This is a genomic window from Mycobacterium sp. GA-1199 (assembly GCF_001500045.1).
In the GTDB taxonomy this organism is placed as follows: Bacteria; Actinomycetota; Actinomycetes; order Mycobacteriales; family Mycobacteriaceae; genus Mycobacterium.
Genome location: NZ_LQIX01000053.1, coordinates 171421 through 229091, shown reverse-complemented (window position 1 = coordinate 229091; position 57671 = coordinate 171421). Strand labels below are relative to the sequence as shown.

General features: G+C 66.6%; 51 protein-coding genes, 1 tRNA gene and 1 pseudogene (1 of these 53 running past the window's edge). 21 read left to right on the top strand and 32 right to left on the bottom strand.

The genetic code is table 11. From position 1 onward, the window contains the following. Together AU198_RS22030 and AU198_RS22025 are read left to right on the top strand one after the other, a co-directional pair. Positions 1-712: the 3' portion of a MaoC family dehydratase gene (locus AU198_RS22030; RefSeq protein WP_231744752.1), read on the top strand. It extends 461 nt beyond the left edge of the window; only the last 712 of its 1173 coding nucleotides appear in the window; the start codon falls outside the window, past its left edge; its stop codon occupies positions 710-712. Between the two features lie 2 nt (positions 713-714). Continuing rightward, positions 715-2406: a class I adenylate-forming enzyme family protein gene (locus tag AU198_RS22025; protein WP_064350671.1), complete on the top strand. Its 1692-nt coding sequence runs from the start codon at positions 715-717 to the stop codon at positions 2404-2406. On the opposite strand, the gene AU198_RS22020 is transcribed toward AU198_RS22025, so the two are convergent. Beyond that, on the bottom strand, positions 2393-2716 hold the full coding sequence (locus AU198_RS22020; protein WP_197416189.1) for a DUF1330 domain-containing protein: 324 nt from the start codon (positions 2714-2716) through the stop codon (positions 2393-2395). The genes AU198_RS22025 and AU198_RS22020 overlap by 14 nt on opposite strands. 4 nt (positions 2717-2720) lie before the next feature. On the opposite strand from AU198_RS22020, the gene AU198_RS22015 reads away from it, so the two are divergent. After that, on the top strand, positions 2721-3623 hold the full coding sequence (locus tag AU198_RS22015; protein WP_064350669.1) for an amidohydrolase family protein: 903 nt from the start codon (positions 2721-2723) through the stop codon (positions 3621-3623). A gap of 75 nt (positions 3624-3698) precedes the next feature. Continuing rightward, positions 3699-4472: a VOC family protein gene (locus AU198_RS22010; RefSeq protein WP_064350668.1), complete on the top strand. Its 774-nt coding sequence runs from the start codon at positions 3699-3701 to the stop codon at positions 4470-4472. 7 nt (positions 4473-4479) lie between these two features. On the opposite strand, the gene AU198_RS22005 is transcribed toward AU198_RS22010, so the two are convergent. Continuing rightward, on the bottom strand, positions 4480-5058 hold the full coding sequence (locus tag AU198_RS22005) for an SDR family oxidoreductase (RefSeq protein WP_064350667.1): 579 nt from the start codon (positions 5056-5058) through the stop codon (positions 4480-4482). A gap of 117 nt (positions 5059-5175) precedes the next feature. On the opposite strand from AU198_RS22005, the gene AU198_RS22000 reads away from it, so the two are divergent. Beyond that, positions 5176-5541 (top strand): RNA-binding S4 domain-containing protein, encoded by a 366-nt coding sequence (locus AU198_RS22000; protein ID WP_064350666.1) that lies wholly within the window; start codon positions 5176-5178, stop codon positions 5539-5541. 2 nt (positions 5542-5543) lie between these two features. On the opposite strand, the gene AU198_RS21995 is transcribed toward AU198_RS22000, so the two are convergent. Beyond that, complete coding sequence (locus AU198_RS21995) at positions 5544-5990, bottom strand: cupin domain-containing protein (RefSeq protein WP_064350665.1); 447 nt, start codon at positions 5988-5990, stop codon at positions 5544-5546. A 78-nt stretch (positions 5991-6068) separates the two neighbouring features. On the opposite strand from AU198_RS21995, the gene AU198_RS21990 reads away from it, so the two are divergent. Then, positions 6069-6485, top strand: coding sequence for a hypothetical protein (locus AU198_RS21990; protein WP_064350664.1), 417 nt, complete (start codon positions 6069-6071; stop codon positions 6483-6485). A 32-nt stretch (positions 6486-6517) separates the two neighbouring features. After that, positions 6518-7087 carry a GNAT family N-acetyltransferase gene (locus tag AU198_RS21985; protein ID WP_231744751.1) on the top strand — a complete coding sequence of 190 codons (570 nt, stop codon included), beginning with the start codon at positions 6518-6520 and terminating at the stop codon, positions 7085-7087. Here AU198_RS21985 and AU198_RS21980 read toward each other — a convergent pair. The 4 genes from AU198_RS21980 to AU198_RS21965 form a co-directional block, all read right to left on the bottom strand. Then, on the bottom strand, positions 7078-10362 hold the full coding sequence (locus AU198_RS21980; protein ID WP_064350662.1) for a LuxR family transcriptional regulator: 3285 nt from the start codon (positions 10360-10362) through the stop codon (positions 7078-7080). The two genes, AU198_RS21985 and AU198_RS21980, sit on opposite strands and share 10 nt — an antisense overlap. A 149-nt stretch (positions 10363-10511) precedes the next feature. Continuing rightward, positions 10512-10961: an Hsp20/alpha crystallin family protein gene (locus tag AU198_RS21975; protein WP_064350661.1), complete on the bottom strand. Its 450-nt coding sequence runs from the start codon at positions 10959-10961 to the stop codon at positions 10512-10514. Between the two features lie 97 nt (positions 10962-11058). Continuing rightward, entirely contained in the window at positions 11059-11982 is a 924-nt protein-coding gene (locus AU198_RS21970; RefSeq protein WP_231744750.1) for a winged helix-turn-helix transcriptional regulator, read from the bottom strand. Next, positions 11983-13509: a carotenoid oxygenase family protein gene (locus AU198_RS21965; protein ID WP_064350660.1), complete on the bottom strand. Its 1527-nt coding sequence runs from the start codon at positions 13507-13509 to the stop codon at positions 11983-11985. It lies immediately after the preceding gene. A 259-nt stretch (positions 13510-13768) separates the two neighbouring features. On the opposite strand from AU198_RS21965, the gene AU198_RS21960 reads away from it, so the two are divergent. The 4 genes from AU198_RS21960 to AU198_RS21945 all read left to right on the top strand — a co-directional run bounded on the left by AU198_RS21960 (position 13769) and on the right by AU198_RS21945 (position 18041). Next, entirely contained in the window at positions 13769-14458 is a 690-nt protein-coding gene (locus tag AU198_RS21960; RefSeq protein ID WP_064350659.1) for a GAF and ANTAR domain-containing protein, read from the top strand. 128 nt (positions 14459-14586) lie between these two features. After that, positions 14587-15462, top strand: a complete 876-nt coding sequence (locus AU198_RS21955; protein WP_064350658.1) for a universal stress protein — start codon at positions 14587-14589, stop codon at positions 15460-15462. Between the two features lie 89 nt (positions 15463-15551). Beyond that, positions 15552-16433, top strand: coding sequence for a universal stress protein (locus tag AU198_RS21950; RefSeq protein WP_064350657.1), 882 nt, complete (start codon positions 15552-15554; stop codon positions 16431-16433). Positions 16434-16508: 75 nt separating this feature from the next. After that, on the top strand, positions 16509-18041 hold the full coding sequence (locus AU198_RS21945; protein ID WP_064350656.1) for a bifunctional aminoglycoside phosphotransferase/ATP-binding protein: 1533 nt from the start codon (positions 16509-16511) through the stop codon (positions 18039-18041). Here AU198_RS21945 and AU198_RS26760 read toward each other — a convergent pair. Together AU198_RS26760 and ppsA are read right to left on the bottom strand one after the other, a co-directional pair. Beyond that, positions 17990-18343 carry a hypothetical protein gene (locus AU198_RS26760; RefSeq protein ID WP_231744749.1) on the bottom strand — a complete coding sequence of 118 codons (354 nt, stop codon included), beginning with the start codon at positions 18341-18343 and terminating at the stop codon, positions 17990-17992. The two genes, AU198_RS21945 and AU198_RS26760, sit on opposite strands and share 52 nt — an antisense overlap. Positions 18344-18379: 36 nt before the next feature. After that, positions 18380-20665: a phosphoenolpyruvate synthase gene (gene ppsA / locus AU198_RS21935; RefSeq protein WP_064350655.1), complete on the bottom strand. Its 2286-nt coding sequence runs from the start codon at positions 20663-20665 to the stop codon at positions 18380-18382. 180 nt (positions 20666-20845) lie between these two features. Here ppsA and otsB point away from each other — a divergent pair, with 180 nt between their 5' ends. Then, positions 20846-24604, top strand: coding sequence for a trehalose-phosphatase (otsB, locus tag AU198_RS21930; RefSeq protein ID WP_064350654.1), 3759 nt, complete (start codon positions 20846-20848; stop codon positions 24602-24604). A gap of 98 nt (positions 24605-24702) precedes the next feature. Then, entirely contained in the window at positions 24703-25662 is a 960-nt protein-coding gene (locus AU198_RS21925) for a 1-phosphofructokinase family hexose kinase (protein WP_064350739.1), read from the top strand. Here AU198_RS21925 and AU198_RS26755 read toward each other — a convergent pair. After that, a pseudogene (locus AU198_RS26755) lies at positions 25646-25830 on the bottom strand (3-oxoacyl-ACP synthase); the annotation flags it as partial. The gene AU198_RS21925 and the pseudogene AU198_RS26755 sit on opposite strands and share 17 nt — an antisense overlap. Before the next feature lie 118 nt (positions 25831-25948). Here AU198_RS26755 and AU198_RS21920 point away from each other — a divergent pair. Then, positions 25949-27694, top strand: coding sequence for a GAF domain-containing sensor histidine kinase (locus AU198_RS21920; RefSeq protein ID WP_197416188.1), 1746 nt, complete (start codon positions 25949-25951; stop codon positions 27692-27694). A 37-nt stretch (positions 27695-27731) separates the two neighbouring features. On the opposite strand, the gene AU198_RS21915 is transcribed toward AU198_RS21920, so the two are convergent. Next, positions 27732-27804, bottom strand: a tRNA-Arg gene (locus AU198_RS21915). 126 nt (positions 27805-27930) lie between these two features. Between AU198_RS21915 and AU198_RS21910 the strand changes: the two genes are divergently transcribed. Beyond that, positions 27931-29892 (top strand): flavin-containing monooxygenase, encoded by a 1962-nt coding sequence (locus tag AU198_RS21910; RefSeq protein WP_064350737.1) that lies wholly within the window; start codon positions 27931-27933, stop codon positions 29890-29892. On the opposite strand, the gene AU198_RS21905 is transcribed toward AU198_RS21910, so the two are convergent. Further along, entirely contained in the window at positions 29887-30705 is an 819-nt protein-coding gene (locus AU198_RS21905; protein WP_064350653.1) for an LLM class F420-dependent oxidoreductase, read from the bottom strand. The genes AU198_RS21910 and AU198_RS21905 overlap by 6 nt on opposite strands. A 172-nt stretch (positions 30706-30877) precedes the next feature. Between AU198_RS21905 and AU198_RS21900 the strand changes: the two genes are divergently transcribed. After that, complete coding sequence (locus tag AU198_RS21900; protein WP_064350652.1) at positions 30878-31978, top strand: glutamate--cysteine ligase 2; 1101 nt, start codon at positions 30878-30880, stop codon at positions 31976-31978. On the opposite strand, the gene AU198_RS21895 is transcribed toward AU198_RS21900, so the two are convergent. From AU198_RS21895 to AU198_RS21845, 11 genes are all read right to left on the bottom strand, one after another. Then, positions 31975-32697 (bottom strand): anti-sigma factor, encoded by a 723-nt coding sequence (locus AU198_RS21895; RefSeq protein ID WP_064350651.1) that lies wholly within the window; start codon positions 32695-32697, stop codon positions 31975-31977. The genes AU198_RS21900 and AU198_RS21895 overlap by 4 nt on opposite strands. After that, positions 32694-33275, bottom strand: coding sequence for a sigma-70 family RNA polymerase sigma factor (locus AU198_RS21890; protein ID WP_064350650.1), 582 nt, complete (start codon positions 33273-33275; stop codon positions 32694-32696). The genes AU198_RS21895 and AU198_RS21890 overlap by 4 nt, the downstream gene beginning before the upstream one ends. Next, on the bottom strand, positions 33272-34045 hold the full coding sequence (locus AU198_RS21885; RefSeq protein WP_064350649.1) for a DUF1365 domain-containing protein: 774 nt from the start codon (positions 34043-34045) through the stop codon (positions 33272-33274). Before AU198_RS21885 ends, AU198_RS21890 begins: the two co-directional genes overlap by 4 nt. Before the next feature lie 39 nt (positions 34046-34084). Then, on the bottom strand, positions 34085-35182 hold the full coding sequence (locus AU198_RS21880; protein WP_064350648.1) for a poly-gamma-glutamate hydrolase family protein: 1098 nt from the start codon (positions 35180-35182) through the stop codon (positions 34085-34087). After that, positions 35182-36408 carry an Nramp family divalent metal transporter gene (locus AU198_RS21875; RefSeq protein ID WP_064350647.1) on the bottom strand — a complete coding sequence of 409 codons (1227 nt, stop codon included), beginning with the start codon at positions 36406-36408 and terminating at the stop codon, positions 35182-35184. Before AU198_RS21875 ends, AU198_RS21880 begins: the two co-directional genes overlap by 1 nt. 76 nt (positions 36409-36484) lie before the next feature. Beyond that, positions 36485-36727 carry a hypothetical protein gene (locus AU198_RS21870; RefSeq protein ID WP_064350646.1) on the bottom strand — a complete coding sequence of 81 codons (243 nt, stop codon included), beginning with the start codon at positions 36725-36727 and terminating at the stop codon, positions 36485-36487. A gap of 89 nt (positions 36728-36816) precedes the next feature. Continuing rightward, positions 36817-37092: a hypothetical protein gene (locus AU198_RS21865; protein ID WP_064350645.1), complete on the bottom strand. Its 276-nt coding sequence runs from the start codon at positions 37090-37092 to the stop codon at positions 36817-36819. Positions 37093-37125: 33 nt separating this feature from the next. After that, a complete protein-coding gene (locus AU198_RS21860) occupies positions 37126-38202 on the bottom strand; it encodes an NAD(P)H-dependent amine dehydrogenase family protein (protein WP_064350644.1) in 1077 nt (358 codons plus the stop codon). 10 nt (positions 38203-38212) lie between these two features. Beyond that, positions 38213-39004, bottom strand: coding sequence for an SDR family oxidoreductase (locus AU198_RS21855; RefSeq protein WP_064350643.1), 792 nt, complete (start codon positions 39002-39004; stop codon positions 38213-38215). Between the two features lie 186 nt (positions 39005-39190). Beyond that, positions 39191-40150 (bottom strand): non-homologous end joining protein Ku, encoded by a 960-nt coding sequence (gene ku, locus AU198_RS21850; protein WP_064350642.1) that lies wholly within the window; start codon positions 40148-40150, stop codon positions 39191-39193. Continuing rightward, entirely contained in the window at positions 40150-41082 is a 933-nt protein-coding gene (locus AU198_RS21845; RefSeq protein WP_064350641.1) for a carbohydrate kinase family protein, read from the bottom strand. The genes ku and AU198_RS21845 overlap by 1 nt, the downstream gene beginning before the upstream one ends. Before the next feature lie 186 nt (positions 41083-41268). On the opposite strand from AU198_RS21845, the gene AU198_RS21840 reads away from it, so the two are divergent. After that, positions 41269-42717, top strand: a complete 1449-nt coding sequence (locus AU198_RS21840; protein WP_502689315.1) for an HNH endonuclease signature motif containing protein — start codon at positions 41269-41271, stop codon at positions 42715-42717. Positions 42718-42757: 40 nt separating this feature from the next. On the opposite strand, the gene AU198_RS21835 is transcribed toward AU198_RS21840, so the two are convergent. Continuing rightward, entirely contained in the window at positions 42758-43015 is a 258-nt protein-coding gene (locus tag AU198_RS21835) for a hypothetical protein (RefSeq protein WP_353612097.1), read from the bottom strand. Between the two features lie 34 nt (positions 43016-43049). Here AU198_RS21835 and AU198_RS21830 point away from each other — a divergent pair, with 34 nt between their 5' ends. After that, positions 43050-45341, top strand: coding sequence for an ATP-dependent DNA ligase (locus AU198_RS21830; protein ID WP_064350639.1), 2292 nt, complete (start codon positions 43050-43052; stop codon positions 45339-45341). On the opposite strand, the gene rnhA is transcribed toward AU198_RS21830, so the two are convergent. Next, entirely contained in the window at positions 45342-45803 is a 462-nt protein-coding gene (gene rnhA, locus AU198_RS21825; protein ID WP_064350638.1) for a ribonuclease HI, read from the bottom strand. A gap of 35 nt (positions 45804-45838) precedes the next feature. Beyond that, the gene (locus AU198_RS21820; RefSeq protein WP_064350735.1) at positions 45839-46477 is read right to left on the bottom strand and encodes a VOC family protein; all 639 of its coding nucleotides are present in this window, start codon (positions 46475-46477) and stop codon (positions 45839-45841) included. 205 nt (positions 46478-46682) lie between these two features. Between AU198_RS21820 and AU198_RS21815 the strand changes: the two genes are divergently transcribed. After that, positions 46683-49688 (top strand): serine/threonine-protein kinase, encoded by a 3006-nt coding sequence (locus tag AU198_RS21815; RefSeq protein WP_064350734.1) that lies wholly within the window; start codon positions 46683-46685, stop codon positions 49686-49688. On the opposite strand, the gene AU198_RS21810 is transcribed toward AU198_RS21815, so the two are convergent. Next, positions 49681-50292: an FHA domain-containing protein gene (locus AU198_RS21810; protein WP_064350637.1), complete on the bottom strand. Its 612-nt coding sequence runs from the start codon at positions 50290-50292 to the stop codon at positions 49681-49683. The two genes, AU198_RS21815 and AU198_RS21810, sit on opposite strands and share 8 nt — an antisense overlap. 57 nt (positions 50293-50349) lie before the next feature. Beyond that, on the bottom strand, positions 50350-51345 hold the full coding sequence (locus AU198_RS21805) for a hypothetical protein (RefSeq protein ID WP_064350636.1): 996 nt from the start codon (positions 51343-51345) through the stop codon (positions 50350-50352). A 233-nt stretch (positions 51346-51578) separates the two neighbouring features. Here AU198_RS21805 and AU198_RS21800 point away from each other — a divergent pair, with 233 nt between their 5' ends. Further along, positions 51579-52580 (top strand): helix-turn-helix transcriptional regulator, encoded by a 1002-nt coding sequence (locus AU198_RS21800; protein ID WP_082691150.1) that lies wholly within the window; start codon positions 51579-51581, stop codon positions 52578-52580. Between the two features lie 72 nt (positions 52581-52652). Further along, positions 52653-53033, top strand: a complete 381-nt coding sequence (locus AU198_RS21795; RefSeq protein WP_064350635.1) for a hypothetical protein — start codon at positions 52653-52655, stop codon at positions 53031-53033. Here the strand turns inward: AU198_RS21795 and AU198_RS21790 are convergent. From AU198_RS21790 to AU198_RS21775, 4 genes are all read right to left on the bottom strand, one after another. Continuing rightward, the gene (locus AU198_RS21790; protein ID WP_064350732.1) at positions 53030-54826 is read right to left on the bottom strand and encodes a CheR family methyltransferase; all 1797 of its coding nucleotides are present in this window, start codon (positions 54824-54826) and stop codon (positions 53030-53032) included. The genes AU198_RS21795 and AU198_RS21790 overlap by 4 nt on opposite strands. A 90-nt stretch (positions 54827-54916) precedes the next feature. After that, positions 54917-55675 (bottom strand): STAS domain-containing protein, encoded by a 759-nt coding sequence (locus AU198_RS21785; RefSeq protein ID WP_064350634.1) that lies wholly within the window; start codon positions 55673-55675, stop codon positions 54917-54919. Beyond that, positions 55665-56681, bottom strand: a complete 1017-nt coding sequence (locus tag AU198_RS21780; protein ID WP_064350633.1) for a chemotaxis protein CheB — start codon at positions 56679-56681, stop codon at positions 55665-55667. Before AU198_RS21780 ends, AU198_RS21785 begins: the two co-directional genes overlap by 11 nt. Positions 56682-56762: 81 nt before the next feature. Continuing rightward, on the bottom strand, positions 56763-57629 hold the full coding sequence (locus tag AU198_RS21775) for a TIGR03619 family F420-dependent LLM class oxidoreductase (RefSeq protein ID WP_064350632.1): 867 nt from the start codon (positions 57627-57629) through the stop codon (positions 56763-56765). Positions 57630-57671: the final 42 nt, after the last annotated feature.

Genomic DNA, 57671 nt, shown 5'->3' with positions numbered 1-57671 from the left:
CTATCTGTACGAAGAGGCGACGAAACGCGGCATGTTCGAAAACCAGCTCGGGGACATCAAGCGCTGGACGCAACATGAGCTGGAAGAAGTCGAGAGGCTTCGCCGCGACTGGCTGGAGTCCAACCGGATGGGCGTCTCTCCGCGGTTCGACGAGGTGAAGGTCGGAGACACCCTACCGCGCAGGGTGATCGGGCCGCACAGCATCGCGAGCTTCACCACCGAATATCGGGCGTTCCTGTTCAACATCTGGGGCACGTTCCACTGGGTCGCGCCGGAAGGTGTCGAGGATCCGTGGATCTACCAGGATCCGGGCTGGGGCAAGGACTTCGCGTTCGACGAAGACGACGCGATGATCGACCCGCGCAAGCGCGACGGGTTGTACGTCGGGCCTTCCCGCGGCCACATCGACGCCGACCGGGCGAGTGAGGTCGGCATGGCGCGCGCTTACGGTTACGGTGCGACGATGGGCGCCTGGTGCACCGACTACCTCGCGTACTGGGCGGGCCACGACGGCATGGTGCGTCACACCAAGGCCGACTTCCGAGGGCCCGCCTTCGAGGGCGACGTCACGTACTTCGACGCCGAGATCGTCGACAAGCAAACCGAATCCACGTGGGGTGTACCGCTCGTGCAGGTCAAGCTGCGCCTGACGAACCAGGACGGCACCGTGCTGGTGGACTGCACCGCCGAGGTCGAACTCCCGTTGGCGTGACAATGCATTCACTCTCGATCGTCTCCGGTCCGCCACTGGCAGAGGAGCCCGGCCTCGGTGCGCTCACGCTCCCTGGTTTCCTACGCGAAGTCACCACGATGTACGGCGAACGGGAGGCGCTCTCCTTCCCGACCGCCGACGGCGTCATCCGCTGGACCTATGCCGAATTATGGGACAGGGCGGTCGAAGTGGCCGGTGCGCTGCGGGTATGCGGCGTGGGCAAGGGAAGTCGCGTCGGTGTGATGATGACGAACCGGCCGGAGTGGATCGCGGCGGTGTTCGGCATCTCCCTCGCCGGCGGAGTGGCCGCCACCTTGAGCACTTTCTCGACGGGCCCGGAACTCGACCACCTGCTGCAGTCGTCGGCCGTGTCGGTGCTGTTGTTCGAGCGCACGGTTCTGGGAAAGGACTTCGCGAGCATTCTGGCCGACCTGGAACGAGCGATCTCGAAGTCGACACCCGGCGCATTGCAGTCGGCGAGATTCCCCTACCTGAGACGGCTCGTCACGGTCGGGGAGCCGCCGGCAGGCATCGAAGGCTGGGACGAATTCCTCGCCCACGGTGGGAACGAACCACGCGAACTGGTCGAGGCGACCGGTGCGGCGGTGCAACCGAGCGACCCTGCGGTGCTGTTCTTCTCGTCGGGGTCGACCAGTAGGCCGAAGGGCATCTTGAGCGCGCACCGCGGCGTCTGCATCCAGATGTGGCGCTTCCGGCGGCTGTATCAGTTCGGCCCCGAGGACAACGTCCGTTGCTGGTCGGCCAACGGCTTCTTCTGGTCAGGCAATTTCGCGATGTCGCTCGGCTCGACGCTCGCGGCGGGTGGGGCACTGGTGCTGCAACCGACATTCGTCGCCGACGAGGCGCTCGAGCTGATGGCTGCCGAGCGCGTTAACTTTCCGTTCGCCTGGCCGCACCAGTGGGCGCAGCTCGAGGGCGCGCCGAACTGGGAAAGCGTGGATCTGAGCAGCATGCGGTTCGTCGACTACAAGACACCGGTCGCGCGCCACCCCACGGTGAACACCAAATGGTTCGAGCCGGGCCACGCCTATGGCAACACCGAAACCTTCACGATCACAACGAATTACCCTGCCAACACCGCGCCGGAGATCCACAAGGACAGCAGCGGCGTCCCCCTTCCCGGCGTGACGCTCAAGATCGTCGACCCGCTGACCGGCAAGATCGTTCCGCGCACAGAGCGCGGGGAGATCTGTGTGAAGGGCCCGACGCTGATGCTCGGTTACATCGGGACACCCCTCGACGAGACGCTCGACGCCGAAGGCTTCCTGTGCACCGGCGACGGAGGCTACCTCGACGACGAAGGCCGGCTCTACTGGGAGGGCAGGCTCACCGACATCATCAAGACAGGCGGCGCCAACGTGTCGCCGCGGGAAGTCGACGAAGCCGTCATGCAGCATTCGGGCGTCAAGGTGGCTCAGACGGTCGGGGTACCGCACGACGCACTTGGCGAAGTGGTCGTGTCGTGTGTGGTGCCGCACGACGGTGTCACCCTCGACGCCGACGAGATCCGGTCGTTTTTGGCTCAGCGGTTGGCCAGTTACAAGGTGCCTCGTCGGGTGCTCTTCTTCCGTGATGACGAGATCGCGCTGACCGGCAACGCGAAGATCAAGTCCGCCGATTTGCGTCAGCTCGCCACCAAGCAGCTGCAGCAAGCCGCGGTCACTGGGTCTTGAGTAGAGGCCGCAAATCGTCCAACCGGTCGAACAGGTGCCAGATGTATGACGACGACCCGTCCTCCCGATGCCTGTGCAAGTCGACCAGGTCGGGGTCGTTGCGGTAGCCGTCGAACGCGTCCTTGGAGTCCCACTCGACGAGGATCAGCACTTTTCGCGGCTCGATGTCGCCGAGGACGGCCTCGCTGAACTGTCCGAGGGCCACGACGCGACCGCCGTGCCTGGCGACCTCCGCGGGGGAGCGCTTCGAATAGGCCAGATACTCGTCGCGGTCGGCGACGTCGAAGAGGTTCAGCGCATATATCGTCACGTGGGTGACGGTACGCGGCGAGAAGTACGAATACGGCATCGATTTCGACCGCATTGCGGCGATCGACATCCACACCCACGTCGAGATCGACTGCCACGGCCACAAGGCCTACGTCGACGAACTCGTCGAGGCGACCGAGAAGTACTTCAAGATGCCACCCGGCGCGACGGCCGGCGTCGACGCGGTCGCCGACCTGTACCGGCAGCACAACACGGCGGCCGTCGTCTTCACCATCGACGCGCGCACGGCGATGCGCCATGTGCCGAACTCGATCGAGGACCTCGTCGCCGGCGCCGCGCGCAACAACGACGTGCTGATCCCGTTCGGCAGCGTTGATCCGTGGCACGAGCGCCGGGCGGTGCACCGCGTCCACGAACTCGTCCGGGACTACGGGGTCAAGGGCTTCAAGTTCCATCCGAGCATGCAGGCGTTCGAGCCCAACGACCGTCGCTTCTACCCGATCTACGAGGCGATCACCGAGGCCGGGCTGCCCGCCTTGTTCCACACCGGGCAGACGGGGATGGGCTCGGGGCTGCCGGGTGGGCACCGCATCAAACTGCGCTACTCCGATCCGATGCTGCTCGACGACGTCGCCGCCGACTTCCCGGATCTGACGATCGTGATGGCCCATCCCGCGGTGCCCTGGGTCGACTCGCAGATCGCGATCGCCACGCACAAGGCCAACGTGTACATCGACCTGTCCGGGTGGAGCCCGAAGTACTTCCCGCCGCAGCTGGTCCGCGCCATGAGCCGGCAACTGCGCACCAAGGTTCTTTTCGGCACCGACTTCCCGTACATCCAGATCGACCGGTGGCGTGCCGACTTCGACACCCTCGACATCGACCCGGTGGTGCAGTCGCTGATCTACAAGGAGAACGCGCTGCGGGTCCTGGGGGTCGCGTCGTAAGACGCCGTTCGATGAGTTTTCGCGCCGACGGCGGTCTGCACCGGTGATTGACCACCCACCGAGAAGGAGACCATCGTGCCCGTCCGCAATTCCGCCCCCGTAGGCGCCCCGACCTGGATCGACCTGGCGTCCTCGGACGTCGAACGCTCGCAGGCCTTCTACGGCGAGGTGTTCGGCTGGACGTTCGAGTCGGCGGGCCCCGAATACGGCGGCTACGTCACCGCGTCGAAGGACGGCAGGCCGATCGCAGGCCTGATGTTCAACGACCCGCAGTGGAACAGCCCGGACGGTTGGACCACCTACTTCCACACCACCGACGCCAAGGCCACCCTCGACGCGGCGGTCGCTGCGGGCGCGACGACGTGCGGAGCACCCGTGATGGAGATCAAGGACAAGGGCTGGATGGGCATGCTGTCCGACCCCAGCGGCGCGCTCGTCGGGCTGTGGCAGCCGGGTGGGCACCGCGGATTCGAGGTCGTCAACGAGCACGGGGCACCGGTGTACTTCCAGTGGACCGGCCGCGACTACGCCAGGTCGCAGCAGTTCTACCGCGACCTGTTCGGCTGGCACATCGAGACGGTGTCCGACACCGACGAATTCCGCTACAGCACGGCGAACTTCGATGGTGAGGCGCTGCTCGGTCTGATGGACGGCAGCGCCTTCCTGCCCGAGGCCGAGCCCTCGAACTGGAACTTCTTCCTGGGCGCCGACGACGTCGACAAGACCGTGCAGTTGATTCTCGATCACGGAGGCGCCGTGATTCGCGGCGCCGAGGACACACCCTACGGTCGGTTGGCCGCGATAGCCGATTGCACCGGGGCGGCCTTCAACCTGTCCTCGCTGCAGTGAGCGAGCGTCAGGCGGTCATCAGGTAGTCGGTCCTGCCGACGAAGACGATGCTCGCCGGGTTCGGCGTGGTGGCCGCGTCGACGACGGCGTCGGCGAAGGTCATGTGGCTCATGTCGCCGGACACCACCGTGAGCTGTACGCCCGCCTGGCGGAACTCTGACCGCCTCGTCAGCAGCGCGGTCTCGCCGGCCCGCATGCTGGCCGCGACGGCCGTGTAGCCCTTGGGCACCGCCTTGTCGGGGAAGAAGTGGGCCTGATGGCTCGTGACGAAGACGATCCGTCCGCCGACCGGCATCAGCGGTAGAGCCGCCAGGGCGAGCCGGCGTTGGGCGTCGCGGTTGAGGCGCATCGCGCAGTCGGGATCCGCGCCGGTGTCCAGCGCGTCCGACGAGTTGAGGATCAGAGTGTCCAACCGACCGAAGCGCGATGCGATGCCGTCGATCACCTCCGCGGATTCGACCTCGTCGGAGATGTCGCGGGTCACGGCGACGTGGCTGTCGGCGCCGGCGAGCTGGCGTGCGACCCGCGCGCCGAGGCCTCTCGAGCCGCCGGTGACCAGGACGATTCGTTCGGGTTGGTGATCCATGTCGGGCTCCTTCCGTCGCTGCGCGCCCGCGTGGCCCCAACCGTACACCTATTCCTAAGAAAAATAAGGTCTATCTAAGGTCACAATAAGGTAGCCGCCGAGGGTGATGATGGTGGCGTGGAGTCGACCCGCATAGACAGGTGGTTGTGGTCGGTCCGGTTGGCAAAGACCAGGCCCGACGCCGCCGAGGCATGCCGGGGTGGGCACGTCCGGGTCAACGGGCGGCCCGCCAAGCCGGCCACCCCGGTATCGCCCGGCGACGAGGTGCGGGCCCGCATCGGGCAGACCACCCGGGTCGTCGAGGTGCTGCGGGTGATCCAGAAGCGGGTGGGCGCGGCCGACGCGTCGACGTGTTATCTCGACCGGACACCCAAGCCCGCGGTCTCCGAGACGGTGCAGTTCGCGGCACGCGACCGTGGTGCGGGCCGGCCGACCAAGCGGGATCGCCGGATGCTCGACAGGCTGCGCGCGGGCCTCAGATGAGTTCAGGCGGTCGGCGCGGCGAGGGCGAAGTCCGCGAAATCGAATCCCGGCACCACGACACAGCTGACCAGGCTCGGCTCGTCGTCGCGGGGGCGGGCGCGCTGCCAGTGGCCCGGCGGCACGACGAACTGGGGCTGCTCGCCGGCGAGGATGTCGATCCCTAGGAGATGCGTTGTGGCACCGCCTTGTTCGGGCCCGACCTCGAGCAGTAGCGGGCTGCCCGCGTGGAACAGCCACAGCTCGGCGCTGCGCACGGTGTGCCAGGCCGACTGCTGACCGGGCATCAGCAGGAAGAGGATTGCCGTACCGGCGCTGCGCGGGCCGGTGTAGTCCGGCGGCAATGCGGACTGCGGCACCATCAGGTCACTGCGCCACGTCTCCCTGTACCAGCCGCCCTCCGGATGGGGGGACAGGTCGAGGCGCTGCGCCCATTCCGGAAGATCGGTCATCCCAGTACCTGCCTTTTCGGTGTCGGACACTCCAGACTAGAGACCGGTGCGGTGCGATCCAGCCGATAGGCTCGTGGCATGTCGCGAGTGCGCCCCGGATGGCTGGTCGCCATGTGCGGGGCGATCGTCTCGGTGAGCGCTTGGCTGCCGTGGCTGACCGCGAACGGCGGCCGGGTCAGCGCGATCGGCGGTATCTTCGGCGACCTGCCGGCGCCGAAACCCGGGTTCGGGGTGGGCCAGTTGATCGTGCTGCTGGCCTCGTTGCTGATCGTCGCGGGTGCGATGTCGGCCCGAGGATTCTCGGCTCGCATCGCATCGACTGCCGCGCTGGCGATTTCGGTGCTGCTGGTGGTCCTGGCCGTGTGGTACCACCGGCTCTACGTGTACTCGCCGGTGTCCGCCGGCTACGGACTCTATATCGGCGCCGCCATGGCTGTGGTTGCGGCGGTTCTGTCGGTCTGGGCGATGGTGACCGCGTGGGCGACGGTCCGGTAGACCGCCGACGTGGTTTCGTCCAGCCGGTCGATTTGACTGGCGACCGCTGGGTGACGCTGGAACCGCTGCGCCGCGAGCATGTTTCGGAGATCGCGGCCGTCGCCGCCGACGGTGAGCTCGGGCGCTTGTGGTTCACCGCTGCGCCCGCACCCGAAGCCGTCGAGCGGTGGGTGGACGCCCGATTGGCGGTGCAGGCCCCCGACAGCGGGCTGACGTTCGTGGTGCGACGCCACGATGGAACCCTGGTCGGGTCGTCGAGTTACATGAGCGTCGACGCTTCGAATCGGCGGCTCGAGATCGGCAACACCTGGTACGTGGCCGCAGCGCGGCGCACCGGCGTCAACTCGGAGACCAAGTTGCTGATGCTCGAGCATGCGTTCAACGAGTTGGGTTGTGTTGCAGCCGAGTTCCGCACGCATTTCTTCAATTCAGCGAGCCGCCAAGCGATCGAGCGGCTCGGCGCCAAACTCGACGGAATATTGCGCAGCCACCAGCTTCTGCCCGACGGATCGCGCCGTGACACGGTGGTGTATTCGATCCTCGACGTCGAGTGGCCGGCTGTGCGGAACAACCTGCTGTATCGGTTGAACCGTCACGCGTGACGTGCGGCTTCTCGGATGAGCTGAATCCGCGAGGTGCATCCGAGCTTGGCGTAGACGTGGGTCAGATGCGTCTGCACCGTACGAGGCGAGATGAACATCCGCTCGGCGATGTCCTTGTTGCCCAACCCGTCGACGGCGTGGCGGACGACGTCCCGCTCGGTGGGCGTCAGCGACTCCCAGCCGCTCGTGGGCCGCTTCCGTTCCCCCCTTCCGCGTTGGGCGTAAGCGATGGCCTCCTCGGTCGACATGGCCGAACCCTCGGTCCAGATAGCGTTGAACACGCCTTCTCCCATGGCTTCTCGGCACTCTGCAACCGCATCGTCGTATCCGATCGCGTATACCGGCCACCGCGCTACGCCCATCACGGTTCGGCGGGCCGTGGCCGCACCGAGGAGGCGGGCCGCGTGCCGGTGATTTCCGTCGCGAATTGCGCAGCGTGCGAGAGCCTCGAGCGCCTCGGGAACGTGCAAGAACGCGCCGGTGACCAGTGCGAGCGCCAGGGCGTCGTGGGCGTCCCGCTCGGCTTGGTCGCGTTCGCCCTGGGCAAGCGCTACGTGAGCTCGCGCGACGAGCGCGTTCAGTTGGTAATTGCCGACCGTGAGCCCGATCGTTTCGTCGACCCACAGGCGTGCGGCGGCGACCTCACTGCACGCGAGCAGCGCCAGGGTCATCGGAGTGAGGGCTCGTATGTAGGGCATCCGCTCGGGAACGGTTTGTCCTATCGCCGCTTCGCACTCCGCCTTTGCCTCCGCGCCGCGGCCGGCGGCCAGGGCCGAAAGTGCCCAGGCAACGTGGATCGTGTCCTCATGGAAACCGCCCATCGCGATCGAGGTTTCGCGCGCTTCCTCGGATTTCATTCGAGCCACGGCTGCGTTCCCCTCGTATGCGAACCAGCTGCATTCACAGACCAGGGCGAATAACTCGAGCATTCGTTCACCGGCCGCACGTGCCTCTTCGCTGACGCCGCGGATCACCTCGTCCGCACCCTGTACTCCGCCTCGCCAGCCCATCGCGGTCGCTTGCCAGATCCGGCAATGACGCGACACGAAGCCATCGCCGATGGCGTCGGCGACGAGACGACCCTCTTCCGCCGCCAGCTGCGAGGCGAGCGGCTGCCCCGCCACATTCGTTGCGACGGCAAGGCAGCTGAGGAAGTAGCACAACCTCGCCCGATCACCGGCTTGGCGCGCGAGATCGATGGCGTCGGCCCAATACGCTTGAGACACCTCGGGGAGGTAGTAGGCGATCGCTCCGCAGGCGGCCAGGCATAGTGCAATGAGTCCCTGGTCGCCCAAGCCCCGGGCAGCCGCCAACGCCTCCTCGCCGCGCTCCAAGCTCGCCGAATCGGCGGTCCAGGCCGTCAGGATGCTTCTGTCGGCGACGGCGCGTATCCAGACCGCCGCAGCGACGTCCTCGTCCCGATAGCCCTCGTCATTGAACGCCAGATCGAATGCGGCGATGCCTTCGCGCATCCTGCCGCGTGTCTCCCACAGTCTCTGCAGAGCGGAAATCAGCCGAAGCGCGGGCTCGAACTCCTCGCAGTCGATACTCCAGGCGTGGGCAGCGCGCAGGTTTCCGGTCTCCTGTTCGGCCCATTGGACGAGCCGTTCATCTTCCTCAAGGCGGACCGCTGCGGCGACATAGTGGTCGCGATGGCGACCGCGCATCAGCGTCGCTTCGCCGGATTCGGCGAGCTTCTCCAGTGCGTACTGACGGACCGTCTCGAGCAGGCGATAACGCATGGCGCCCGATTCCTCGTCCGCGGTGACAAGGGACTTGTCGACCAGCAGGCTCAGCTGATCGAGAATCTGGAACTGCTCGAGCTCGTTGGTGGCGGCGACAGCCTGTGCGGCATCGAAGTCGAACCCGTCCATGAATACGCCCAGCCGGCGGAACAGGACCCGCTCCGGCTCCGTCAACAGCGCATGAGACCAATCAACGGAGGCCCGCAGGGTCTGCTGGCGGCGCATGGTGTTTCGGGCACCGCCGGTGAGGAGCCTAAACCTGTCATTGAGGCTGTCCGCGATCTGGCGCAGTGACAATGCGCGAATCCGGGCCGCCGCCAACTCGATCGCGAGCGGCATACCGTCCAGTCGCCGGCACACGTCCACCACCAGTTGAAGGTCGTCGCCCGAGGCGTGGAACGTGGGCCGCGCCCGTTGAGCCCGGTCGGTGAACAGCGCGACGGCTTCGTCTTGCAATGACAGAGAGGGCACCCGCCACGTGATCTCTCCGGACACCGCGATCGGCTCGCGACTGGTGGTGAGGATGCTCAACTGCGGGCAGTGGTTGAGCAGTCGTGTGATCACGTCACCGCACGCGTCCAGGAGGTGTTCGCAGTTGTCCAGCAGCAGGAGGATTTCGCGGTTGCCGATGAAGCGCTGCACCGTCTCCAACGGGGACCGTCCCGGTTGATCGGGCAGTCCGAGCGTGCGGGCAATCGTTATCGAGACGACGGCCGGATCGGCGATGGCCGCCAGATCCACCCACCACAGACCGTCGTCGAAATCCTCGGACAGAGCTTTCGCGGCCTCGATGGCGAGTCGTGTCTTACCGGCTCCGCCCGCGCCGGTCAGGGTGACCATGCGGTTGTCGGCAAGCAGCCGGCATACCTTCTCGAGTTGTAGAGCCCGACCGACGAAGCTGGTCAGCAGAGCCGGGAGATTATGCGAGCGTGAGCTTTTGGCGGTGCGTAGCGGCGGAAAGTCGTTACGGATTGCGGGGTGACACAGCTGCACCACGCGTTCGGGCTTGGGTAGGTCGCGAACCGGATGCGTCCCGAGTTCGGCGAGCCATGCATCTACCGGTAACCGGTCGGACACCAAATCGCTTGTCGTACCGGACAAGACGGTCTGCCCGCCGTGCGCAAGATCGCGGATCCGGGCGGTGCGGTTGATGGTGGGGCCGATGTAGTTGGCCTCGTCACGCAATTGCACTTCGCCCGTGTGCAAGCCGATACGCAGCCGGATCGGTGAAAGTGCAACGCGCTGTAGGTCAAGGGCGCATGCCACCGCGTCGCTTGCACGCCCGAACGCGATGACGAAGCTGTCACCTTCGCCCTGCTCGATGGGCCGGACGCCGCTGTGCGCGCCGATGACCTCGGCCAGCGTTCGATCAAGGTTGGCGAAGGCCGCCGTCATCTCATCGGGCTGCGTCTCCCAGAGCCGGGTCGACCCCTCGACGTCCGCCAGCAGCAGCGTCACCGTTCCGGTCGGTACCAGCTCGCTCACGCCCAAGTCGCTCCAGTTCAACGGCGCCGCGTCGATTCCAGTCATGCTAACCAGCGTGCGGCCGTCAGCACGGCGAAACATCGGCGCGGATGCGTAGATCTGTCGCAGAGGAACGCGTAGACACGCCGAAACTGCGGTCAGATCGCAGGATCGGGTTGGTAACGCGATCTGACCGCAGTCTCGACTAGGCGCGGTTACCCGGCTTCGACGGTGGTTGTCTCGATCGACTTCTGATCGCCGCCGTGGGCGACGTCGATCTTGCGCGGCTTGGCGCGTTCGGCCATCGGGATGGTCACGGACAGCACGCCGTTCTCGTAGGTCGCCGAGATCTTCGTCGCATCAATGCCTTCGCCGAGGGACAGCTGCCTACGGTAGGTGCCGAAGAATCGCTCGTTGGCCAGCCACTGCACACCTTCGTCGGAGCGGGCCGTGCGGTGTGCGGAGATGGTCAGGGTGCCGTTGTCGACGTTGACGTCGACCGAGCCGGGATCCACGCCGGGCAGATCGGCGGTCAGCAGGTAGTGGTCGTCGACCTTGCACAGGTCCATCGGCATGAACCGGGGGGAACGATTTGATCCGGTCTGGTTCGTCAGCAGGCCCCGGGTCAGAGCATCAAGTTCAGTGAACGGATCAAAGCGAAGCACAGCAATCCACCTCCTATGCCACTCAGAGCCCGCCACCCTGGCGGGCAGCCAAATTACTGTGCGCACCTGCAAGTTTAGCACTCGACATCAGAGAGTGCTAGAAAATTTTCGAAGAAATTTTCTCCATGGAGACATGCGCCCCGGTCAGCGGTCGGCCGCACCGGTCGCACGCGAAGACGGCGGAGAAACGGCCTCCGCAGGCAGTGTGGGTCAGCACGACCGCGGGCCCGTCGAGGTCGGTGAACCAGCGCTGAGCCCACTGCAGGGCCGAGACCAGAACCGGGAAGAGGGCGCGGCCCTTCTCGGTCAGCTCGTACCGATTGCCGACGTCGACCAGCACGCCGTTCGCGGTGAAGATGGCCAGCCGGTCGGCGATCGACCCGGGGGGCGCGCCGAGCTGGGCTTGAAAGTCGGTGAACCGACGGACGCCGACGAACGCCGCTACCAGCAGTGCGAAGCCCCAGCGGTTCCCCATGACGCTCATCGTTTGCGGGAACAGGCCGGCCGCGGCGTGCTGATCGGCCTCCGAGCGCCGGCGCGTCGAGGCCGCGGCGGGCACCGACCGCTCCCACGATCCGCTCGGACCCCATTGCGGGACAACGTCTTTGTCGTCGGCGCTCTCGCCGCACGAACGGCACGTCACCATCGGGGTGAAATCGGCGCCGCATGCGGTATGACGCATGGCGGGCAGCGGCTCGGCGTGGTCGGGCACCCAGCGACGCTCCCAGTCCCAGATCGACAGCAGCACGGGCCACAGCGACCGGCCGCACCGAGTGCCGAGGTACTCGAAACGCGGAGGCCGGTCTTGATATTGACGACGCTCGAGCAGTCCCGCATCCGTCAGCGTCCGAAGCCGCGCCGTCAGCACGGAGTTGGAAATCGGCAGGCGAGACTTGAAGTCACCGAACCGGGTCGCCGCGAGTAGTGACTGTTGCATGACGAGCAGCGCCCATTCGTCACCGAGCAATTCGAGCATGCGGGCGACGGCATTCGGCTCGGACACGCGCTCGGGAGTGGCCATCTACAGGCCGACGGTCGTGGCGGCCGCGTCGGTCTCCCGCCACCGTCGCAGCTCCGAACCCGGAGCCCACGTCGAGTGCGTCCCGCTGGAAATCCGTTCCGGCAGTGCCAGTTTGCAGACCGGTCCGTCATCGACCCTCGCCGCGTCGAACACCAGGCAATAGGAGGCGTCGGCGGTCATGTCGGTGGTGAGCGTGACCAGGTATCCGTCGTCCTCGGCGGTGGCCCCCGGACGCGCCGCCATCGCGGTTTCGCTGCCGTACACGCCGTCGGGAAAGCTGAACCGCTGTTCGGCACCGGTGTGCAGGTCGTGTTTGACCAGGCCGTCGAACAGGAACCAGCCCGGCTTGCCGGTGGCGGCGTACGTGTAGCGGTAGGGCAGCCCGGCGTAACCGCTGTTGATCATGCCGAATTCGGTGATGGTGTCGGTGAGTTGCTCCTCGGTGGTCTGCCCAGTGACGAGGTTGAACCGCCAGCGGTGCAGCCGAGTCTGCAACCGGTCCAACGCAAGGAACCGAAACGCTCGCTGCCAACGGTCACCCGCCCCCGTGTCGACCGGAGACGGGTCGCCTTCGAAGAAGCCGTCGAGGACGATTTCGTCACCGTCCTCGAAAGCGTTGGTGAAGTGCAGCACGAACGTCGGATCCGCCTCGAACCACCGGATGTCGGATGGCCCGCCGCGGCGGGGGATCACGGCGAACCGCGACCGCATGTCGGGGTGAAAGCCCGGGAAGTGGATGCCGGCTTCGAGCAGCTTGGGATCCCAGAACATCGGAAAGTCGTTGAGGATCGCGTAGTTCTCGGTGAACGCCATATCGTGCGGCAGCCGCGGGCCGGGAAGTGGGATGTCGGTGAGGTGGACGAGGTCGCCGCCCTCGTCGACGACGCCGTAGCGCATATACGGGTCCTGCTTGCTGTACGAGAAGAACAACAGCTCGCCGGTGCGATCATCGACTTTCGGGTGCGCCGAGACGCCCCAGTCCGCGGGGAACCGGCCGTTCCAGTCCTCCTTGCCGAGGGTGTCGCCGGAGAACGGGTCGATGCGGTAGAGATCGCCGCACTGATAATGGCTGGTGAGAGCGACGCCGCGATGCACGATGACGTCGGTGCTCGACGCGTCCTTCATCAGGGTCCGCGCGCCCCAGCCGTGATCGCGCTTGGCCAGCTCGATCGGCTCGGCCAGCCCGGGCCACAGCGGTCCGCCAACCTCGTTTTCGGCGAGCAGACCGTCGGTGCGGACAAACCTATTGCGGTAGAAGGCTTTTCCGTCGCGGAACCCGACGATGTGCACCATCCCGTCGCCGTCGAAAGGGTGGTAGAACTTCAGTGCCGGATGCAGCGGATTCTCGGTGTTGCGCAGGTAGACACCGTCGAGGTCGGAGGGTATCTCGCCGGCGACCACCGCGAGGTCGTCGGCATACCACTCCGTGTTCTGGGGACGCCAGGGTCCGGTGCGGTACGGGTGGTCGTCGTCGTCCGAAAGCGTCGAGAGGTACTTACCGACGATCTCCACATTCGCGCTGCCCATGTCAGGCCCTTCCGCCGATGAAACTCGGGGGTCTCGGCGGTGGGACCGCCGAAGCCGATGACCCAGACGGTACTACAACTAAGAGAGTGACCTCCCGCGCATGTCCGAAGAGGTCGGCCCCGCCGGCTCCTGTCTGAACCGACGAGACCTCAGCGCGAGTAACGGTCGACCGTCACCCGAGCTTGAACCACGACATGCCCACTACCGAGAACGCCAAACAATCGTGTACGCCGACGCCCGAAAGGGAAGACTTCAGGCCATGACGCAGCCTCGTACGCATGAACTGGCCGAGCGGATGGCCGAGCTGGCACGGGCGTCTGCTCCCCCGCGCACCGTCGACGACGTCCTGAACGACGTCACGGCCACCGCGCGCGAACTGTTGCCCGGTGCGGACACGGTGGGCGTGCTGCTGATCGGCAGGGGAGGCAAGTTCGAATCGCTGGCCGGGACGTCGGAGCTGCCCCACACACTCGACGAGATCCAGATGCAATTCGGTGAGGGACCCTGCGTGGACGCCGCGCTGAACGAATCGATTCTGCGGACCGATGACTTCCGGACGGAAGAGCGTTGGCCGCTATACGCCGCGGCCGCGGTCGAGCACGGCGTCCTCAGCGGTCTGTCGATCAAGCTCTATACCGCCGAGCGCACCGCCGGAGCGCTCAACATGTTCGGTTCGAAAGCGCGCGCCTTCGATGCCGACGACGAGATCATCGGCACGGTCCTGGCCGCACACGCCGCGGCGGCGATCCTGGCCAGCCGAGAAGGTGAACAGCTGAAGTCGGCGATGGCCACCAGAGATCGCATCGGGCAGGCCAAGGGCATCATCATGGAGCGCTACGGCGTCGACGAGGTGCGGGCCTTCGAGATGCTCAAACAACTCTCCCAGGACAGCAACGTCAAGCTCGCGGACGTCGCAACGCGTGTCATCGACACGCGCAGCGGCGCCTGAACCGCGAGGCGTTCGCTAAGGCACCAGTCGGATCCATCGGCAGGTGGTGACCTTCGACTCTTCGGTACGCCCCGCTCACCGACGAGCATCGGGGGCGTGGCTTACTCGACGTCGGTCAGGAGGAGGAGATGAGCTTGACCACAGCGAACCCGGCCCCGCGGGGGGTTGTGGTGGGAGTGGACGGGTCTCCGTCCTCTCGGGTAGCGACCGACTGGGCAGCGCGCGACGCAGCGTTGCGTGGTGTGCCCTTGACCGTCGTCCATGTGCTGCCGTCGAATGGCGCATGGGTGGACCTGCCGACGTCCGGTGAGTTCGCCACCGAGCGGCAGCGCCGTGGGAAGGCCGTCATCGACGACGCTCTGGGGCTCGTGAGCGATGCCCTCGGCGCCACGCCCGGCATCGAGGTCACGCACCGCGTCCTCACCGGTTCTACGGTTCCCGAACTGATCGACCTGTCCGGGGGCGCCGAGTTGATCGTCGTCGGCTGCCGCGGCCTGGGGGGTGTGACAGGTCTGCTCCTGGGCTCGGTCAGCTCCGGTCTTGTGCACCATGCGCACTGTCCGGTGGCGGTGATCCATGACGAGGACCCCCTGATGGATCATCCCGCGACGGCCCCGGTGGCGGTTGGTATCGACGGCTCGCCCGCCTCGGAGCTGGCAACGGAGATCGCCTTCGGCGAGGCCGATCGTCGCGGCGTAGGGCTGCTCGCCGTTCACACATGGACGGGCACCGCAGATTCCGGCGCACGAGAAGGCAGCGCACGGCCGGAAGAGAAACTGGCGCAATACCTTGCCGGGTGGAACGAGCGCTACCCCGATGTCGTCGTTCAGCGCATCGCCGGCCCCGGCAATGCAGCCCGCCGGCTGCTCGAGGAATCCGAGCGCGCCCAGCTCCTCGTGGTGGGCAGCCGTGGTCTCGGCGGGTTCGCCGGGATGTTGCTCGGATCGGTCAGCTCGGCGGTCGCGCAGGCGTCACGCATGCCGGTCATCATCGCGCGGCGCTGAAGTCCAGGGACTTTCGCCTCTACGCCGGAGCACGCGGCACCGGTCATCATCACTTCACGGGCTAACGAATCTCGAAGACAGGAGTTCGGATGCGGACAGGTGCGGTAGTGGTAGGCGTGGACGGCAGCGATGCGGCGCTCAACGCGGCGCGATGGGCGGCGGCGGTGGCATCGAGGTACGAGACGTCGTTGCACATCGTGCACGCGCTACCGGCCGTCGGGCACAACCTGACAGACACCGTCGCCGCGATGCGAGCGGCCGTCCTCGCGCAGCAACGCGAAAGTGCCGACCAAATTCTGCGCCGCGCGGAGGAGATCGTGCGCTCACAGGACCGCGAACTCGAGGTGACGACTCTGTCCACCGATGTTCCGGTCGCCGAGGTACTGGTGGAGCTCGGCAAGAGGGCACGGATGATCGTTGTCGGAAACGACGAAGTCACCACTGCGGGTGCACTCTTGCTGGGTTCGACGACACTGGCCGTCGCCACGCGCGCCGATTGCCCCGTTGTCGCTTGGCGAGGGTCCAACGCGGTGCCGACCGCCGATCCGGTAGTCGTCGGGGTGGACGGGACACCGTCCTCTCTGGCCGCTCTGGAGAACGCATTCGAATTCTGCGAACGGTTCAACGCGAAGTTGGCGGCCGTACGATCGACGTCGTCGCCGCTGCGCGCGGTCGCCACACGACTGCCGCTTCTGATCGACTGGGATGCGCTCGAAACGGCGGAATGGGCGCAGCTGACCAATGATGTCGACCGATTCAACCAGCGCTACGCACAGGTTTCCGCACCGTGTTTCGTCGAACACGCGAAGCCGGCTGCGGCACTCATCGATCGGTGTCACGCCGACGGCGCGCAGCTGCTGGTGGTCGGAAGTCACGGGAAGCCCGCGCTCGCCAGCGCCATCTTGGGGTCGACCGCGTTGAATCTGTTGCAACACGCCACCGTTCCGGTCATGGTGTGCCGACCGAGCTGATCACGGTCGGGCTTTATTCGCGGTAAAGGTCTTTCGACCCTGTTACCGAGAGCGTGGCTGCGAGAAGGTCTAGATATGACGACCGCGTCGGTCACTGCCAGCACCCGTCGAGACTCGGCCAGCGCCAACGGGAATCTTCACGCAGAGATTCACGAGACACACACGGGGCTGGTTGCTCTTATCGGGGACCGCGCATACAAAACGAAGAAAGCGATCGTCACGGACTTCCTCGACTTCGGCACCCGCGAGTTTCGCGAGCAGGCGTGTCAACGCGAAGTGGCCCTGAATCGCAGGTTGGCGCCCGACAGCTATCTCGGTGTCGGCCACTTCGCCGCGCCGGGAGAGCCCGCCGAACCCGTCATCGTGATGCGTCGATATCCCGAATCCGCCCGGCTCGCCGCGCTCGTCCGCAACGGTGATGCCGTCCACGGATACCTCACCGCCATCGCGGACCGATTGGCGCGGTTCCACCGGGAGGCGCTACGGGGCCCACAGATCGACGAACAGGCGACGGCTGCGGTGATCTCGGATCGCTGGCACCAGAATCTCGCTGAGCTGAGGCGATACGTCGACAGCGTCATCCCCGAGGCGACGCTTCGCGAGGTCACACGCCTGGCCGACCGGTACGTGGCCGGCCGTGACCAACTGTTCGCGCAGCGGATCGCGTCGGGCCGCGTCGTCGACGGTCACGGGGACCTGCTGACACAGGACATCTTCTGCACGCCTGACGGTCCGGTGCTGCTGGACTGCCTCGAATTCGATGATCGACTGCGCTACGTCGACGGTGTCGACGACGCCGCCTTCCTCGCGATGGACCTGGAGTTCCTCGGCCGCAAAGACCTCGCCGAGCACTTCTTCGACGAGTACCTGCGACGGGCCGACGACCCAGCACCGCGGTCCCTGAGGGAGTTCAGCGTCGCGTACCGCGCCGTGGTGCGGGCCAAGGTGGACTGCATCCGCGTCGATCAAGGGCACAGCGAAGCGGCGGCCGACGCGATACGCCATCTCGACATCGCTCTCGCCCACCTGAGATCGTGCACCGTCCGGTTGGTCATCGTCGGCGGCGGTCCGGGAACCGGCAAGACCACCGTCGCGCACGGCCTGGCAGAACAAGTGAACGCCCGGGTCATCTCCACCGACGCGGTGCGCCGCGAGCTACAACGGTCCGGCGTCATCGCCGGGCAGGTCGGCGAGCTGCACGAGGGACTGTATGCACCAGAGAACGTGCGCGCCGTCTATGACGAGGTGCTGCGTCGAGCCCGTGCGCTGCTGTCCACCGGTCAGACAGTTGTGCTCGACGGCACCTGGCGCGATGCGCAGCAACAGGAGAGGGCGTACCGACTGGCTACCGAGACCTCTTCGGCGCTAGTGCATTTCGTGTGTGCGCTCTCACCGTCGCAGGCCGCCCAACGGGTCGTGGCCAGAGGGCCGTCGAGTTCGGATGCGACACCACAGATCGCCGTCGCGCTCGGCGAGAACGCAGGCACGGGCCCATTCCACCGAATCGACACCGCTCATCCGCTTGAGGAATCGGTGAACCAGGCGCACCGGATATTTCAGCTGGCTGTCGGTGGGGGTCGTGATGACGGAGCAGTTGACGGCGCTTGACGCGATTCCCCGGTGCCGTCATTCGACATGACCGGCTTCGCCATGATGAATTGCTTTGAACGGTGGCAGGATGCCCTTTCGCTGCGCCACCCCGTGTTGGCCATGACGTGCTCGAGCAACTCGTCGTAGGCGGAGCCGTCGATCAGAAGCTCGGCCGGCCCGTGATGTAACAGGTAGGCGTCCAGGCGCCGGTCGATCGGCCAGTCGACATAGATCGGTCCGGCGAATTCCGAGCGGAAGAAACCCCACACGATCGTGTCACGCCTCTCCTCGGTCTCCTCGTCGTGCTCGGTTGGGTTCATCTCATGGCCTTGGCGTCGGCTGGATCCATGCCCGCCTCACCTCAACCGTGCGGCTTCGAGTAGCAGCCGCCGCTCGGCTGCGGCGATGACCCGCCGGGTGGCATCAGCGGCATCGGGGTTGACCGATACCGACGTGATGCCCATCCGCACCAGGTATTCGGCGAATGCCGGGTTCGTGGACGGCGCCTGACCGCACAGTGACGAGGTGATGCCGTATTTCCTTGCCGTGCCGATGATCTGGCCGATGGCATCGAGCACGGCGGGGTCGGATTCGTCGAACAACTCAGCGCACACATCGGAATCACGGTCGACTCCGAGCATCAGCTGAGTCAGATCGTTGCTTCCGATCGACACTCCGTCGATGCCCATCCCGATGTATTCGGGAAGCCAGTGCACGACCGAAGGCACCTCGGCCATCACCCAGCGGTGCAAACCCCGCTGCCGGCCGAGCGGACTCGCGTCGACGAGCTCGAGGCAAGCCTCGAGTTCCCATTTGGTGCGGACGAACGGGATCATCAGCCCGACATTGGGCGACCGCTCCCGCACCCGCGCCAGCGCCTCCAGTTCCAGCGCGAACAGGTCCGGCTCGTTCACATATCGGTAGCAGCCGCGATAGCCGATCATCGGGTTGTGTTCGATCGGCTCGTAGGTCTCGCCGCCCTTCAAGCCGCGGAATTCGTTGGTGCGGAAGTCAGTCGCCCGATAGATGACCGGCCTAGGGGCGAACGCTGCGGCGATTCGCCCGACAGACGCCCCCAACTTGTCCACAAGCGTGGCCTGCTCCCCGTGGGCGATGAGGTCACGGGGATGACGGCCGGCCAGCGCCTCGGTCAGCATGAACTCGGCACGCAACAGCCCCACGCCGTCAACCGGTTGTGCGGCAACGGTTTCAGCGGCCTCGGGCATGGCCAGGTTGACATAGACCTTGGTGCCGGTGGCCTCGGTCTGCGGTCGGCTGGGGGCGCTCCGCTCGCTCGCCGATGTCGTCGACGAAGGCCGCACCCGGCCGGACACCACCTCGCCGCGGGCCCCATCGACTGTGACCGTCGTACCGTCGTGAAGGTCTCTGGTCGCGGTCCGGGTTCCGACGACGCACGGCACACTCAATTCGCGAGCCACGATTGCGGCGTGGCATGTCATACCGCCGGTGTTGGTCACCAGCGCCGCCGCTCGGCGGATGGTGGGCAACCAGTCGGGGTTGGTCATCTGCGCGACGAGGATCTCGCCCTCCTGCAGCTGGGCGCCCTCCTCGGGTGACTCCAGCACCCGCACCTTCCCCGAGGCGATCCCGGGCGCCGCGGCCAGGCCACGGGCCAGCACCAGGTGCTTTTCCGCGGCGGCGGGAGTGGTGTGGCCCAGCGTGGTGATCGGCCGTGCCTGAACCAGATATGTCTTACCCCCCGCGATCGCCCACTCGGTGTCTTGGGGGCAACCATTGTGTCGCTCTGTCGCGATGGCCAGTTCGGCTATCGAGCGCAATTCTCCGTCGGTCAGTACGCGCGAATCGGCCTGTGATTCGTCGAGGTCGACGACGGCATCGTGCCCGTCGTCGCCCCGCACGATCTTGAACGCTTTATGGCCGAGCCGGACATCGAGGGGTTGCAGCGTCTCCTTGGAGACGATGTAGGTGTCGGGCTCGACCTCTCCGGAAACCACGACCTCGCCGAGACCGAACGCGCCCTCGATGACAACTCGGTCCTGGGCGCCGTTGCTGGGATCAGCGGTGAACGCGACTCCGGCTTTTTCCGAATGAACCATCTCCTGTATGACGACCGCCATCGCCGGGTCACTGGTGAAGCCACGGCTGGCGCGGTAGGTGATGACGCGCGGGCTGAACAGCGACATCCAGCACTGCACCACCGCCTCGACCAGCGCCTCCTCCCCGGCGACGTTGGTGATGGTCGCGTTCATGCCCGCGAACGAGGCGTCCGCGCCGTCCTCGCCGGTGGCAGAGGATCGCACCGCGACCACCGCGCCCGGACCCAAGTCGTGGTACGCGGACAGGATCAGCCCTCGCACCTCGTCGTCGGCACCGGCCTTGCGCACCAGGCCCTGCATGCGCTCGGACAACTCGGTGAGCCTCGCGGTGTCGGCGACGGTGTCAAGCGCCTCTCGATGCAACCCGTTCAGCTCGGTTTCGACCCCGCCGGACCTCATGGACTGGCGGTAACAGTCCCGCAGCAGAACGAATCCGGGTGGAACGGGCAGGTTGGCGGCGACCAGCTCGCCCATGTTGGCACCCTTGCCTCCGGCCTCTTCGGCGTCGGCGATCGTCAGCTCGGAGATATCGCGGATGAAGGTGAGATCGTCTCGAACGTCCATAGGTCTCATCCTGCTCCGGAGTCCGTGTTCGACGTACCGTCCGAGGGCCACGAGGTTGAGGACCAACGTCCCGACCGCGGAAGGGCCTAAGTCCCCAACCGGTCCATGATGTGACTTCGGACCCTTCCCCGCGCAACGCCGAAACGATGACATCAGAGCCGAATCTCATGAGGAGGAGCGATGAAGCTTCCGGTGTTCGTTGACCCGCGGTATCACGATGCGGTGATCTTCGGCCTTGACGGCGTTGTGGCCGATACCGCCGAAACATCGGCCGACCGGGTGCCCGTGGCAGAGTCCACCGTCAATTTGGTGCGCCAACTCAGGGCCGCCGATATCGAGACCGCGGTCGTCTCATCGGACACCGATTGCAGCGCAGTCGTCCGGGCGGCAGACGGCCCCGACCTGTTCGCGATGTGCATCGATCGTTCGTCGGTCCCCGACATGGCGGATTCGGAGGGCCGACACCTTGACGTCCTACACCACGTGGCGCGAAGCCTCGGGGTAGCTCCCGCGCGCTGCGTCGTCGTCGACGACGACGTAGCGGGGGTGACGGCGGGACGCGACGGCGGATTCGGGCTGGTCGTCGGGGTGGACCCCGCCCGAGACGGTGCAGCGCTGCTTCGGGCCGGTGCCGATGTGGTGGTCGGCGATCTCGTCGAGGTGACGGTCCGCGACGGCTTCCAACGCCTATCTGCCACGGCCGACGCACTGCTGTCGTACAGCCAGATCGCACCTTTGGCAGACACCCGCCAACCAGCGGTACTGCTGGACTTCGACGGAACCATCTCCGAAATCGTCAACGATCCCGATGCGGCGACCCTGATCGCCGGAGCGGACGAGATGTTGGCGTCCCTGGCCGCCCGCTGCCCGGTTGCGGTGATCAGCGGCCGAAGCCTGGACGACATCCGGTCGCGGATCGGCGTGCCCGGGCTCTGGTACGCCGGCAGTCACGGATTCGAGCTGGTGGCTCCCGACGGCTCGCATCATCAGAATGAGGCTGGGGTACAAGCGATTCAGGACCTTGCCACTGCGACGGCAGATCTGCGCGAGCGGTTGGCCGGGGTCGATGGGCTCGTGATCGAGAACAAGCGGTTTTCGGTGGCCGTGCACTACCGCAACGTCAACCCCGAACTGGTCGATCCGGTGATCGCCGCGGTACGAACGGTGGGCCAAAACCACAAGTTCCGAATCGGCGGCGGACGCAAGGTCATCGAACTTCGGCCCGACGTCGGCTGGGGCAAGGGTAAGACGCTGGAATGGATCCTCGATCAGGTCGATGGGTCGCGGCCGCTGTTACCCATCTACATCGGCGACGACCTGACCGACGAAGATGCGTTCGACGCGGTGCGCCACAAGGGTATCGGCGTTGTGGTCCGCAGCGACGAGTCGGGGGACAGGCGATCGGCGGCGCGATTCACCCTGGAGGGGCCCGAGCATGTGTGTCGGTTTCTCGGCCGGCTCACCGACCAGTTGGCCGCCGAGCGCGATACGCCGAATGATCCGTGGAAGTTGACGTTCGGCGGCTACGAACCAGCCGACGAGAAGCTGCGAGAAGCGCTGTGCACCATGGGCAACGGCTACATGGCCGTACGGGGCGCGGCACCAGAATGCGCTGCGGGGGAGTTCCACTACCCGGGGCTGTACGTCGCGGGTGTCTACAACCGCCTGACCGACGAGGTGGCGGGATCGGTGATCGACAACGAGAGCCTGGTGAACCTGCCGAACTGGCTGCCGGTGACCTTCCGCATCGACGACGGACCGTGGTTGGACATCGACGAGGTGGACGTCTCTTCGTATCTGGTCACGATCGACCTGCGCGGGGCAACGCTGTGGCGTGACTTCACGTTCACCGACCGGACCGGGCGGACCACCCGGGTGTCGCAGAGCCGATTCGTGGCGATGCACCTCCCCCACGCCGCCGCCATCCAGACGACCGTGCAGGCCGACAACTGGTCCGGACGGCTCGAGTTTCGCACCCTGATCGACGGCGACATCCGGAACCATGGAGTCGAGCGCTACCGCGAACTCTCATCGCGTCACGTCAACGTCGTCCAAGCGCGCGAGATATCCGAGGACTCAGTGTTGTTGGCGGTGCGGACCGTCGAATCGAACATCGAAGTCGCCATCGCGAAGCGCAGCACGGTGCGCGGCGAGAGTGCCGGACTCGAATCCGCCCGCCGCCTTGTCGACGATCCAATGCAGGTGGGACGTGAAATCGCCCTCGATGTCAGGGCGGGACAAGCGGTCACGCTCGAAGAGGTGGTGACTCTTTACACGAGCCGTGACCACGGGATCTCCGGTCCGGTTTCGGCTGCCGAACGTGAACTGCGCCGGATCGGTGGGTACGCCGAACTCGAACGCGGACACCGACTGGCATGGGCGCACCTGTGGGAGCGATTCAACATCGAGATGGGTGCGGATGCGGACCTGCGTCGCATCGTGCGCTTGCACCAACTCCACCTGATGCAGACACTGTCTCCCCATACCGCCGACCTGGACGTCGGCGTCCCGGCTCGTGGACTCCACGGTGAGGCGTACCGGGGACACGTGTTCTGGGACGAGCTGTTCGTCTTCCCGGTGACGAACATGCGACTGCCCAAGGTCACCCGATCACTGTTGATGTACCGCTACCGTCGCCTGCCCGAGGCTCGCCTGGCCGCCGCCGAGGCGGGTCATGCCGGTGCCATGTATCCGTGGCAGTCCGGAAGCGACGGGCGTGAGGAAAGTCAACGGCTGCACCTCAATCCCCGATCCGGCCGGTGGAACCCGGATGCGAGCGCTCGCGCTCACCACATCGGGCTTGCCATCGCCTACAACGTGTGGCAGCACTACGAGGTCACCGGCGACATCGGATTCCTGATCGACTACGGCGCCGAGATGCTCGCCGATATCGCGAGGTTCTGGGTCAGCCTGGCCGAATACGACTCGACCAGGCAACGCTATGTGATCTGCGGGGTCATCGGACCCGACGAATTCCATTCCGGTTACCCCGGAAGGGAATACGATGGGATCGACAACAACGCCTATACCAACGTCATGGCGGTCTGGGTGATCATGAGGGCTCTGGAAGCCCTCGAACGGATCCCGCTGTATTACCGGCTTGCATTGCTGGAAACGCTCGGAATCAGCGACGCGGATCTCGCGCTCTGGGAGGATGTCAGCCGGCGGATGTTCGTGCCCTTCCACGACGGCGTGATCAGTCAATTCGAAGGCTACGAAAAGCTCAAGGAACTCGACTGGGAGGGTTACCGCAACCGGTACGACAACATGCAGCGGCTCGACCGCATCCTCGAGGCCGAGAACGACAGCGTCAACAACTATCGGGCATGCAAACAGGCCGATGCCCTGATGCTCTTTTATCTGCTGTCCGCCGACGAACTTTACGAGCTCTTCGACCGGCTCGGATATCGCTTCACTCCTGAGCAGATCCCGAGAACCATCGAGTACTACCGGGTGCGGACCTCGCACGGCTCGACGTTGAGCGCCGTCGTGCACGCGTGGGTATTGGCTCGGGGGAACCGGCATCAGGCGATGCAGTTCTTCGGGCATGTGCTGGCTTCCGACATTGTCGACATCCAGCGCGGGACAACGGCGGAGGGCATCCACCTGGCCGCGATGGCGGGAAGCATCGACCTCCTCCAGCGGTGCTTCACCGGGCTGGAGATCCGGCGCGACCGCATCACGCTCGGGCCGTCGTGGCCGAAATCGCTTGGACACCTGGAGTTCACCTTCCGCTATCGGGGGCACCGGCTGCGACTGGGGGTCTTCGGACGAAGCGCCACGCTGAGCGCCGAGCCCGGCGACGCCGCACCCGTGCTGGTGGAATGCCGTGGTGAGACGCACATCCTGCATGCCGGCGGCACCGTCGAATTCGACGAGCAACCGTCAGCGGCGGGCACGGCGTCTTCATCCAGCGTGCGCGGTTTGCGGGTGCGGTGATGGTGTTCCCCGAAGAGCCCCATGCGGTTGCATCACCGCCCGATTTCGAGCCGACGGAGCACCGAGTGGCGCCCGAATTCTCTGCTGATGCCAAGCCGATGATCGTCACCCTGGCGATGAACCCTGCGCTGGACGTGACCATCGATGCCGACATCGTGCGCCACACGGACAAGGTCCGGTGTGAAGGAGCCCGGTACGACCCGGGCGGCGGTGGTGTCAACGTGGCGCGATTTGTCCGGGCGCTCGGCGAGTCGGTGACGGCGGTCTATCCCGCGGGAGGACCGACGGGTGCATTGGTTTCAGACCTCGTCGACCAGGCCGGTGTGCCGTCGCGCCGTGTCGCGATCACGAATGCGACGCGGGAGAGCTTCACGGTCAACGAACGCAGTACCGGAAACCAGTTCCGGTTCGTGTTTCCCGGCCCGCGGCTCGACACCGCCGAGCAGGATCGGTGCCTGGAGGAGTTGGCATCGGCTGCGGCCTCGGCGGAATTCGTCGTGGCCAGCGGCAGTCTCCCGCCTGGTGTGCCTGCCGACTTCTTCGAGCGGGTCGCAGACCTCTGCCGAGAACTCGGTCTCTTGCTGATCCTCGACACGTGGGGCGGGGGGCTGCGTCACGTGAAGTCGGGGGTGTTCGTGATGAAGCCCAGCGTGCGTGAACTCCGTGAATGCGTAGGCCTTCCGCTCGAGACCGAATCCGAGCAGCTGGCGGCCGCTCAGGGCCTCATCGAGCGCGGAGTCACACAGGCGGTCGTGGTTTCGCTGGGCTCGGAGGGAGCGCTGTTGGCGACGCCTCATGCCAGTTACAGGTTTCCAGCCCTGTCCGTTCAGGCGATCAGCAGCGTGGGGGCGGGGGACGCGATGGTTGCCGGTATGACGGTGGGGCTGACCCGTGCCTGGCCGCTCGTGAAGTCGGTGCGGTTCGGCATCGCCGCCGCGACCGCCAAGCTGCTGATGCCCGGAACGGCGGCATGCACCCGCGGCGACGTCGAGCGGTACTTCGAGGTGGTTCCCGACCCCCTCCAGATCAGTGGTGAGATCGAAGCGGTTCACGACTGAATATCGGGGTGTTGCCCATCGCCGCGCGATGAATGCCCCTGGCGTCAGTGAACATTCGCGCGCCGGGGTAGCCGAGGCGAAGCCGGCTGTAGTCCGCGACGGTGGTGAAACCCGCCAAGGTGATGCGCCGGCTCCGGCAGGTGCCCGCTTCAGGAGTAGCGCGTCGCCGAGTTTGGACGGTTTAGGCGGGGACTTTCGTCTCTTCGCCGACCGCTACGCAGCTTGAAGCTTCACCACCAAGTTTGCGTGCGACCCACGCCGGACGCGTAGCATCGGCCCCTGCGGGATGGTGATCGTCGAACAGGAGCGGAACGGCAGAGCGGTGACCGACAGAGACCGGTCCGGGAGCGACGCCGGCGAGCGTCCACTCCGGGACACCTTGTCCCAGTTGCGACTTCGCGAGTTGCTCTCGGAAGTCCAGGACCGCGTCGAGGAGATCGTCGAAGGACGCGATCGCCTCGACGGGTTACTTGACGCCATGCTCGTCGTGACGTCCGGGCTGGAACTCGACCAGACGCTCAAGACGATCGTTCACACCGCAATCGAGCTGGTCGACGCCCGTTATGGGGCGCTGGGTGTGCGCGGGCGTGGCCACGACCTCGTCGAGTTCGTCTACGAGGGCATCGATGACGAAACGCGGGCGGCGATCGGCCACCTGCCGGAGGGGCGCGGCGTACTCGGGCTCCTTCTCGACGACCCGAAGACGATTCGGCTCGACAACATCGCGCACCATGCCGTGTCCGTTGGATTTCCGCCGAACCATCCCCCGATGGTCACCTTCCTCGGCGTGCCGATCCGAATCCGCGACGAGGTCTTCGGCAACCTCTACCTGACCGAGAAAGCGGGTGGCCAGCCGTTCAGCGAGGACGACGAGGTCCTCGTCCAGGCGCTCGCGGCGGCCGCCGGGATCGCCATCGAGAACGCCCGGCTCTATCAGCAGGCCAAGGACCGGCAGTCGTGGATCGAGGCCACCCGCGACATCGGCACCGAACTGCTGTCGGGCGCCGATCCGGCAAGGGTGTTCAGGTTGGTCGCCGAGAAATCACGTCAGCTCAGCGGAGCCACTCTGACCGCGGTGTTCGTTCCGGAGGACAGCGATTTGCCGCCGATGGAAGCGACCGAGCTCGTCGTCGCTGCAGCCGCGGGGGAGACCGCCCTGGATGTGGAGTCGGTTCCTGTCGTAGGCAGCCCCATTGGCGAGGCGTTCACTGGGCGCACGCCGATGCGGTTCGACGGTCTGGGCCTGGGTGCCGGTGAAGGCGGAACGGGCCCCGCGCTCCTGTTACCGCTGCGCGCAGTCGATGACGTCGCGGGCGTTCTGGTTGCACTCCGGCCGGTCGGGGCGCCGCCCTTCAGCGACGAGAACATGGACATGATGGCCGCGTTCGCCGATCAGGCGGCGTTGGCATGGCAGTCGGCGAGCGCGCAACGGCAGATGCGAGAACTCGACATACTGACCGACCGGGACCGCATTGCCCGCGATCTACACGACCATGTCATCCAGCGACTGTTCGCCGTCGGGTTGGCGTTGCAGGGGACGATCCCGCGGGCGCGCACCCCGGAGGTGCAAGAGCGGCTCACCGGCTGCGTCGACGACCTTCAGGAAGTCATCCAAGAGATCCGGACCGCGATCTTCGACCTGCACAACTCGCGACCGGGCGTCACCCTCCGACAGCGGCTCGACGAGGCGATCGATCAGTTCGCCGACCCGAACATGCGCACCACGACGAAATTCTCGGGTCCGCTGTCGGTCGTCAACGACAAACTCGCCGAGCACGCGGAAGCGGTGGTGCGCGAGGCGGTCAGCAACGCCGTGCGTCACGCGGACGCCACCGCGTTGCAGATCGGCGTGACCGTCGCAGACGATCTGCGTATCGAGGTCGTCGACAACGGTTGTGGTATCGCCGCCGACGTGACGCCCAGCGGGTTGGCCAACCTGCGCGCCCGCGCCGAGGAGGTTGGTGGGCGGTTCATCGTCGAGGGCGCCCCGGGCGGCGGAACCATCCTGAGGTGGTCTGCACCGCTGACCTGACGGCCGAATACCGCCTCTGAGCTGCGAAAATACGAAGTGCCCCCGGCAGGATTCGAACCTGCGACACCGGCTTTAGGAGAGCCGTGCTCTATCCCCTGAGCTACGAGGGCGGACCGCTGGGAGCTTACCGGCTGGCCGACCGCCGCGAATCAACCGTCACTGCCGGAGTCCGGCGTCGATTACGCTACTGTAAGTTCCGTAATTGCATGCGGCCGTCGCGGTCAGGAGGAGGTCTCGTGCGCAGTCGCTACGCGGGCACGCCGTTCACAACGCCCATCGCAGAGATCCAGCGGGCGCTCGAGGACGTCAGCGTCCCGACGCTGTTGCTCAGCCTCGTGCACATCACCGGTGACACCCGCTTCATCCGCGACTACGCCCAGGCCGGGTTGTTCCTCAACGAGGTCCAGGGCTTCATGTCCGAAGAGGACAAGGCCCGTGCGCGGGCCGAGGCGCTGGAGGTGATCACCGCCTACCGCGACCGCGGCTGCCCCGAACCCGCACCGCTGAGCGCGTCCGTCGTCAAACAGATGATGGATTGGGCCGCTTGCGAACCCGTCGGCGAGGAGTATCTGCCGCTTCTGACCGAGGAACTCGACCTCGACGGCGCCGATCCGCGCAAGCCCGAACCCATCGATCCGGACGCGGCGGCAACGCTACCTGTGCTCGTCATCGGCTGCGGCGAGTCCGGACTACTCGCCGCCATCCGGCTCAAGCAGGCCGGTCTGCCGTTCACCGTGGTGGAGAAGAACGCCGGTCCCGGCGGAACCTGGTGGGAGAACAGCTATCCGGGGGCCCGCGTCGACGTGGCCAACCACTTCTACTGCTACAGCTTCGAACCCAGCAACAACTGGAGCCACTACTTCGCCGAACAGCCCGAGCTGCGGCAGTATTTCATCGACGTGATGGACAAACACGGCATCGGCGAACACGTGCGGTGGGAGACCGAGGTGGTCTCGGCCGAATGGGACGACGCATCGGGCACCTGGACCGTCGCCCTGCGCGCGAAGAACGGCCGTGTCTCGAGGGTCACCGTCCGCGCGATCATCAGCGCGGTCGGCCAACTCAACCGGCCGCAGGTGCCCGACATCGAGGGCGCGGACACGTTCGGCGGCCCAGCCTTTCACTCCGCGGCGTGGAACCACGGCGTCGACGTCACCGGTCGGCGTGTCGCGCTGATCGGCGCCGGTGCAAGCGGATTCCAGATCGCGCCCGCGATCGCCGACCGGGTCGAACATCTCGATGTCTACCAGCGCACCGCCCAGTGGATGTTCCCGAATCCGATGTACCACAAGGAAGTCGGCGACGGCACCCGCTGGGCGATGGAACACCTGCCGTTCTACAGCCGCTGGTACCGCTTCCTGTTGTTGTGGCCGGGCGCCGACAAGGGTCTGGACGCCGCACGCGTCGATCCCGCCTATCAACAAGGCGATTACGCGGTCAGCGACATGAACGCCGCCGCGAGGATGATGTTCACCGACTGGATCACCACCCAGGTCGAGGGCGACGAAGAACTGCTCGCCAAGGTCCTGCCCGACTACCCCGCGACGGGTAAACGCACGCTGCAGGACGACGGCACCTGGCTGCGTACCCTGCGCCGCGACAACGTCGAGTTGGTCCGCACGCCGATCGAGCGGATAACGCCGACGGGCGTGGTGACCGCCGACGGCCGCGAGCGGCGCGCCGATGTCATCGTGTACGCCACGGGTTTTCGCGCCACCGAGGTGCTGTGGCCGCTGCGGATCACCGGCCGCGACGGTGACGGCAACCCGATCGACCTTCGCGACGTCTGGGGGGATCGGCCGTACGCGTACCGGGGGATCATGGTTCCGGGCTTCCCGAACTTCTTCCTCACCTACGGCCCCGGCACGCATCTGGCGCACGGCGGCAGCCTCATCTTCAACTCCGAATTGCAGATGCGCTACATCGGCCAGTGCCTGCGCGTCCTGGCCGACGGGTTGCACTCGATCGAACCCAAGGCCGACGCCACCGACGACTGGCGCCGCCGGTCACAGGAGGCGATCAAGCTGACGGTCTGGGCACACCCGTCGATCAAGCATTCGTACTTCAAGAACGTCCGCGGCGAGATCCACACCGTCAGCCCGTGGAAGCTCTACGAATACCACGACGCGGTGCGGGAACCGCAGTGGTCGGACTTCGTGATGCGCTCTGTCGATACCGCTGCGGCACAACAGCTATAGCTCGGCGATAACCTTGGCGAACGGTTCGGCGTGCAGCTGCTGGACCGTGATGTAACTGATGCCGTACGACTCGCGGTAGCCGCGCAGTGTGTCGGCGATCTCGCTCGTCGACCCCGACAGCACCGCGGGAGTCGCCAGCAGTTCCTCTTCTGACAGGTGGGGCAGGAACCGGCGGGTGATCGACAGGTCGGGCTCACCGGAATCGTCGGTCGGCATGGCCGTGACGGCGAGGTTGAGCTCGAGATCGTCGAACCGGTCGCCGGCCGCTTGGCGCAGGAATCCGATTCGGTCGGCGAGCGGATCGGAGGTCGCGGTGATCGGGGCGCCGCCCGTCAGCCCGATGATGTCGGCGCGCTGCGCGGCCAGCGTCAACAGCTTGTCGCCGTTGCCCGCGATGAGGATCGGCACATCGGGTGCGTGCTCGGTCATGTGCTCGGTGACGTGGCGCAGCCAGTCCACGCGTTGGCCGGCCGTGGGATACGGCAGCTCGGCTTGTTCGAATTCCTCCTTGACGTAGCCGGCGCCCAGCCCGAGGTCGAAGCGCCCGCCGCTGAGGTCACGCAGTGTGGTCACCTCGCGCGCGAGCAGCGCGGGCCGGTAGAAGCCGGCGTTGAGCACGAACGTGCCCACCCGGAGCCGTTCGGTCGCCATCGCCATCGCCGTCATCATCGGGAACGGCGCGGTGGTGTAGAGGTGGTCGGCGACGTGGACGATGTCGTAGCCCATGTCCTCGGCGCGGCGCGCCCAGTCCTGCACCGACTTCTGACGGCGCGCGGCCTGCAGACCGACGCCGAACCGGAAGGGTTTGGTCACGGATCGATCGTAGGAGGGTCGCAGGTCGACAAAGGATGTTTGGCGCACCCACGCTCGGGGCAATAAATCTCACGCCGACTCCGACCTCCCGGAGTCCCACTAGCCGAAGGACTTGTTGCCCCGATCCGGCCCGTCGTGAACCATCCGACGGGCCGGATCAATATTTCTGCCCATGGCCACGCATCCCACGATCGGCGTCGAAGAAGAGTTCCTGCTCGTTGACCCCACGAGCGGGGAACCGGTCGCGCTCAACGAGGCCGTCGCCCGCGAGGCCGCCGGCCGTGGCGTGAAACTGCAACTCGAACTGACCACGTGCCAGATCGAGACCACCAGCGAGGTGGTCGGCTCGACCCGCGAACTGCGCGACCAACTGCTGCGGCTGCGCCGGCTCTCCGCCGAGGCCGCAGACGCCGCGGGCGCACGGCTGTTGGCGGTCGGGCTGCCGCCCACGCTTCCGCGGGAGTTTCCGATCACCGACACCCCGCGGTACCGGGAGATCGGCGAGAAGTTCGGCATGATCGCTCACGAACAGGGGATCTGCGGCTGCCACGTGCACGTGGCGGTGCCCAGCCGCGAAGCCGCCATCCGTGTCAGCAACCGCCTGCGACCATGGCTGCCCACCCTGCTGGCGTTGAGCGCGAACTCGGCGATCTACCGCAACTCCGACACCGGCTACGCCAGCTGGCGCAGCGTGCTGTGGGCGCGGTGGCCCAGTGCGGGCCCACCTCCGCACTTCGACTCCGTCGACGAGTACGACGCCGTCGTGACGATGCTGCAGCAGGCCGGCGCGATGCGCGACGACGGCATGGTCTATTGGGACGTGCGCCCGTCGAAGAACTTCCCGACCATCGAGGTGCGCGTCGCCGACGTGCCCGCGACGGCGGCCGAGACCGTCCTGCTGGCCGCGTTGACCCGGGCCGCGGTGATGACGGCATTGGAGGACGAGCGGCGTGGCGAGCCGACGCCACCGCTCGCCGCGCATGCGCTCAAGGCCGCCTACTGGAAGTCCGCGCGTGACGGCCTCAACGGCGATGCGGTCGACTTGCTGGAAAGCCATCAGCGTGTGCCCGCCCGCGAGTTGCTGGACCGGCTCGTCGCGCACGTGCGGCCCGCGCTCGAAGCCGTCGGTGACTACGACCTGGTGTCCGACGAGTTGCGCCGCGTCACCGAACAGGGCAACGGCGCCATCCGGCAACGGCGGGCCTGGCAGCGCCGCCGCGACGTGCGCGACGTCGTGGCGGAGGCGGCCGAGGCGACGATGGCGGGAACCTAGGCCAGAGGTAGCTTGGCGAACGGTTCGCTGGTCGGTTCCGCCGAACCTCCCGGCGGTTCGATGGTGAAGGCCAGCGTGCTCGAGTCGCCGAGGTCGGGCAGCACGGCGGTGGTCGACGGGGCCACGGCCTGCGCATCCATGGTGCCCGCGGGATGCGGGCCGTCGGCGTCGACGAGCCACATCTGGTAGACGGTGCCGGGTTGCGGCGGGCTGACGTTGTTCATCACCAGCACCCCGGCGTCCTTCTCGCGGGAGAACACCACGGTCGCGGTGCCGCCGCCCGGAATCTCCCTCGAAACGGTGCGCACATCGGGCGCGGCGAACACCTGCTCGGCGGTCGAGGGTGTGTCCGCCGGCCGCAGCGCGAGACCGACGCCCAGGGCGCCGGCGCCGACCACGACCACGGCGGCAGCGGCCAACGCGGTCTTCTGCCAGCGCGTCGGCCGCGGCCGCAACTGGTGTACCGGCTCGACCCGCTCGCCACCGACCTCGGCCAGCAGGCGCTCGCGCAGCTGCGGGGGCGGTTCGGCCGCGGTGGCCGCCGACACCACCGCCATGGCCTCGCGGACGTTGCGCACCTCCTCGGCGAACGCCTGCGCGACGGCGGGCGGAGCGGCCGCGAGGCGCCGGTCGACCTCCTCGCGTTCGGAGTCGGAGATCGCGTCCAGGGCGTAGGGCGCCGCGAGGGCGCCGAGGTCGGAATCCATGGGCTCGGTCATGCCATCCCCAAGCACTTACGGAGACCGCGGAGGCCGTCGCGCATCCGCGATTTGATCGTGGCGAGATTCGCCGACAGTCGTTCGGAGACCTGGGCGTAGGTCAGCCCGTCGTAGTAGGCCAGCTGGATGCACTCGCGCTGGACGTCCGTGAGCGATCCCAGGCAGTTGGCGACCTGGCGGCGCTCGTCGCGGGTGATCACCGAGTCGACGACGTGATCGGCGGGCGCTTCGACGGTGGTCGCGCCGTAGCGGTCCTCCCGCTGCGTGGCCGCCTGCTCGGACCGCACCCGGTCCACCGCGCGGCGGTGTGCGAGTGTCATCAGCCATGCCAGCGGAGAACCCGCCGAGGGGTCGTAACTTCCCGCGGTGCGCCACACCTGCAGGTAGACCTCCTGCGTCGTCTCCTCGCTGTACCCGGGATCGCGCAGCACCCGGGTCACCAGGCCGTACACCCGCGCACGGGTGCGATCGTAGAAGGTGGCGAAGGCCTCGACGTCCTCCTCGGCAACCTGGCGAAGCAGCTCGTCGAGGTCCGTGGTCACCAGCGGTAGCCTAGCCACCCGCGTGGACACCGTCATGAATATCGCGATCTGGCCATCGTGCCGGCGAAAGCCTCTGTCGGAGCGACAGTTTCGTCGACCGCTTCGGTATCACGCACCACGGGCACCCGCCGCAGCCACAACGTGAGGTGCTGGAGGCGGTACTCCAGCGCGGTCATCAGCGGCGCGAGCGGGGCCTTCGCCTGCATCAGCAGCACCTCGGCGACGCCGGCGCGCCTGCGGGTGCCACGCACGGTGGCGATGAACGCCGGGCCGTTGCCGCGGTGCAGGGATACGGTCACGTTCACCTCGTCGTCGGGGTGCGGCGCGCGCACCAGGTAGTGGCCGTCGGTGCCGTTGAACGGCGACACCCGCAGCCTCTTCGGTGCCATCGATGTCCCGTCGGGGCTCGGCGGCAGCAGGTACGCATGCCGTTCACCGCGGCGGTTGTGCATCTCCATGACGATGTGGCGCACGACGCCCGCCGAGTCGTGGCACCAGTACAGCGTCACCGGGTTGAACGCGTAACCGGCCACCCGGGCCTGCAGCAGCGCGGTGACCCGCCCGCCGCCCAGGTCGACGCCGCGGTCCCACAGGAACGCGTCGATGCGCTGCCGCAGCGAGTCGCCGGGCGCACCGTCGAGGTGGTCGCGGGCGTCGAAGCGCGCGAAGGGACGCAGCCACCACGGCACTCTGGGAAGCCGGTCGACGTCGACCAGCCAGCTGTATCCGTGATGCTCGAAATGGTGGTACACCGGCGCACGACGCAGGTGCGCCGTCCGGGTGCGGTACAGGTACGAACCATCCACATAGCGGTATTCGGAGCCACACGCGAGACGGATGGGTGCTCAGGCCGAGCGGAGTTCCCAGGAATGTGCGGTGGCGACGAGCCCCTGGATCAGCGCGGATGTCGCCGGGGTCAGGCCGTCGTCACCGGGTAGCTGGCTGCGCGGGCTGATGCCGCGCACCCTCGGCGTCAACTCGAGTTGCGCGCCACCTCCGCGTACGCGGTTGACGGGATTGTCGGGGTGCAGCCCGCGCAGTTCCCGCGGGATTGCGTCGAGATCGGTGATGACCTGATAGCCGGGCACTTCGACTTGGTTGGCGAGATGCTCGGCCAGTGCGCGGTTGCGCCCGCCCGCGAGCAGCTGTGTGCTGCGACCGATGCGGCCGTACCCGTGCAGTGACACGGCGACGTCGACGTGCTCGAGGAACTCCGCGAGGCGCTCGGACTCCCGCGCCAGGTACAGCGCCGAGGGCAGATGGTGCGGACAGTGGTCGGGATGGCGCACCGTATACAGCGAGGCGCCCGCCGCGTCGGCGGCACGTTCGGCGATCACATCGGTCATCTGCTCGAGGCCTCCACCGTGGATGGCCAGAAAACCGAAGCGGGACCGCAGGATGCGGTCCTCGACGATTCCCGGCTGCGCCAGGAGCTCTGAAAGCGACTGCGGGGCAGGGATATCCGATTGGCCAGAGCGGCCGGGCCAGTGCGCCGGATCCCACCGTTTGAGGAAATCGACCCAGCGGGGTGGCAGGCCGTGGTGCAGGGCGCCGTCGATGATGCGCTCGAGGTAGCCCGGTCGCGGCGGACCGGGTTCGACGCGATGGTCGATGTACACCCACGCCTCGGCGGGGCCGTCCTCGGTGTGCACGGTGAGCCGGTCACGGCGGTAACGCACCGGAACGCCTTCGGCGCTGTCGAGCACCGCCAGATCGCGGTCGTTGAGCTGCCACAGCACGCCGTGCACTTCGGAGCCGTGGAACGGTTCGACCGTGGCGACGCCGCGCTCGTTGATCAGCCAGTCGTGGTCGGTCAACATCGCCGGCCGCGGATGGGCCGCGTCGGGACACCGCAACGCCATCTGCGCGACGTTGAGGTTCGAGCCGTAGGCGAAGTAGGCGTGCTGCAGCCTCGCCCCGGAAACGACATGGGGCCGACGCATCAACCCGTCAGCGTCAGGTAGATCAACACCACGTTCAAGAGAGTAATCAGGCCGGCGATGACCCACCCGACAGCCGTCGTCACCCGGTGGTTGACGTCGGCGCCCATCAGGGCCCGGTCGCTGGTCAGCCGCACGAGCGGGATCAGCGCGAACGGTATCCCGAACGACAGCACTACCTGCGACAACACCAGCGCCCGGCTGGGATCCAGGCCGATCGCCAACACCGCCAGCGCGGGCAACAGCGTGATGAGGCGGCGCAGCACCAGCGGAACGGAGCGGTGCAGCAGGCCCTGCATGATCATCGCGCCGGCGTACGCGCCCACCGACGACGACGCCAAACCCGAGGCCAACAGGCCGATCGCGAACAGCAGCGCGATCGTCGGCCCCAGGGTCTGTCCGACCGCGGCGTGTGCGCCCTCGATCGAATCGGTGTTGTCCTGACCCCGCAGGTTTGTCGCGGCGACCAACACCATCGACAGGTTGACCGCGCCGGCGATCACCATCGCGATTCCGACGTCCCAGCGCGTGACCCGCAGCAGCATCCGCCGCATCGGCCCGGGTTCGGGGTGGCCGTGCCGGTCCCGTGCCAGCCCCGAATGCAGATACACGGCGTGCGGCATCACGGTCGCGCCCAGCATCGCCGCCGCGATCAGCACGCTCTCGGTGCCCGCGAATCTCGGCACCAGCCCCGTCGCCGCCTCGTCGAGCGGAGGAGGAGCGACGAACAGGCTGGCGAGGAAACCGACCGCGATGACCGCCAGCAGTCCGGTGATGACACGTTCGAACGAGTTCTGGCCGTGGCGGTCCTTGACCATCAGCAACACCAGTGAGACGACACCGGTGATGATGCCGCCGGTGAGCAGCGGGAGGTCGAACAGCAGGTAAAGCGCGATCGCACCACCCACGACCTCGGCGAGATCGGTTGCCATCGCGACCAATTCGGCCTGCACCCAGTAGGTCAGTCGGGTGCTGCGGCGCATCCGGCCACCGACCGCCTCCGGCAGCGACATGCCGGTCACCAGGCCGAGTTTGGCCGAGAGGTACTGCACGATGCAGGCCATCGCGTTGGCCGCCACGATCACCCAGATCAGCAGGAAGCCGAACTGGGCGCCGGCGCTGACGTTGGCGGCGACGTTGCCGGGGTCGACGTAGGCGATGGCCGCCACGAAGGCCGGTCCGAGCAGCAGCCAGTTGCCGCGCGCCTTCACCTCGGTGCCCTGGCCCACCCCGCCCCTCTCTATCCGGAGTTTCGAATAGAAAAGTTAGGGTAGCCGAAACCCTGGGCGTCGGTGGTGGGTGGGGCTACTTGTGCCCGTCGCCGAGCCCGATGATGAGGCCGCCGCCCCATGGCCATCCCCAGTACGGGCTGGTCTGCACTGACGGTGACGTGACGATCTGCGAGCTTCCGTTGGTCTGGCACTGGGTGGTGTTGGGTGCGATGTTGGTGCACTGCGGCGCGGCGCCGGCGACGGGTGCGACTAGTGTCAGCACACCGATGACGCCTGCCGCGAGAGTCGCTGTGAGATAACGAAATCGGGCCTTCATGATCGGCCTCCTCGGCCAGCGGCACTTCTGGTCAGCGGTCACGCAAATAGCGAGCGCTGCGAAAAACGTTGTGAGTCAATCCCGAACGATCACGGGAAGAAGAAGCCGTCGCCCTCCCACATGCTGCCCCAAGGGCCGACGTACTCCTGCTCGGCGGGCGTCGCGTTGATGGAGACGTTACCTGGCGTCACGCACTCGGTGGTGGATCCGCCGATGGCTTGCGCACCGCCGGTGTCGACGCACTGCGGCAGGGTCGGGTTCGGGTTCGGCGCCGGTTCGGCGGCGGCGGGGGAGGCGGCCGCGAGCGCGGCGGCGAAGCCGCCGGCAGCGATCACCGGTGCGAGATAACGAAGTGTGGTCCGCATAGGCACGTCCTCGATTCTGATCGACCCCCGGCTTCAACGCACAGCGTACAGCCCTTTTCCGGTGATCAGCGGCAAGTCCAGAGTGGTGCGGATACCCGGCGGCGCTGCCACGACCGCGGGGATCGCGTTGACGACGCGGGCGGCCGTCGCCACGAGTCCGGCATGGTTGTGGTCCCCGTTGGGGCTGCTCAAGCACAGGTCGACCGTGTACGACGGTTCGCCGGTGATCTCGATGCGGTACGAGCCACCTTCCTGGGCGGGTTGCGGCCAGTCCGGGTGCAGGTCGTCGCGTAGCCGGGTGACGTGTTCGAGCACGACGGCGACTCTGCCGTCTTTGATGCCCTGAACTTCGAAGCGCAGCGCCGCCGCGGTGCCCTTGGCGATGTGGCCGGAGGCGATGTCGAAATCCTCGGGAGCCGGTTCGCGCACATAGGTTTCGGACACCTTGTCGAGTTCGATGCCAAGTCCCGCGGCCAGCTGCCTCACCACCGACCCCCAGGCCAGGCTCAGGACGCCGGGCTGCAACAGCATCGGGATCTCGTCGAGCGGCTTACCGAAGCCCATCACGTCGAACATCACCGTCGCGCTGTCGTAGGTGTCGTAGTTGATGATCTCCATGCACCGGATCTGCTCGATGCTCTGACAGGTTCCGGCGAGCGCGAGCGGAAGCAGGTCGTTGGCGAAGCCGGGGTCGATGCCATTGACAAAGACGCTCGATCCGCCCGTCTGCGTGGCTTCCTCGATCGGCTTGACGAGTTCGGAGGGCAGCACCTCCCACGGGTACTGCAGGAAAACCGCGCTGCTGCCGACGACGTTGACGCCGGCAGCCAGGATGCGTCGGTAGTCCTCGAGCGCCTCGGGCAGTCGGTTGTCGGCCATCGCGGTGTAGACCGCGCACTCGGGGTTGGTCGCCATAACCGCGTCGAGGTCCGTCGTGGCGGTGATGCCCGTCGAAACACCAAGGCCCGCAAGCTCACCCGCGTCCTTGCCGGCCTTGGCCTCCGACGACACCCAGACGGCGGTGAGCTCGTACTGCGGATCGTTGATGAGTTGTGTCAGCGCGTGCCTGCCGACGTTGCCGGTGCCTACCGCAGCCACCTTGATCGTCATGGAAGTCCTCTCACAGATCCGGGATGGGCATGTCGAGATTGGGCACCGTCAGACCGCCGTCGACCTCCAGCGTCTTACCGGTCAGGTAGCTGCCCGCGGGCGAGGCCAGGTAGACCGCGGCGGCGGCGATGTCCTGCGGATCGCCGAGCCGGCGCATCGGGGTGGCCTGCTCCATCGGCTTACGCAGCTCGTCGTTGGAGGCCACGATGTCGAGCGCCGACGTGAGGATGGACCCCGGCGCGATCGCGTTGACCCGGATACGCGGGCACAGGTCGAGTGCGGCCAGCCGGGTGTAGTGGGCCAGCGCGGCCTTGGCCGTTCCGTAGGCGGCGAAACCCCGGCCGGCCAGTCGGCCCATCGTCGAGGTGATGTTGATGATGGAGCCGCCGCCGGAGTGCTCGAGCATCAGCGGAACCGCTGCGGTGGTGAGCGCGTGCGCGGTGGTCACGTTGAAGGTGAACGCATCGCGCAGGTCCTTGGTGGAGGTGTTCAGTAGCGCGTTGGGCATGGTGCCGCCGACGTTGTTGACGACGATGTCTAGTTTGCCGAACGCTTCTATCGCGGCGCCGGCCAATGTGGCGGTGTCGGCGGGGTGGGCCAGGTCGGCGACCACAACGTGCGCCCTGCGGCCGACGCCCTTGATCTGCTCGGCGACCTCTTCGAGTTGGGACTGTGTGCGTGACGCGATCACCACGTCCGCACCGGCTTCGGCGAATGCGAGCGCCATCGCGGCACCCAGGCCGCGACCGGCGCCGGTGACCACAGCGACCTGATCGTCGAGCCGAAATCTGTCGAGAATCACGTTTCGAATCCTTCCCTCGCCGGGCGAACCGTAACAGGGCGAGGCGCCCCGCGTGAGGGGTTTCTGAAACACGTTCTACTTTTCGCGAGACGTACAACAGGGTGGTACTTCGACCGGTTAGCACGACCCTGTTGTACGTCTCGCGAGAATCAAGGGCGACGGCGCCGAGCGGCTGGCGGCGACTGGCTATTTCTTGGCGGCGGACTTCTTCGCGGGAGACTTCTTGGCGGTCGATTTCTTCGCGGCCTTTTTGGCGGGTGTCTTCTTCGCGGCGGTCTTCTTGGCGGCGCTCTTCTTCGCGGGCGCCTTCTTGGCCGGCTTATCGTCGTCGGAACTCTTTGAGCCGCCGCGACCCTCGCGTCGCGCCTTCACACTGGCTTCCAGCTTGGCCAGTAGATCGGAGACGTCCTCGGTCTCGTCGAGTTCCTGCGGCTGCTCTTCGGTGGTGAACGCTTCGCCGCCTTCGAGTTTCGCCGCGATCAGCTCCCGCAACTGCTCCTGGTAGTCGTCGTGGTAGCGGTCGGGGTTGAAGTCGTCGGTCATCGAGTCGACGACCTGGGTGGCCACCTTCAGCTCGGCGGGTTTGATGTCGACTTCCTTGTCCAGCACCGGGAAGTCGGGATCGCGGATCTCGTCGGGCCACAGCAGTGTCTGGATCACCATGACGTCGCGCTTACTGAAGTCCTGAACACGCAACGCTGCGAGCCGCGTCTTGTTACGCAACGCGAAGTGCACGATCGCGACCCGGTCGGTCTCCTTGAGCGTCTTGGTCAGCAACACATACGACTTCGACGACTTGCCCTCCGGCTCGAGGAAGTAGCTGCGGTCGTACATCATCGGATCGATGTCGGCGGCCGGGACGAATTCCAGCACCTCGATCTCGCGGCTGCGTTCCTCAGGCAACGTGGCGATGTCCTCGTCGGTGATGATCACCGTCTGGCCGTCGTCGGATTCGTAGGCCCGGGCGATGTCGCGATACTCGACTTCCTCACCGTCGATCTCGCAGACGCGTTTGTACCGGATGCGCCCGTTGTCCTTCGCGTGCACCTGGTGGAACTTCACATCGTGGTCCTGCTGCGCGCTGTAGACCTTGACCGGGACGTTCACCAGGCCGAACGCGATCGAACCCTTCCATATGGAACGCATCAACCCAGTATGGCCGATTCCAGGGCCGCATCGCGGCTACGGCGATCGGGAAGGTCGGCGCCGGCGCGGGCGACCGTCAGCGCCGACGACATCGCGGCGGTGCGGATGGCGGTCGTCAGGTCGGCCGTGCCGATCCGCGCCAGGTCACGACGCCGCTGGGCGCCCAGCAGCCCCAGCGTCCACAGCGCGTCGATCAGACCGCTCATGTACGCATCGCCCGCGCCCACGGTGTCGACGACGTCCACCTCGAACGCCGGCACCCGCACCAGACCCTGCGCACACAGCGCGAACGACCCCTGCCCGCCCATCGTCACCACGACGATCGACGGGCCCAGCGACAACCACGTCTGTGCGATCTGTTCGGGCGGCCGGCCGGGATCGAGCCACCGCATGTCCTCATCGCTGGCCTTCACCACGTCGCAGCGCTCGATGAGCCGGTCGATGCGGGCGCGCGCCGCGTCGGCGTCCTCGATCAGCGCCGGCCGCACATTCGGATCGAACGTCACGGTGGCCGAGGGGTGGTAGGTGTCGACCAGTGCGGCGGTGGCACGGCATCCGGGTTCGAGCACCGCGGCGATCGAACCGGTGTGCACCACCAGCGGCGGCCCGACCTCGGGCGTGCCGGTCAGTTGCCACTCGATGGCGAACTCGTACTGTGCCGAGCCCTGCTCGTCGAGCGTGGCCAACGCCGTCGGGGTTCGCGCTGCATTCGTACTTCCCGTAACCAGTTGCACCCCAGCATCTTCGACATAGTCGGCGATGCGCTGTCCGCGCTCGTCGTCGGCGATATGGGTCAGGAAGTCGACGCCGCGGCCCAGGCGGGCCAGTCCGACCGCCACGTTGAGCGGGCTCCCGCCGACGTGTTCACCCGTGATGCGTCCGCCTTGCTCGACGATGTCGATCAAGGCCTCGCCGATCACCAGGGCCCTCATGGCGTGTCCTCCGGGATCGATGCCTCGCGCGTCATCCGAACGCGGGCCGGCAGAGCCGTTGTTGGAAGCTCGAGGAAGGCTGAACCTCTTGTGTGACAACACTTTAAAGTAATCGGCGAAGCTTCTTAGAGAATTCTTCGGAGATACGTCGCCAAGTCCTTAGAGTTCGCTCATATGTTCGATTATATGAGTTCCGAAGTGGTGCAAGCAGCGGTCGCCACGCTGCGCGCCGCGTTCGACGAACTGGCCGCGCTGCCCATCGACACGCTCTCGGCGACGGATTTGGTCGGCGTGCTCGACGAGCTCGAAACCCTCACCTGCCAGATGCCCGCGCAGAGCCACCGCCTGCTGGCGCGCTTGCAGGTCGAGAAGACCGCCAAGGAGATGGGCGCCAAGTCGTGGTGCGACGTTCTGTCCATCCGGTGGCGTATCTCTGCCAGTGAGGCGCGCCGCCGACTCGATGAGGCGGCATTGTTGGCGCCACGGCGCACACTGACCGGAGAACCACTCGAGCCGGTACTGCCAGCGACGGCGGTCGCCCAGGCGCACGGGTTCATCAACCGTGAACACGTCAAGGTCGTGCGCGAGGCGATGGGCCGCATTCCGGCGGCGGTCGATTCCCTCACCCGCGCGCAGATCGAAGTCGACCTGGCCCGCTGCGCCGTCGGCGTTGGCCCAAAGGTATTGAAGGACAACGCTGACCGCATCCTGTTCCTGCTCGACCAGGACGGCCCCGAACCCGACGACAGGGAGCGTGCACGGCGTCGCGGATTGTGGAAGGGGCCGCAGGGTCCCGACAAGATGATCCCGGTGAGGGCCACGCTGACTCCTGAAGCATGGGCGATATTCGAGGCCGTCTTCGCCAAGTGGGCCGCGCCGGGCATGTGCAACCCCGACGACGAGAATCCCTGTGTCTCCGGTACACCGACACAAGAGCAGATCGACAAGGACCACCGTAGTCTGGCTCAACGTCAGCACGATGCGTTGATCGCGATCGGGCGCAGCGTGCTGGAAAGCGGTGAATTGGGTCAGCACAACGGGTTGCCGACTTCGGTCATCGTCCGCACCACCTTGGGAGAACTCGAGAGCCTTGCGGGCATTGGCGTCACCGGTGGCGGCACGGTCATCCCCATCGCCGACGTCATCCGCATGGGCACCCACGCCAACCACTACCTGGCGGTGTTCGACAAGGCCACCGGATCGGCGCTGGACTTGTTCCGTGCCCGCCGCGTGGCGTCGCCGGCCCAGCGAATCGTGCTCATCGCCCGCGACGGCGGCTGTACGAAGCCGGGGTGCACCGTGTCCGCGTACGGGTGCCAGGTTCATCACGCCGCCTGCGACTGGGGCAACGACGGGCAAACCAACGTCGACGAACTCGGCTTGGCGTGTGGGCCCGACAACCGCATGGTCGGCCCCGACGGCTGGACCACCCGGGTCAACGACACCAACGATGTCGAATGGATACCGCCCCCGCACCTCGACACCGGACAAGCCCGTGTCAACGATTTCCACCGTCCGGAACGACTACACCGTCCACCGGACGGAGACCCCGAAGTGCCGGAAGTCGACGCTGAGGACCCGAGTTCGGCTTCGGCCAGCGGCGAGACACACGGGCCGGAACCCGATGCGGCCTGATGCAGCGGCGCCGCGACTGCTCGACCTCGCGGATGAACCGTCACCCCACGACTTGTGGATTCCCCGGGTCCAGGCCGTCGGCCAGATTCGGGTCGAGTCCACTGGGCGAGTGGGTGAACTCCTGGTGCGCCGGCGGGCGGCAGTTGTTGTCCATCGGCGTCTGGTCGCCCGAGCAGTAGGGCACGAGATCCTGCGGATCCGCCGCGGCCTGCGGTGCCGCCAGCAGGGCGGCGGCCGCGATCAGCGCCGCTTGCAGACTTGCCGCCGCGACCAGCACCGCCGAGGAGATTCTCGCCACGGGTTCAACGTAGCAGCGGGTATACGTTCACACTGTGGATCGATTCGGCCGGGTGAAGCTGACGAACCCGGACAAGGTGCTGTACCCGGCGACGGGCGATCGGCCGAAGGCCGTCACAAAAGGTCAAGTGTTCGACTACTACGTCGGCATCGCCGAGGCCATGATCCCCCACATCGCGGGCCGCGCCGTGACCCGCAAGCGCTGGCCCAACGGCGTCGAGGAACCGTCGTTCTTCGAGAAACAACTCGCCTCGTCGGCACCGGACTGGCTGGAGCGCGCGTCGGTCACCCACCGCTCGGGGACGACGACCTATCCGCTGATCAACACCGCCGAGGGCCTGGCGTGGATCGCGCAGCAGGCCGCACTCGAAGTGCACGTCCCGCAGTGGCGGTTCGTCTCCACGGACGACGGCCCACCGACGCCCGGACCGGCGACCCGCATCGTCTTCGACCTCGACCCCGGCGAGGGGGTCTCTTTCCGCCAGCTCTGCGAGGTCGCCCACGAGGTCCGCGGTCTCATCACCGACATCGGGTTGACCACGTTCCCACTCACCAGCGGCAGCAAAGGCTTGCACCTGTACGTCCCGCTCGAGGAGCCGATCAGCTCGCAGGGCGCATCCGTGCTCGCGCGACGGGTCGCACAACAGCTCGAGAAGACGATGCCCAAACGCGTGACCGCGACGATGACCAAGAGCGTGCGCACCGGCAAGGTCTTCGTCGACTGGAGCCAGAACAACGGGGCCAAGACCACGATCGCGCCGTATTCGCTTCGCGGACGCGCACATCCGACGGTTGCCGCACCGCGCACCTGGGACGAGATCGAGGACCCCAAGCTGCGACACCTGAACTTCGACGAGGTGCTCGACCGGGTGCAGGAGATGGGGGACCTGTTGGCACCGCTCGACGAGGCGGTGCCCGTACCGGACCGGCTGACCACCTATCGCAGCATGCGCGACGCGTCGAAAACCCCTGAGCCGGTGCCGAACAAACCGCCGAAGACCGGAAACAACGACAAGTTCGTCATCCAGGAACACCACGCCCGCAGACTGCACTACGACCTGAGGCTCGAACGCGACGGCGTCCTCGTGAGCTGGGCGGTGCCCAAGAACCTGCCCGACACCCCGTCCGTCAACCACCTCGCCGTCCACACCGAGGATCACCCGCTGGAGTACCTGACTTTCCACGGCGAGATTCCCAAAGGGGAGTATGGCGGCGGCAAGATGATCATCTGGGACACCGGCACCTACGAGGCTGAGAAGTTCAACGACGTGCCACCCGACAGTTCGAAAGACGGCGGCGAGGTCATCATCAACCTGCGCGGTAAGAAGATCGACGGCCGCTATGCGCTGATCCAGACCGACGGCAAGAACTGGCTCGCGCATCGCATGAAGGATCAGAAGCACCCGCAGGCAGGAGATCTCGCGCCGATGCTATCGACCGAGGGCTCGGTCGCGAAGCTCAAGGCGAGCCAGTGGGCGTTCGAGGGCAAATGGGACGGCTATCGCGTGATCGTCGACGCGGACCGGGGCAGGCTCACGGTCCGCTCCCGGCGTGGCCGCGACGTCACCGGTGAATTTCCCCAATTCGAGGCGGTGGCAGCCGATCTCGCCGACCACCATGTCATCCTCGACGGCGAGGCCGTCGCACTCGACGAGTCCGGTGTGCCCAGCTTTTCGGAGATGCAGAACCGCGCCCGCTCCACCCGTGTGGAGTTCTGGGCGTTCGACATCCTGCACCTCGACGGTCGGTCATTGTTGCGCGCCAAGTACTCCGACCGGCGCAAGCTGCTCGAGGCACTGGCCGACGGCGGCGGATTGATCGTGCCCGACCAGTTGCCCGGCGACGGCCCCGAGGCGATGGAGTACGCCCGTAAGAAGCGGTGGGAGGGTGTGGTCGCCAAGAGGCTCGACTCGGCCTACCAGCCCGGCCGGCGGTCGAAGGCCTGGATCAAGGACAAAGTATGGAACACGCAGGAAGTCGTGATCGGCGGCTGGCGGCAGGGTGAAGGCGGACGCTCGAGCGGCATCGGCTCGCTGATGCTTGGGATTCCGGCAGACGGCGGGCTCCAGTTCGTGGGTCGCGTCGGCACGGGATTCACGGACAAGGCGTTGGCCGAACTGAAGCAGACCCTCAAACCGCTCGAGACCAAAGAGAGTCCGTTCAACGAACGGCTGCCGCGCCAGGACGCGAAAGGTGTGACGTTCGTGCGACCAGAACTGGTCGGCGAGGTGCGCTACAGCGAACGCACCTCGGATAACCGCCTGCGCCAACCGAGTTGGCGCGGGCTACGACCCGACAAGGAACCCCGCGAGGTCGTGTGGGAGTAGTCAGGCCAGCATAGTCCTGGCTTCGACCGCTTGGAGCATTCCCCGCGTCGCCAACCGGTCGGCCAGCTCGTTGTCGGCCACGCCCGAGTGTCCCTTGACCCAGAACCACTCGACTTGGTGTCCCGCACAGGCCAATTGGAGCCGCTGCCACAGGTCGACGTTCTTCACCGGCTGCTTCGCGGCCGTCAGCCAGCCGTTGCGCTCCCAGCCGAGCACCCACTTGGTGATGCCGTTACGGACATAGGTGCTGTCGGTGTACAGGTGCACCACAACGGGCCGCGTCAATGCCTCCAACGCCATGATCGGCGCAGTCAGCTCCATCCGGTTGTTGCTCGTCTGCGCCTCGCCACCGCACATCTCCCGCACGTGCGAACGCTGACGCAGCACGGCACCCCAGCCGCCGGGACCCGGATTGGGCCGGCAGCCGCCGTCGGTGTGAATGACGACTGGGTCCTGGCTCACCCGACGAGGATAAGCATCGAGCCCGAGACGTCGGCTCAGCGACGCGCGGGGGCCGACATCATCGCCGTCCGGACCGACATCCCCAACTCCTGATGCCGCAGCGTGGTGATGCGGCGTCCGGGCTGCACCGCGTCCTTGACCGGCCCGGTGCGGTCACCGAAGAACGCCGCGGTCGCGTCGATGTCGGCGACGACGTAGGTGATCCCCCACAGCGTTGACGGTGCTTGGCTCGTGGTTCCGGGTGAGCCGACGACCTCGACGATCACTTCGCCGAACCGGAAGAAGATCTGGCGGATCGGCCTGCCGCCGAGTTCACCGTCGCGTTCGCGACGTGGTGCGACCTCCACTGCGGCGAGGACCTGAACGGTGCGGTCCACATCGGGGGAGAGCACCACGATGTGGTCGATTGCGGTGACCCCGTTCGCGTGCGTGGCCCCCGTCGCAGAAGCGGCTTTCGACACCGTTGTCGGGATGCCGTCGACCTCGGAAAGCACCTTATCCGAGGGCAATCCGCGTAGTGACCATCCCACGATGCCGCTGCCCCCGTCGGAGCCGACCAACCGGATGCGCACGCCGTCCACTCGACAGGTGGCATCCTCATCGACCGTGAAACCGGCTCGAGTCCAGGCGTCCGCCGAATCGGCGACCACGATTTCATCGACGGTGACGGCGATCGATGTCACCGTTGAAGTATGACTTCCGCCGGTCAGCGGCGGCACCGAACCCGGCGGCGGCATCCGTCGCAACGCGCTGCCTCTTTGCCGGCCATACCTCCCAGTACGGGCATTCCTTTCAGAACTGCGGAATCACCCTTCGAATGCGTGCTTGCTCGGTACTTTGAGGGCGAACGATCCGCAGTTCACCGGAGGGCGGTGGCACATGGCCGGGGGAATAGCGACTGAATTAGCGGCCGCCGGTTTCACCGACGCCGTCGAGATCGGCCGGGGTGGCGGGGGCGTCGTCTACCGCTGCTATCAACAGTCATTGGCGCGGAGCGTCGCGATCAAGGTGCTCGCATCCGATCTCGACGACGACGACCGGGAACGGTTCCTGCGCGAGGGCTACGCGATGGGTGCGCTTTCCGGGCATCCGAACATCGTCAACATCCTGCAGGTCGGTGTCACCGAGAGCAACCGGCCCTTCATCGTGATGCCCTACCACCGTGAGGGGTCCCTTGCGGAGCGACTGCGTCGCGAGGGCCGCATCGGGTGGCCCGAGGCGCTACGGATCGGCGTGAAACTCTGTGGCGCACTGGAAACCGCGCATCGGACCGGCACCCTGCACCGCGACATCAAACCCGCCAATGTGCTCTTCAACGATTACGGCGAACCACAGCTGAGCGACTTCGGAACCGCCCGGATCGCGGGTGGATACAAGACGGTGACCGGGTTTTTCACCGGAACGCTGTCCTACACCGCGCCGGAGGTGCTGGAGGGAAACCCGCCGACCGTCGAGGCCGACGTGTACTCGCTCGGCGCCTCCATCTACGCGCTCATCGCGGGCAAGCCGCCGCACGAGCGCAAGACCGACGAGGATTTGATCGCCCACTACCTGCGCATCACCTCGACTCCCATCCCGGATCTGCGTCCCCAGGGCATTCCCGCGGACGTGTGTGCCGTGGTCGAGAAGGCGATGGCCCGCGAACCCGCCGACCGCTACGCGTCCGCGGCGGACTTCGGTCACGAGCTGCAGTTGGCGCAGCGACACAACGGATTGACGGCGGACGTGATGGCTCTCAGCGAGCCGAGCGCTCCACCCCAGCAACCGGAAGGTACGCAGGCGGTGCCGATCTCCGAGCTCGCCGAACCGTCCGTTTCCGCTCAACCGCAGCCGGTCCCGTCGGCCCCACCGCGAAAACCCGACACGTCGGGCGAACCCGCGGGGCCCGCGCCCGAGCCGGGGATGTTCGCGCACACCGCGTCGATCAGCCAGTCGAGCCTGCCCTGGCAAGTGCCGCCGGGGGTGCGACCCGATCCGCCGGGGTCCGCCCCACCGAAGACGCGGAATCGGAAACGGGTCCTGCTCGTCTCGGGTGCGGTGGTGGCGGTGCTGCTGCTCGTGGCCAGCGGTGTCCTCGTGATCGCCTCGACGCGGGACTCCGATGGCGGCCAGACCGCTGCCCCCGCGCAACCGGCCGCTGAAGCGCAACCGGCCTGGCGGCCGATCGCCGACGCGCGCGTCGCCCGCGACGCGGTGGCCGCCACCCAGGCCGACGGCACCATCTGGGTTTTCGGCGGCCTGGGCGCCGATGGTCGCGTCAGCGGCAGACACGAGGGTTACGACCCCGCCATCGACAGCTGGAAGAGCGGCGAGGATCTGCCCGTCCCCGTGCAGCATGCGATGGCGGTGACCTGGCGGGAGAACCCGGTCGTACTCGGCGGGTGGCGTACCGAAGGAAACGACGCCAAGGTCGCGACCGATCGGGTGTGGCGGGTGGTCAACAGTCGCTGGACCGAACTGCCGCCACTGTTGCAGCCCCGCGCGGCCGGGACCGCCGCGGTGATCGGTGACCGGATCGTTGTCATCGGCGGCGTGGACGCCGCAGGCAAGCTGCTCAACACCACGGAGGTCTTCGACGGCACCTCCTGGCGGCTCGGCGCCCCGATCCGGACCCCGCGTCAGATGTTGAGTGCGGCATCCGACGACAAGCTGGTGTACGCGATCGGTGGCACGACCGGGACCACCGACGTGGCGACCGTCGAGGCGTACGACCCGGCCGCCGACAGCTGGTCGAGCCTGCCCGAACTTCCCGAACCGAGAAGCGATTTCGGCGTCGCGGCCACCGACGAACGGTTGGTGGTGGTCGGCGGCACTTCCGGAGGGCAGGTGTTGAAGAGCGTGCTCGCGTTCGATCTGTCGACGACGACGTGGTCCGGCCTGCCCGACATGGGGACCGCTCGCCACGGTATGGCGGTGGCCGCGGTGGGCAATCGCGTGTACGCCATCGGTGGGTCGACGGGCGCCGGTGACGACAAGATCACCGCGTCGGCCGAAACGTTGAAACTGCCCGCGCGCCAACCGCAACCCGCTGCCGAGTGGCGGGTCCTGCCGGATGCGCCGACCGCTCGGTTGATGATGGCCTGGACGGTGCTCGACGACAAGATCTGGATCGCCGGCGGTATTCGCGAAGGCGAAACCCTCGACACCGTCGAGAGCTTCGATCCGCAGACGCAAAATTGGCAGCCTCAGCCGTCGTTGCCGATCCCGCTGCACCATGCGACGGCTGCCACATACAAGGGGGAGGTCGTCGTCCTCGGTGGCGCCACCGACAACATCGGAGAACCCTCGGACAAAGTATTCGCCCTGCGTGATGGCAAGTGGACCGAACTGCCGGCTCTGCAACACGGCCGGGCGGGAGCGGCGGCGGCCGTCGTCGGCGACAAGCTCGTCGTGGTCGGCGGCCAAAGCGACAAACAGCTCGTCGTGCCGACAGAGGTGTTCGACGGCGAGTCCTGGACGCAGGGCGCCGACATGCCCACGCCGCGGGAACATCTGGCGGCGGTCTCGGATGGCAGTTACGTTTACGCCGTGGGCGGTCGGTCATTGAGCGCCGACGAGAACACCGCCGCGTTCGAACGGTTCGATCCCTCGTCCGGAGAATGGAAAGCGTTGCCGGACATGCCGACTCCGCGCGGCAGCTACGGCGCCGCCTACATCGACGGCCGGATCGTCGCGGTGGGTGGCGAGGAGCCCACGCGCGTGCTGCCGACGGTCGAGATGTATGACATCGCCAACGGAAAGTGGACGACGGCGGCGCCCATCGGAACTCCGGTGCACGGCCAGGTGGTGGCCGCGGTCGGTTCGGCGGTGTATTGCATCGGTGGCGCCGACCGGCCGACCCACGAAGGACCGGTCGCGAACGTGGAGGTCCTCGAGTTCACATAGCGCGAAGTTGTGCAAGCGTGACGGCGCCGCGCCGCAGCGCCTCGTTGGCCAGCCGGACCCTGCGGTCGCCCTCGGCGGGGACGGCGAACTTGTCGTAGAGGTTCTGCAGATGCTGTTTGACCGCGGCCTCGGTGACGAACAACTCACCGGCCATCCGGCGGACCGATGCGGGTTCGGGGAACGGGTCGTCGGAGACCAGTGGCCGGCACAGCACGACGAGCACGTCGAGTTCGCGCCGGGTCAGGCGTGGCGGGGGCTCGACGCCCTGGGCGGCGACCGTCTCCTCGTCGAGCTTGCCGTCCCCGCTGTCCCTGACCTCCCAGAAGATCAGCCGTGATTTGCCCAGCCGCACTTCGTCGCCGGAGCGCAGGACACGCTCCGCGGTGATCCGTTCGCCATTGAGGTAGGTGCCGTTGCGGCTGCCGAGATCCCTTATCGACCAGGCGAACCCCAAGTTCTCCAGGACGGCGTGCAACCGCGAGACGGTCTCGTCGTGCTCCAGTGACACCGCGTTGGTGGAGGCCTTCCCGAGGGTCACCCGCTCACCGTTGAGTGGAACCAGCTCCCGCCCCGACGGTCTCGAGATTTCCAGGTGCGACGACATGGGACCTCCTATCGAAGCAATTCTGGCCCAGATAGGAGGTCCCTGGTCGACGAACGCTCACGGCCGATTGGTGAACTTCTTGTAGGCGCGGATGACCCGTTTGGCCGGGGCCGATTCGGACAACGGCGGCCAGGGCCATTCGCTGCGGTCGCGTCCACGCGGCGCCTTGAGGAAGGCCAACCCCAGCACCAGCCCGAAGATCAGGTGTCCAACCAGGGTGATCGTCACGGTCGCGATGTTCAGCGGGAACATCATCTCCTCGCCGCGGGGGGCCAGTGCGACCGTCGCCATCAGCCCGGCCCACGTTGGGAACACCGCGAAGGCGACCGATGCCAGCACCGCGTAGACGTTGCGCCACCGGTCGATGCCCAGCGCGAACGCGACGACGAAGAACGCCACACCCAGACCGCCACCGTCGCCGATGTAGCGCCACACGTAACCGACCGCCGCGCTGCCCGCGGTGTCCGGCTCACCGGTGACGAACGACCCCATCACCGGAATGAAGTCGCCCATCAGGCCCAGCACGTGCACCGCGAACAGCCGCGCCGCGTCATAGACGATGCAGGCCACCATGCCTGCGATCAGCCCGCGGCCCACGATCATGTCGATTCGGTGCGGGACGAACGCGATGAGCGCGCCCAGCACTGCGCACAGCGTTATCAGGACCACCGACGTGACGTTCTGCGGCACCAGGCCGAACACGTCGACCGAGATGCCCAGGATCGGCATCGAGGCCAGCAGCATCACCAGCAGAAGACGCGCGACATCCCACTTGGTCGGCGGCTTCTTGACCGAGCTCAGGTCCAGGTAGCGCTGCCGCACCGTGTTGGCCACCTTCCCGACGACCGGCAGGTCGATCGGGCGCAACCGCACCGTCTTGCCGTCGAAGGCGCTGGTGGCCTTCGGGAGGGGCGTCGTCGCCGGCCTGGTCGCACGCAGGCGCGTCGTCACGGCGTCGGTGCGGGTGGTCGGGGGCCGTCGTCGCACCGGCAGGTCGCCGGGGCGCAGCCGGACGGTTTCGTAGGGTCGGTCGGTGCCGGTCGTCGCGGTCATCGTCTTCCTTCAGCTCAGAGGGACGCATCCATCGTCGCGGGCGAAACCGGGACGCGTAATCGCCCGAAAGCCAGGTCCCACGGCTTTCGGGGAAGGTTTTTCTAGTTGTTGGGTAAGACCGCGCAGCGCATGCGCCGAAAACGGCTCAGCTTTCGTGTTCGGGACCCTTCGACTGGGTATGCTCTCGGCACTGGGGCTGAGATGACAGCTTCGCCACGCCTCGCCTCGATGAGGTGACCCCGATCAGCACTGCAGCTTTCGAAGCGCACCGGCTTGAACGCACACAGGCGGAGATCAGTGATCTCGCCGACGCGGACGAGTACCTCGAAGACGCCTACGGCGTGAAGTTGAGGCTTACCCGCAAACCATCACCTCGCCGGGAAGGGCCGCTTCTCACACATTCCCGCGTACGGGTGGGTCCGCTGATGCTCGACGAAATCTTTGTCGCAGGCCAGATCGAGGTCCGCCCCGATCCGCTCAATCAGGTGGCCGCCATCTGGCCTACGGGCGGTCGGGTGGCCAGCGCCTGCGAGGGGACGCGATCCGAGGTCACGACCGGCGAGGTTGGGATGCTGACCCAGCCCCACCTCCCGTACCGGGCCCATTCAGAGGATGCGCGCGTCACAGCGGTCTTCATGGATCCCGCGGTCGTCGCGGGTGTGGCTACCGGTCTTCCCAGGGGACAGGCGCCGCTGCCGATTCGTTTCAAGACCTTTTCGCCCGTCGACGAGAGCGCGGCCCAGGCGTGGAAGAACACGGTCCGCTACGTCCAGGACATCGTGCTGTCCGACGAGGCCCTCGCTACGCCGTTGGTCGTCGGCCATGCGAGTCGACTGCTGGCGGCGGTGACGCTGGCGACTTTCCCGAACACGGCGGCGACCGAGCCCAGACCGCACGACCGCACCGACCACAAGCCGGAGTTGTTGCGGCGCGCGATGGAGTTCATGGACACGAACGCCACCAACGACATCGCTCTCGCCGACATCGCCGAGGCCATCCACGTCACGCCGCGGGCGGTGCAGTACATGTTCCGGCACCACCTGGACACCACTCCGTTGCAGTACCTGCGTCGGCTCCGCCTGCACTACGCACACCAGCAACTCCTGGCCGCCGACCGCAGCAGCGATACGGTGACCGAGATCGCCGCGCGGTGGGGATTCGCCCACACCGGACGCTTCGCGGTGTTGTACCGCCAGACCTACGGGCAGAGCCCCCACACCACACTGCGTGGCTAGTAGCGAGCGCGGACGCCCCGGGCGACAGACGGCGTAAATTCGGCGGCAGAGCTTGACCGTCCGGAGCGAGCCATGAGTGGTGACGACACCTTCGATCCCGTCGCGCGGGGTGAACTGGCTCGCGCGCGGGCCGATGAGCTGCGTCAGCGGCAGAGCGAATTGAGGAGTGGGCTTCCCACCACCCCGGAGTCCGCGGCGCACGCTCAGCATCGCGCCGAACAAGCGCTAGAGCGTGCGCGCCGGGCGCATCACTGCGCGGCCGCACGGCACGACGATGCGGAACAAGCACACCTGCGGGCGGCCGCCGCGCACGAGCAGGCCGCTCTACGTGCCGACGCCCGAGCGGTCGGTCTCCATCAGGACGCCGCCGAACGCCACCGTGACGCGGCGCTCCGCCATCACCAGGCCGCCCAGGACGAGCAGGTGCTGGAGGAGGAAGACACGCGTCGTTAGCCCTCGACCTCCATCAGCAGCAACGCCCCGCTGGTGGTCTCCTCGGGAGCGCGAAAGCCACTGCAGACGATGCGCACGCGGGCCTGTCGGCCCCGGCGGGTGACCGCGTCCAAGATTGCTTCGGTGGTGACGCCGGGATCGACGAAGGCCTGGCCGATCAACGGCTTGATGTCGTCGGTGGGCAGTCCGATGTCCAACGACGCGAGCGCCGATCCCTGGGCTTCGTCGGCCCGCAGACCCCAAAGCTCTTCGCAACCTCGATTCCACAACATCACCCGCATCTCCCGGTCCACGACGAGGAGGCCGAAGTGGATCGAATCGACCAACGAATCGAGGAAGGCTTTCGTCTCGTTGACCTCCAGGCTGCGCTGGCGCAGTTCGTCGTTGATGGTGTGCAGCTCGTCGTTGGTGGACTGCAGCTCCTCGTTCATCGTCTCGAGTTCTTCGTTGGTGGACTGCAGTTCCTCGTTCGTGGTCTCGAGTTCCTCGACCGTCGACTGCAGTTCCTCGTTGGTGGTCTCGAGCTCCTCGTTGGTCGACTGCAGTTCCTCGTATGCCGTCTCCAGTTGACGGTTGGTCTCAACCACCTTGTCCAGAAGCGTGCGGGTCGCGGTCACGTCGAAGAAGACGATCGACACACCGCGTAGGCCGTTGTCGCTGTCGACGAGCGGGTTGATGTGGATCTCGAACCACACCACATCCGAGCCCGGGCGATGCCATTGCACGTCCTGGATGCGGGCCGACCGCCGCTCGACCTTGGCCTGCTCGAGATAGGCGCGCAGTTCGACGGGGCGGTAGGACACCTCGAGATCGCGCAGGAGCCGGCCGATATCGCGGGCCGACAAGCCGAAGGTGGACTCCGCCTGCTGATTGATCATGGCGACGGTGTCGTCGCTGGTGACGACGATCTGGGCGACCGGGCCGGCACGGAAGGCGAGTTCACGGATCGGGTCCAGGCCCGGTAGGTCGCCCTGCCGGTCGTTGACGGGCGCCGAGTTCTCCTGCCGCTCGACACCATTGTGCGACCCGACCGCCTTGCGGAAGATGCGGTGCTTGAGGTTGAGCGGAGTGAAGCGGTCGGTGTGGCTCAACAGCATCTCCGCGTGACCGAGAAACAGCGTCCCTTGCGGGGCCAGTGCAAAGTGCAAGCGGCTCAATACGTTTCGCTGTGTCTCGGCGTTGAGGTACATCAGTGTGTTGCGGCACACCAGCAGGTCCACACGCGAGATCGGCGCGTCCTTGACCAGGTCGTTGCGGCCGAAGATGACCGCCCTGCGCAGATCTTTGCGGAACACATACCGGCCGTTGACCCGCTCGAAATAGGTCGTCAGTACGTTCGGGGGCACGGACTCGACGGCCTTGTCGTCATACGCCGCGATCCGTGCCTCGGCGAGCGCATCCTCGTCGACGTCGGTTGCGTAGATTTTGACCCGCTGCCGGAAGGCGTCCGGGCCCAAGGCGTCGGCCAGAACCACCGCGAGCGTGTAGGCCTCCTGGCCCGAAGCGCATCCGGCGCTCCACACCCGGATGGGATCGTTGGGTCCGCGTTCGGCCAACATCGCCGGAATGACCTCCTCACAGAGGTAATCCCAAGCCGGCGGATCCCGAAAGAACGCGGTGACGTTGATCAGGATCGTGTTGAACAGCGCGTTGAACTCATCGGAGCCGGCCTGAAGGTGGTCGAGGTATTCCTCGTAGGATTCGAAGCCGGCCTGGCGCATCCGGTGTTGCACCCGCCGCATCAGCGACGTGCGCTTATAACCGGTGAAGTCGAATCCACGCGAATCGCGCATATAGCGCAGTAGCGCTTCGAACGCCTCTTCTATTTGTTCGCTCAACCCGTATCCGTCCGCTCGCTGAAGCCGCACGTCCGAAGATACTCACTAGAGGGCGTTCTCCGGACCGATGACCGCCCAAACGGTCTTGCCCAACGTGTTCGGCGCGTTCCCCCAGGCGCGACACAACGCTGCCACGATCCGCAGACCCGACGGCGTCGGGCTGTGCGCGGAGTCTTCGCGTAGTCCCGCCGGGTGCTGGCTGACATCGCTGACCGCGACGGTCACGGTCGAGTCCTTCGACTCGATCCGCAAACCGGGCCGACTGTCCGTGTGCTGTAGGACGTTCTCGACGAGCGTGGTGGCCACCACCTTGGTGGTCGGAATCAGTTCGGGGACAGACCATGCCGTCAGCCATTCGACGACCAACTCTCGGGCGCGTTGCAGGCTGGCCACCGTCCTGGGCAGCTCGGCCCTGGCCCGGCGCCGCACCTGCACTGAGTTGCCGTCGGCCACCGACTCCATCGCGGCCTGCATGCTGGCGTAGGACGGCACATAACGGGTGATGCCGTTTCGGGCGAGCGCCGACCGCAGTGCCGGATGTTGGCAGACCAGGAGAACGGGTACCTCCGGCCAGCGGCCGACATGCCACCGGGCGCTGGTGAACACCGCCAATGCGGATTCCGCGGGCACCTCGAGATCGCTCACGTCGACGATGACGGCCCGCGGTTCTTCGAGGGCCGTCTTGATGATGGTGTCGCGCAACGGCCGATACGTTCGGCTGTCCAGCACGCCGCGCGGCCGCACCGTCGTGACATCGCCCAACGGCTCGGCGGCGACGGTCAGCGGGGTGGGGTCAGCCGACACCGGATTCTCCGGGCGGCGATGCGGACAAGTGTTCGCCGAGCACTATCGCCGCGCGATCGGCCTCGTCGGCGGTCTCCAGATAGCGCTGTCGGGTCGTGCCTGGACCGACGGTGTCGGCAAGCCTGCGCGACATCTTGGCCTTCTCGCGCAGGCTGCGCAACGCCACCCAGATGGCGCCCTCGATCTCGTCGTCGCGGGCCTTCAACAGCGCATCGGCGGTCCAGGCGTGCCCTACTCGGCATCGATAGCTGTTGTGCTCCACACTCATCAACGAGCCGTTGCAGTCCGGGCAGGTATAGCCCGAATGAGGGCCGAGGTCCTCGGAGTCGACCGACGTCGAGTATCGGCGTCCCATCGCGATCCGATTCTCCAATTCCATGGTCTTGTCAGGTTCCATCTCTTGAACCTCGATCTCTCGTTCGATCAGCTTGGTCAAGACGGCGCCGATATCACTGGCCGCTGCACGATGATCGGCGACGCCGGCTTCGATCGCGTTCAGCGGCATCGCCTCGAAGAGCGCGTCGCTGGGAGTCTGGACCACAGTGGTGCCGCCCCGGGATCGGATGGCGGCCGCCCCCAACACGCCGTCGTCCAGGACGCCCGACAGCAAGACGCCGATGGCGCGTGGCCCGTAACTCAGTGCGACCGAACGGAACAGCGCGTTGATCGCCGGCCGGTGGCCGCTCTCCGTTGGACCCCGCGACAGCACCACGTGGCCGTCGACGGCCAGCAGATGGCGGTCCGGTGCACAGACGTAGATGTGCCCGGGTTGGATCGCGGCGCCGTCGGCGGCGGTCCCGGCGGGCAGCGGCCCGCTGCGGTCGAGGATCTTCGCCAGGACGCTCGGCGCGTTCGGCGGCATGTGCAGGACGATGAGCACCCCGTAGGGCAGGTCGAGCGTCAAGCCGCCGACGAAATGGGTGAGCGCCTCCACCCCACCGGCAGACGCGCCGACCGCCACGACACCCTTAAGCGCGGTGTGTCGCCCCGACTCTGTGCTTTCCATTGCGCACCGGTTACCCGTAGCCCCCGCTGGTAACCCCTCCTGACGTCGACGCTACGCCTTGTCAGTGTCGAGGGCACCTGTTCAAAGCTTGGCGATGACTTTCTCGGCGAACTTCTCGAGATGACGGATCTTTGCGTCGAGCGGTTCGGTGTCCGGTCCGGTGGTGTAGGGAACGCGGAATCCGACGATGACGTCGGTAACGCCCTTGTCCTCCAGTCGTTTGATGCCGTCGGGTGTGTAGGCGTCGGCGGAGATGACGTGGATCTCGAACGGGCCGCGGCGGTCCTCTTCTTCGCGGAACTGCTTGAGCTGCTTGAGGAGTCGATTCAATTCCTCGGGTTCACCGCCACCGTGCATCCAACCGTCGTTGCGTGCCGCTCGTCTCAGCGCGGCGTCCGCGTGCCCACCGATGAGTATCGGTATCGGCTCGGTGGGCGCCGGCGTCATCTTCGTTTTCGGGATGTCGTAGAACTCACCGTGGAACTCGAAGTACTCCCCCGTCGTCAGACCCTTGATGATCTCGATGCACTCGTCCATTCGCTTGCCACGCCTGGCGAACGGCACGCCCATCAGTTCGTAGTCCTCGGGCCACGGGCTGGTGCCGACACCCAGGCCGAGGCGGTTGCCGAACAGCGCCGCCAGCGAGCCGGCCTGTTTGGCCACCAGCGCGGGCGGCCGGATGGGCAGCTTGAGGACGAAGAAGTTGAACCGCAGCGTCGTGGTGACCGCGCTCAGCGCGCCGGCGAGCACGAACGCCTCGACGAACGCCTTGCCGTCGAGGAATTCGCGGCTGCCGTCGGGGGTGTAGGGGTACTTGGAATCCGACTCGTACGGGTAGGCCACGCTGTCGGCGATCGTCATCGCGTGGTACCCGGCCGCCTCCGCGGCCTGGGCCAAGGGCACGTAGAACGTCGGGTCGGTCATGGCTTCGGCATAGGTGAACCGCACCCGGTAATACTAGAACGTGTTCTAGTTCGGGGTTTAGGTACT

What these genes read in the sequence shown, in the direction of transcription:
- AU198_RS21790 (WP_064350732.1), bottom strand. Translation starts at nt 54,826, where the DNA reads ATGCGCGATTCGCGTGGATTCGACTTCACCGGTTATAAGCGCACGTCG.
- AU198_RS21965 (WP_064350660.1), bottom strand. Translation starts at nt 13,509, where the DNA reads ATGGGCAGCGCGAATGTGGAGATCGTCGGTAAGTACCTCTCGACGCTT.
- AU198_RS21950 (WP_064350657.1), top strand. Translation starts at nt 15,552, where the DNA reads ATGCGGACAGGTGCGGTAGTGGTAGGCGTGGACGGCAGCGATGCGGCG.
- AU198_RS21805 (WP_064350636.1), bottom strand. Translation starts at nt 51,345, where the DNA reads ATGACCGCGACGACCGGCACCGACCGACCCTACGAAACCGTCCGGCTG.
- AU198_RS21870 (WP_064350646.1), bottom strand. Translation starts at nt 36,727, where the DNA reads ATGAAGGCCCGATTTCGTTATCTCACAGCGACTCTCGCGGCAGGCGTC.
- AU198_RS21960 (WP_064350659.1), top strand. Translation starts at nt 13,769, where the DNA reads ATGACGCAGCCTCGTACGCATGAACTGGCCGAGCGGATGGCCGAGCTG.
- AU198_RS21925 (WP_064350739.1), top strand. Translation starts at nt 24,703, where the DNA reads ATGATCGTCACCCTGGCGATGAACCCTGCGCTGGACGTGACCATCGAT.
- AU198_RS22005 (WP_064350667.1), bottom strand. Translation starts at nt 5,058, where the DNA reads ATGGATCACCAACCCGAACGAATCGTCCTGGTCACCGGCGGCTCGAGA.
- AU198_RS21995 (WP_064350665.1), bottom strand. Translation starts at nt 5,990, where the DNA reads ATGACCGATCTTCCGGAATGGGCGCAGCGCCTCGACCTGTCCCCCCAT.
- AU198_RS21920 (WP_197416188.1), top strand. Translation starts at nt 25,949, where the DNA reads ATGGTGATCGTCGAACAGGAGCGGAACGGCAGAGCGGTGACCGACAGA.
- AU198_RS21900 (WP_064350652.1), top strand. Translation starts at nt 30,878, where the DNA reads ATGGCCACGCATCCCACGATCGGCGTCGAAGAAGAGTTCCTGCTCGTT.
- ppsA (WP_064350655.1), bottom strand. Translation starts at nt 20,665, where the DNA reads ATGGACGTTCGAGACGATCTCACCTTCATCCGCGATATCTCCGAGCTG.
- AU198_RS21880 (WP_064350648.1), bottom strand. Translation starts at nt 35,182, where the DNA reads ATGCGTCGGCCCCATGTCGTTTCCGGGGCGAGGCTGCAGCACGCCTAC.
- AU198_RS21815 (WP_064350734.1), top strand. Translation starts at nt 46,683, where the DNA reads ATGGCCGGGGGAATAGCGACTGAATTAGCGGCCGCCGGTTTCACCGAC.
- AU198_RS21895 (WP_064350651.1), bottom strand. Translation starts at nt 32,697, where the DNA reads ATGACCGAGCCCATGGATTCCGACCTCGGCGCCCTCGCGGCGCCCTAC.
- AU198_RS21810 (WP_064350637.1), bottom strand. Translation starts at nt 50,292, where the DNA reads ATGTCGTCGCACCTGGAAATCTCGAGACCGTCGGGGCGGGAGCTGGTT.
- AU198_RS21945 (WP_064350656.1), top strand. Translation starts at nt 16,509, where the DNA reads ATGACGACCGCGTCGGTCACTGCCAGCACCCGTCGAGACTCGGCCAGC.
- AU198_RS21860 (WP_064350644.1), bottom strand. Translation starts at nt 38,202, where the DNA reads ATGACGATCAAGGTGGCTGCGGTAGGCACCGGCAACGTCGGCAGGCAC.
- AU198_RS21955 (WP_064350658.1), top strand. Translation starts at nt 14,587, where the DNA reads ATGAGCTTGACCACAGCGAACCCGGCCCCGCGGGGGGTTGTGGTGGGA.
- AU198_RS21980 (WP_064350662.1), bottom strand. Translation starts at nt 10,362, where the DNA reads ATGACTGGAATCGACGCGGCGCCGTTGAACTGGAGCGACTTGGGCGTG.
- AU198_RS22025 (WP_064350671.1), top strand. Translation starts at nt 715, where the DNA reads ATGCATTCACTCTCGATCGTCTCCGGTCCGCCACTGGCAGAGGAGCCC.
- AU198_RS21845 (WP_064350641.1), bottom strand. Translation starts at nt 41,082, where the DNA reads ATGAGGGCCCTGGTGATCGGCGAGGCCTTGATCGACATCGTCGAGCAA.
- AU198_RS21990 (WP_064350664.1), top strand. Translation starts at nt 6,069, where the DNA reads ATGTCGCGAGTGCGCCCCGGATGGCTGGTCGCCATGTGCGGGGCGATC.
- otsB (WP_064350654.1), top strand. Translation starts at nt 20,846, where the DNA reads ATGAAGCTTCCGGTGTTCGTTGACCCGCGGTATCACGATGCGGTGATC.
- AU198_RS21890 (WP_064350650.1), bottom strand. Translation starts at nt 33,275, where the DNA reads ATGACGGTGTCCACGCGGGTGGCTAGGCTACCGCTGGTGACCACGGAC.
- AU198_RS26760 (WP_231744749.1), bottom strand. Translation starts at nt 18,343, where the DNA reads ATGAACCCAACCGAGCACGACGAGGAGACCGAGGAGAGGCGTGACACG.
- AU198_RS21865 (WP_064350645.1), bottom strand. Translation starts at nt 37,092, where the DNA reads ATGCGGACCACACTTCGTTATCTCGCACCGGTGATCGCTGCCGGCGGC.
- ku (WP_064350642.1), bottom strand. Translation starts at nt 40,150, where the DNA reads ATGCGTTCCATATGGAAGGGTTCGATCGCGTTCGGCCTGGTGAACGTC.
- AU198_RS21795 (WP_064350635.1), top strand. Translation starts at nt 52,653, where the DNA reads ATGAGTGGTGACGACACCTTCGATCCCGTCGCGCGGGGTGAACTGGCT.
- AU198_RS21970 (WP_231744750.1), bottom strand. Translation starts at nt 11,982, where the DNA reads ATGGCCACTCCCGAGCGCGTGTCCGAGCCGAATGCCGTCGCCCGCATG.
- AU198_RS21780 (WP_064350633.1), bottom strand. Translation starts at nt 56,681, where the DNA reads ATGGAAAGCACAGAGTCGGGGCGACACACCGCGCTTAAGGGTGTCGTG.
- AU198_RS21840 (WP_502689315.1), top strand. Translation starts at nt 41,269, where the DNA reads ATGAGTTCCGAAGTGGTGCAAGCAGCGGTCGCCACGCTGCGCGCCGCG.